Origin of the sequence: Paracoccus shandongensis, from assembly GCF_017315735.1 — a bacterium.
In the GTDB taxonomy this organism is placed as follows: domain Bacteria; phylum Pseudomonadota; class Alphaproteobacteria; order Rhodobacterales; family Rhodobacteraceae; genus Paracoccus; species Paracoccus shandongensis.
Genome location: NZ_JAFLRK010000002.1, coordinates 1 through 55,852 on the forward strand (window position 1 = coordinate 1; position 55,852 = coordinate 55,852).

General features: G+C 68.3%; 54 protein-coding genes (1 of these 54 cut by a window edge). 19 read left to right on the top strand and 35 right to left on the bottom strand.

The genetic code is table 11. From position 1 onward, the window contains the following. Window positions 1-166: 166 nt before the first annotated feature. The 6 genes from rsmA to lptF all read right to left on the bottom strand — a co-directional run bounded on the left by rsmA (window position 167) and on the right by lptF (window position 7,944). Window positions 167-1,018, bottom strand: coding sequence for a 16S rRNA (adenine(1518)-N(6)/adenine(1519)-N(6))-dimethyltransferase RsmA (gene rsmA / locus JX613_RS02440; protein WP_207099874.1), 852 nt, complete (start codon window positions 1,016-1,018; stop codon window positions 167-169). A 67-nt stretch (window positions 1,019-1,085) separates the two neighbouring features. Next, complete coding sequence (gene pdxA, locus JX613_RS02445; RefSeq protein WP_207099875.1) at window positions 1,086-2,054, bottom strand: 4-hydroxythreonine-4-phosphate dehydrogenase PdxA; 969 nt, start codon at window positions 2,052-2,054, stop codon at window positions 1,086-1,088. Continuing rightward, on the bottom strand, window positions 2,051-3,313 hold the full coding sequence (locus tag JX613_RS02450; protein ID WP_207099876.1) for a peptidylprolyl isomerase: 1,263 nt from the start codon (window positions 3,311-3,313) through the stop codon (window positions 2,051-2,053). Before JX613_RS02450 ends, pdxA begins: the two co-directional genes overlap by 4 nt. A 34-nt stretch (window positions 3,314-3,347) precedes the next feature. After that, complete coding sequence (locus JX613_RS02455; RefSeq protein ID WP_237168307.1) at window positions 3,348-5,714, bottom strand: LPS-assembly protein LptD; 2,367 nt, start codon at window positions 5,712-5,714, stop codon at window positions 3,348-3,350. Next, on the bottom strand, window positions 5,711-6,820 hold the full coding sequence (lptG, locus tag JX613_RS02460) for an LPS export ABC transporter permease LptG (protein ID WP_207099877.1): 1,110 nt from the start codon (window positions 6,818-6,820) through the stop codon (window positions 5,711-5,713). The genes JX613_RS02455 and lptG overlap by 4 nt, the downstream gene beginning before the upstream one ends. Further along, on the bottom strand, window positions 6,817-7,944 hold the full coding sequence (gene lptF / locus JX613_RS02465; protein WP_207099878.1) for an LPS export ABC transporter permease LptF: 1,128 nt from the start codon (window positions 7,942-7,944) through the stop codon (window positions 6,817-6,819). The genes lptG and lptF overlap by 4 nt, the downstream gene beginning before the upstream one ends. Window positions 7,945-8,055: 111 nt before the next feature. Between lptF and JX613_RS02470 the strand changes: the two genes are divergently transcribed. From JX613_RS02470 to JX613_RS02485, 4 genes are all read left to right on the top strand, one after another. Further along, the gene (locus JX613_RS02470; protein WP_207099879.1) at window positions 8,056-9,636 is read left to right on the top strand and encodes a leucyl aminopeptidase; all 1,581 of its coding nucleotides are present in this window, start codon (window positions 8,056-8,058) and stop codon (window positions 9,634-9,636) included. Window positions 9,637-9,642: 6 nt separating this feature from the next. After that, on the top strand, window positions 9,643-10,092 hold the full coding sequence (locus tag JX613_RS02475; protein WP_207099880.1) for a DNA polymerase III subunit chi: 450 nt from the start codon (window positions 9,643-9,645) through the stop codon (window positions 10,090-10,092). 352 nt (window positions 10,093-10,444) lie between these two features. Further along, window positions 10,445-10,804, top strand: coding sequence for a hypothetical protein (locus tag JX613_RS02480; protein ID WP_207099881.1), 360 nt, complete (start codon window positions 10,445-10,447; stop codon window positions 10,802-10,804). 58 nt (window positions 10,805-10,862) lie between these two features. Continuing rightward, on the top strand, window positions 10,863-12,212 hold the full coding sequence (locus JX613_RS02485) for a PepSY-associated TM helix domain-containing protein (protein WP_207099882.1): 1,350 nt from the start codon (window positions 10,863-10,865) through the stop codon (window positions 12,210-12,212). Here the strand turns inward: JX613_RS02485 and urtE are convergent. From urtE to JX613_RS02560, 15 genes are all read right to left on the bottom strand, one after another. Next, window positions 12,197-12,904 carry an urea ABC transporter ATP-binding subunit UrtE gene (urtE, locus tag JX613_RS02490; protein WP_207099883.1) on the bottom strand — a complete coding sequence of 236 codons (708 nt, stop codon included), beginning with the start codon at window positions 12,902-12,904 and terminating at the stop codon, window positions 12,197-12,199. The two genes, JX613_RS02485 and urtE, sit on opposite strands and share 16 nt — an antisense overlap. 2 nt (window positions 12,905-12,906) lie before the next feature. Continuing rightward, window positions 12,907-13,647, bottom strand: coding sequence for an urea ABC transporter ATP-binding protein UrtD (gene urtD, locus JX613_RS02495; RefSeq protein ID WP_207099884.1), 741 nt, complete (start codon window positions 13,645-13,647; stop codon window positions 12,907-12,909). After that, window positions 13,644-14,849 carry an urea ABC transporter permease subunit UrtC gene (gene urtC, locus JX613_RS02500; protein ID WP_207099885.1) on the bottom strand — a complete coding sequence of 402 codons (1,206 nt, stop codon included), beginning with the start codon at window positions 14,847-14,849 and terminating at the stop codon, window positions 13,644-13,646. Before urtC ends, urtD begins: the two co-directional genes overlap by 4 nt. Continuing rightward, on the bottom strand, window positions 14,850-16,763 hold the full coding sequence (gene urtB / locus JX613_RS02505; protein ID WP_237168308.1) for an urea ABC transporter permease subunit UrtB: 1,914 nt from the start codon (window positions 16,761-16,763) through the stop codon (window positions 14,850-14,852). 45 nt (window positions 16,764-16,808) lie between these two features. After that, the gene (gene urtA / locus JX613_RS02510; RefSeq protein ID WP_207099886.1) at window positions 16,809-18,092 is read right to left on the bottom strand and encodes an urea ABC transporter substrate-binding protein; all 1,284 of its coding nucleotides are present in this window, start codon (window positions 18,090-18,092) and stop codon (window positions 16,809-16,811) included. 188 nt (window positions 18,093-18,280) lie between these two features. Continuing rightward, window positions 18,281-18,904 (bottom strand): urease accessory protein UreG, encoded by a 624-nt coding sequence (gene ureG / locus JX613_RS02515; protein ID WP_207099887.1) that lies wholly within the window; start codon window positions 18,902-18,904, stop codon window positions 18,281-18,283. Then, window positions 18,901-19,584, bottom strand: a complete 684-nt coding sequence (locus tag JX613_RS02520; protein ID WP_207099888.1) for an urease accessory protein UreF — start codon at window positions 19,582-19,584, stop codon at window positions 18,901-18,903. The genes ureG and JX613_RS02520 overlap by 4 nt, the downstream gene beginning before the upstream one ends. Continuing rightward, entirely contained in the window at window positions 19,526-20,038 is a 513-nt protein-coding gene (locus JX613_RS02525; protein WP_207099889.1) for an urease accessory protein UreE, read from the bottom strand. The genes JX613_RS02520 and JX613_RS02525 overlap by 59 nt, the downstream gene beginning before the upstream one ends. A 15-nt stretch (window positions 20,039-20,053) precedes the next feature. Continuing rightward, the gene (gene ureC, locus JX613_RS02530; protein ID WP_207099890.1) at window positions 20,054-21,742 is read right to left on the bottom strand and encodes an urease subunit alpha; all 1,689 of its coding nucleotides are present in this window, start codon (window positions 21,740-21,742) and stop codon (window positions 20,054-20,056) included. Between the two features lie 235 nt (window positions 21,743-21,977). After that, window positions 21,978-22,283, bottom strand: a complete 306-nt coding sequence (locus JX613_RS02535; protein ID WP_207100099.1) for an urease subunit beta — start codon at window positions 22,281-22,283, stop codon at window positions 21,978-21,980. A 12-nt stretch (window positions 22,284-22,295) separates the two neighbouring features. Continuing rightward, window positions 22,296-22,853: a HupE/UreJ family protein gene (locus JX613_RS02540; RefSeq protein ID WP_207099891.1), complete on the bottom strand. Its 558-nt coding sequence runs from the start codon at window positions 22,851-22,853 to the stop codon at window positions 22,296-22,298. Next, complete coding sequence (locus tag JX613_RS02545; RefSeq protein ID WP_207099892.1) at window positions 22,854-23,165, bottom strand: urease subunit gamma; 312 nt, start codon at window positions 23,163-23,165, stop codon at window positions 22,854-22,856. 2 nt (window positions 23,166-23,167) lie between these two features. Further along, a complete protein-coding gene (locus JX613_RS02550; protein WP_207099893.1) occupies window positions 23,168-23,983 on the bottom strand; it encodes an urease accessory protein UreD in 816 nt (271 codons plus the stop codon). Window positions 23,984-24,113: 130 nt separating this feature from the next. Beyond that, window positions 24,114-24,869 (bottom strand): GNAT family N-acetyltransferase, encoded by a 756-nt coding sequence (locus tag JX613_RS02555; protein ID WP_207099894.1) that lies wholly within the window; start codon window positions 24,867-24,869, stop codon window positions 24,114-24,116. A gap of 62 nt (window positions 24,870-24,931) precedes the next feature. Then, on the bottom strand, window positions 24,932-26,002 hold the full coding sequence (locus JX613_RS02560; protein ID WP_207099895.1) for an AI-2E family transporter: 1,071 nt from the start codon (window positions 26,000-26,002) through the stop codon (window positions 24,932-24,934). 127 nt (window positions 26,003-26,129) lie between these two features. On the opposite strand from JX613_RS02560, the gene ndk reads away from it, so the two are divergent. Beyond that, a complete protein-coding gene (ndk, locus tag JX613_RS02565) occupies window positions 26,130-26,552 on the top strand; it encodes a nucleoside-diphosphate kinase (protein WP_207099896.1) in 423 nt (140 codons plus the stop codon). Between the two features lie 180 nt (window positions 26,553-26,732). Here ndk and JX613_RS02570 read toward each other — a convergent pair whose 3' ends face one another. Both JX613_RS02570 and JX613_RS02575 read right to left on the bottom strand, forming a co-directional pair. After that, a complete protein-coding gene (locus JX613_RS02570) occupies window positions 26,733-28,295 on the bottom strand; it encodes an alkaline phosphatase family protein (RefSeq protein WP_207099897.1) in 1,563 nt (520 codons plus the stop codon). Next, a complete protein-coding gene (locus JX613_RS02575; protein ID WP_207099898.1) occupies window positions 28,292-29,026 on the bottom strand; it encodes a CDP-alcohol phosphatidyltransferase family protein in 735 nt (244 codons plus the stop codon). Before JX613_RS02575 ends, JX613_RS02570 begins: the two co-directional genes overlap by 4 nt. Before the next feature lie 138 nt (window positions 29,027-29,164). Between JX613_RS02575 and JX613_RS02580 the strand changes: the two genes are divergently transcribed. The 6 genes from JX613_RS02580 to dps all read left to right on the top strand — a co-directional run bounded on the left by JX613_RS02580 (window position 29,165) and on the right by dps (window position 35,753). Further along, window positions 29,165-31,096, top strand: coding sequence for a potassium transporter Kup (locus JX613_RS02580; RefSeq protein WP_207099899.1), 1,932 nt, complete (start codon window positions 29,165-29,167; stop codon window positions 31,094-31,096). Between the two features lie 410 nt (window positions 31,097-31,506). Next, window positions 31,507-32,967, top strand: coding sequence for a hypothetical protein (locus tag JX613_RS02585; protein WP_207099900.1), 1,461 nt, complete (start codon window positions 31,507-31,509; stop codon window positions 32,965-32,967). Between the two features lie 80 nt (window positions 32,968-33,047). After that, complete coding sequence (gene fabD / locus JX613_RS02590) at window positions 33,048-33,974, top strand: ACP S-malonyltransferase (RefSeq protein WP_207099901.1); 927 nt, start codon at window positions 33,048-33,050, stop codon at window positions 33,972-33,974. Window positions 33,975-34,012: 38 nt separating this feature from the next. After that, on the top strand, window positions 34,013-34,750 hold the full coding sequence (gene fabG, locus JX613_RS02595) for a 3-oxoacyl-[acyl-carrier-protein] reductase (RefSeq protein WP_207099902.1): 738 nt from the start codon (window positions 34,013-34,015) through the stop codon (window positions 34,748-34,750). A 148-nt stretch (window positions 34,751-34,898) separates the two neighbouring features. Then, window positions 34,899-35,132 carry an acyl carrier protein gene (locus tag JX613_RS02600; RefSeq protein WP_089387089.1) on the top strand — a complete coding sequence of 78 codons (234 nt, stop codon included), beginning with the start codon at window positions 34,899-34,901 and terminating at the stop codon, window positions 35,130-35,132. Between the two features lie 147 nt (window positions 35,133-35,279). Next, the gene (dps, locus tag JX613_RS02605; RefSeq protein ID WP_207099903.1) at window positions 35,280-35,753 is read left to right on the top strand and encodes a DNA starvation/stationary phase protection protein Dps; all 474 of its coding nucleotides are present in this window, start codon (window positions 35,280-35,282) and stop codon (window positions 35,751-35,753) included. 16 nt (window positions 35,754-35,769) lie between these two features. Here the strand turns inward: dps and JX613_RS02610 are convergent, their stop codons facing one another. Further along, on the bottom strand, window positions 35,770-36,588 hold the full coding sequence (locus JX613_RS02610) for a sulfotransferase family protein (protein ID WP_207099904.1): 819 nt from the start codon (window positions 36,586-36,588) through the stop codon (window positions 35,770-35,772). Between the two features lie 135 nt (window positions 36,589-36,723). On the opposite strand from JX613_RS02610, the gene JX613_RS02615 reads away from it, so the two are divergent. Together JX613_RS02615 and JX613_RS02620 are read left to right on the top strand one after the other, a co-directional pair. Then, window positions 36,724-38,298, top strand: coding sequence for a DUF5928 domain-containing protein (locus JX613_RS02615; protein WP_207099905.1), 1,575 nt, complete (start codon window positions 36,724-36,726; stop codon window positions 38,296-38,298). Window positions 38,299-38,313: 15 nt separating this feature from the next. Continuing rightward, window positions 38,314-38,694 carry a histidine triad nucleotide-binding protein gene (locus JX613_RS02620; protein ID WP_207099906.1) on the top strand — a complete coding sequence of 127 codons (381 nt, stop codon included), beginning with the start codon at window positions 38,314-38,316 and terminating at the stop codon, window positions 38,692-38,694. Here the strand turns inward: JX613_RS02620 and JX613_RS02625 are convergent. Both JX613_RS02625 and JX613_RS02630 read right to left on the bottom strand, forming a co-directional pair. Continuing rightward, complete coding sequence (locus JX613_RS02625) at window positions 38,691-39,143, bottom strand: GFA family protein (protein WP_207099907.1); 453 nt, start codon at window positions 39,141-39,143, stop codon at window positions 38,691-38,693. The two genes, JX613_RS02620 and JX613_RS02625, sit on opposite strands and share 4 nt — an antisense overlap. Window positions 39,144-39,161: 18 nt before the next feature. Further along, entirely contained in the window at window positions 39,162-40,085 is a 924-nt protein-coding gene (locus JX613_RS02630) for an ABC transporter ATP-binding protein (RefSeq protein ID WP_207099908.1), read from the bottom strand. A 162-nt stretch (window positions 40,086-40,247) separates the two neighbouring features. On the opposite strand from JX613_RS02630, the gene JX613_RS02635 reads away from it, so the two are divergent. Next, window positions 40,248-40,436, top strand: a complete 189-nt coding sequence (locus JX613_RS02635; RefSeq protein ID WP_237168324.1) for a zinc-finger domain-containing protein — start codon at window positions 40,248-40,250, stop codon at window positions 40,434-40,436. 7 nt (window positions 40,437-40,443) lie between these two features. On the opposite strand, the gene JX613_RS02640 is transcribed toward JX613_RS02635, so the two are convergent. Beyond that, the gene (locus JX613_RS02640; protein WP_207099910.1) at window positions 40,444-40,608 is read right to left on the bottom strand and encodes a DUF2256 domain-containing protein; all 165 of its coding nucleotides are present in this window, start codon (window positions 40,606-40,608) and stop codon (window positions 40,444-40,446) included. A 95-nt stretch (window positions 40,609-40,703) separates the two neighbouring features. On the opposite strand from JX613_RS02640, the gene polA reads away from it, so the two are divergent. Further along, window positions 40,704-43,502, top strand: a complete 2,799-nt coding sequence (polA, locus tag JX613_RS02645; RefSeq protein ID WP_207099911.1) for a DNA polymerase I — start codon at window positions 40,704-40,706, stop codon at window positions 43,500-43,502. Next, complete coding sequence (locus tag JX613_RS02650) at window positions 43,502-44,422, top strand: cation diffusion facilitator family transporter (protein ID WP_207099912.1); 921 nt, start codon at window positions 43,502-43,504, stop codon at window positions 44,420-44,422. Before polA ends, JX613_RS02650 begins: the two co-directional genes overlap by 1 nt. Window positions 44,423-44,502: 80 nt before the next feature. Here the strand turns inward: JX613_RS02650 and hemN are convergent, their stop codons facing one another. Then, window positions 44,503-45,858 (bottom strand): oxygen-independent coproporphyrinogen III oxidase, encoded by a 1,356-nt coding sequence (gene hemN / locus JX613_RS02655; RefSeq protein WP_207099913.1) that lies wholly within the window; start codon window positions 45,856-45,858, stop codon window positions 44,503-44,505. Between the two features lie 14 nt (window positions 45,859-45,872). Here hemN and fnrL point away from each other — a divergent pair, with 14 nt between their 5' ends. Then, window positions 45,873-46,652 carry a transcriptional regulator FnrL gene (fnrL, locus tag JX613_RS02660; protein WP_207099914.1) on the top strand — a complete coding sequence of 260 codons (780 nt, stop codon included), beginning with the start codon at window positions 45,873-45,875 and terminating at the stop codon, window positions 46,650-46,652. Here the strand turns inward: fnrL and JX613_RS02665 are convergent. From JX613_RS02665 to JX613_RS02680, 4 genes are read right to left on the bottom strand one after another with little or no spacing between them, the layout of a single operon-like run. Further along, window positions 46,649-48,202, bottom strand: a complete 1,554-nt coding sequence (locus tag JX613_RS02665; protein ID WP_207099915.1) for an ABC transporter ATP-binding protein — start codon at window positions 48,200-48,202, stop codon at window positions 46,649-46,651. The two genes, fnrL and JX613_RS02665, sit on opposite strands and share 4 nt — an antisense overlap. Further along, window positions 48,199-49,011: an ABC transporter permease gene (locus JX613_RS02670; protein ID WP_207099916.1), complete on the bottom strand. Its 813-nt coding sequence runs from the start codon at window positions 49,009-49,011 to the stop codon at window positions 48,199-48,201. Before JX613_RS02670 ends, JX613_RS02665 begins: the two co-directional genes overlap by 4 nt. Continuing rightward, the gene (locus tag JX613_RS02675; RefSeq protein ID WP_207099917.1) at window positions 49,008-49,949 is read right to left on the bottom strand and encodes an ABC transporter permease; all 942 of its coding nucleotides are present in this window, start codon (window positions 49,947-49,949) and stop codon (window positions 49,008-49,010) included. The genes JX613_RS02670 and JX613_RS02675 overlap by 4 nt, the downstream gene beginning before the upstream one ends. Before the next feature lie 42 nt (window positions 49,950-49,991). Beyond that, window positions 49,992-50,768, bottom strand: a complete 777-nt coding sequence (locus JX613_RS02680) for an MBL fold metallo-hydrolase (protein ID WP_237168310.1) — start codon at window positions 50,766-50,768, stop codon at window positions 49,992-49,994. Window positions 50,769-50,891: 123 nt separating this feature from the next. Here JX613_RS02680 and JX613_RS02685 point away from each other — a divergent pair, with 123 nt between their 5' ends. Both JX613_RS02685 and JX613_RS02690 read left to right on the top strand, forming a co-directional pair. Next, complete coding sequence (locus JX613_RS02685; protein WP_207099918.1) at window positions 50,892-51,950, top strand: saccharopine dehydrogenase; 1,059 nt, start codon at window positions 50,892-50,894, stop codon at window positions 51,948-51,950. 103 nt (window positions 51,951-52,053) lie between these two features. Beyond that, window positions 52,054-53,241: a PQQ-dependent sugar dehydrogenase gene (locus JX613_RS02690; RefSeq protein ID WP_237168311.1), complete on the top strand. Its 1,188-nt coding sequence runs from the start codon at window positions 52,054-52,056 to the stop codon at window positions 53,239-53,241. Here the strand turns inward: JX613_RS02690 and JX613_RS02695 are convergent. From JX613_RS02695 to mutL, 3 genes are all read right to left on the bottom strand, one after another. Next, window positions 53,238-53,609, bottom strand: coding sequence for a DUF3775 domain-containing protein (locus JX613_RS02695; RefSeq protein WP_207099920.1), 372 nt, complete (start codon window positions 53,607-53,609; stop codon window positions 53,238-53,240). The two genes, JX613_RS02690 and JX613_RS02695, sit on opposite strands and share 4 nt — an antisense overlap. A 113-nt stretch (window positions 53,610-53,722) precedes the next feature. After that, window positions 53,723-54,391 carry a hypothetical protein gene (locus JX613_RS02700; protein WP_207099921.1) on the bottom strand — a complete coding sequence of 223 codons (669 nt, stop codon included), beginning with the start codon at window positions 54,389-54,391 and terminating at the stop codon, window positions 53,723-53,725. A gap of 10 nt (window positions 54,392-54,401) precedes the next feature. Then, window positions 54,402-55,852, bottom strand: the 3' portion of a protein-coding gene (mutL, locus tag JX613_RS02705) for a DNA mismatch repair endonuclease MutL (RefSeq protein ID WP_207099922.1). 343 nt of this gene lie beyond the right edge of the window; only the last 1,451 of its 1,794 coding nucleotides appear in the window; its start codon lies beyond the right edge, outside the window — the gene reads right to left on this strand; it ends in the stop codon at window positions 54,402-54,404.

Here is a 55,852-nt window from a genome sequence, read left to right on the forward strand (position 1 = left end):
CCCGCAGCCGCGCCCCGCGCGCGCCCCGGGGCGAAAAGCCCGCCGCGCCGCGCGCGCCCCGGACGCGCCGCAAAGCGCCCGAGGGCGAGGGCAAGCCGGAAGAAACGCCCGCCGTCGGCGAGGAATAGGAAAGGGGCCGCGGGCTGTCAGCCGGCGGCCTTTTTCATCAGCCCTGGCGCGCGGCCTGCACCGCGCAGGCCAGCGCGCAGAAGCGTTCGAGGTCGATCTCCTCGGCCCGGGCGGTGGGCGGGATGCCGGCCTGTTCCAGCAGGGCCTCGATCTGCGGATGCAGCCCGCGCAGGGAGGCGCGCAGCATCTTGCGCCGCTGGTTGAAACCCGCGGCCGTCACCTGGGACAGGACCGCAGGGTCCGCCTGAAAGCGCGGCGCGGGCAGGGCGGTCAGGTGGACCACGGCGGAATGGATCTTGGGCGCGGGCACGAAGGCCTCGGGCGGGAGGGTCATGACGATGCGCGCATCCGCCCGCCATTGCGCCAGAAGCGCCAGGCGGCCATAGGCCTTGCTGCCGGGCGTGGCGACGATGCGTTCGGCGACTTCCTTCTGGAACATCAGCGTCAGCGATTGCCAGAAGGGCGGCCAGTCGGGCGGGGTCAGCCAGCGGATCAGCAGTTCGGTGCCGACATTGTAGGGCAGGTTCGCGGCCACGCGGATCGGCGGTGTCAGATGCGCCAGTGGGTCGATTTCCAGCGCATCGCCGTGGATCACCGTCAGGCGGCCCGGATAGCGGTCGGCGATTTCCTGAAGCGCGGGCAGGGCGCGGGCGTCCTTTTCGATGGCCAGGACATGGCGCGCGCCCTCGGCCAGCAACCCGCGCGTCAGCCCGCCGGGGCCGGGGCCGATTTCCAGCACGTCGCATTGCGTCATGTCGCCCGCCTGGCGCGCGATCTTGGCGGTCAGGTTCAGGTCCAGCAGGAAGTTCTGGCCCAGTTGCTTTTTCGCGCGCAGGTCATGGCGGGCGATCACGTCCCGCAGGGGGGGCAGGTTGTCGATGGTGCTCATCGTGGCGACCGCCGGGGGGCTGTCTGCCCCCCGGACCCCCCGAGGATATTTCCAGTCCAAAGCAGGATCATTTGCGGCTTTCCGCCATGTCGCGGGCCATGCGCAGGGCGGCGATGGTGGAGGCGGGATTGGCAAGGCCCCGGCCCGCGATGTCGAAGGCCGTGCCGTGGTCGGGCGAGGTCCGCACGAAGGGCAGGCCCAGCGTGACGTTCACCCCATTGTCGAAATCCAGCGTCTTGATCGGGATCAGCGCCTGGTCGTGATAGGCGCAGACCGCCGCGTCGTATCGCGCGCGCGCGGGGGCGTGGAACATCGTGTCGGCGGGCAGGGGGCCGGTCAGGTCCAGCCCCGCGGCCCGCAGGCGGTCCAGCAGGGGGGCGATGCGTTGGGTTTCCTGGCGGCCGATGGTGCCGCCCTCGCCCGCATGGGGGTTGAGGCCCGCGACTGCGATGCGCGGCGCGGGGATGCCGAAGTCGCGGATCAGCGCGGCATGGGTGATGCGGATCGCCTGTTCCAGCACGGCGTCGGTCAGGGCGGCGGGCACCTCCTGCAACGGGATGTGGATCGTCGCGGGAACCACGCGGCAGGGCGGTGTCACGGTGGTCGAGGCCAGCATCATCACCACCGGCACGTCGCCCGCCAGATGGGCCAGGTATTCGGTATGGCCGGGAAAGGCGAAGCCCGCGCCTTCCTTCAGCGCCTGCTTGCTGATGGGCAGGGTGCAGAGGCCCGCCGCCTGTCCGCGCATCACCAGATCCACCGCGCGGGCGATCACGTTGATGACGCCCGCCGCATTGGCGGGATCCGGGTGGCCCGGCGTGGCGGGGGCGGCGAAGTCGTGGCGCAGGACGGGCAGGTGGCCCGGGGGAACGGGATCACCGGGTGCCGCGATTTCGGTGAAGGCCGTGCCCGGCGGCAGGTGGCGCGGATCGCCCATCCAGGCGAAGTCCACGCCCGAGGCCAGCGCCTGCGGGGCCAGTTCCGGGCCGACGCCCGCGGGCTCGCCGCAGGTCAGGATGATGCGGCGGGGCGTCACGGGCGGCGGATGAGGGCTTCGGCGCGCAGCTCGGCCAGATAGGCCTCGGCTGCGGCATTGGCCTTGCGGTTGAAGATCTCGTCGCGGACGGCCTCGCGCGTGGGCAGGGCGTTCGTATCGGGCACCGCGGCCTCGACCCCGTCGTCGGGCAGGGCGGTGGTGGGCACCTCGGCCATGTCGGCCACAAGCGCGGGCTGGCGGGAACAGAGCATCACCAGATCCGCGCCATTGCCGTAATCGACCACGCCCGCCTCGTCCCGGTCCATCGTCGCCAGGCGTTGCCCGATCAGCGCGGGGATCGCGCCCTGCGGCACGGTCTGGCGCCGCACCTGGGGGGCGGCCTGTCCGGTCTGGACATAGAGGTCGTCGCAACTGCGCGTCCGGGCGGCCAGCGCCGCGGCCTCGGCCACGGAGGCCAGGCGCAGTGCCGCATAGTCGATCACCTGTTCCGTCGCGCCGGGCCGCAGCGTGCCCTGGCTGTCGCGCAGGTGGAACAGGACGACCGCGCCCTCGACCGTCAGGGGCTGCGTGGTCTGGCCGGGCCGCAAGCCGCTGATGATGGGGCGCAGGGCCGGAGGCAGGTTGTCGATGTTCACCCAGGCCAGCCGCCCGCCGGACTGCGCCGATTCGGCCGCCGAATACTGGCGGGCCGCAGCCTCGAATTCGTCCGAGGACAGATTCGCCCCGGCGATCTGGCGGCCCAGGTTCAGCGCCTGCTGTTCCTGGCCCGGGGGTGCGGGGATGATCAGTTCGGAAATCAGCACCCGCGACAGGATCGGCGTTTCGACGACGCGGCGCAGTTCCTGGTCCACCTCGGCGTCGGACACCTTGATGCGCGGCACCACCCGTTCGCGGATGACGGATCGCCAGACAAGCCCCGCGCTGACGAAATCGCGGTAGGCCTGGGGTTCCACGCCCGCGCGTTCCAGGGCGGCGGTGAATTCGGCCGCCGACAGGCCGGCGCGGCCCGCGAATTCCTCGAGCCCGTTTTGCAGGCCTTCCTCGGTCGGGACGATGCCCAGCTGGCGGGCGGCGTGGTTGCGCAGGCGGTCATCGACCAGGGCCTGCTGGGCTTCTTCGGCGGTGGTGCCGGGGGCGCCCAGGATCTGCATGAACTTCTGGCGCTGCGCGACCTCGTAGCGGGTGATGGCGGCGTTGTTGATATAGATCACCGGCTCGAACGGGTTCTGCGCCAGGATCGGCGCGGGCACCGCCGCCAGGGCTGCCGCCACCGCGAGGCCGGAAAGGAAATGCCGCATCTGCTGCCCCTTGGTTTCGTTTCTTGGCGCGAGATTAGCGCATACAGGACCGGCGCGCCACCGTGCCCGGAAAGTCTTCGGGACTGGCGCCGAAGCCGCCCAGGCGGACCGACAGGCCGACGCTGGTTTCGGGCCGCACGCTGTCCGAACTGGTGAAGCGGCGCGAGACGCCCATTTCCACCGTCAGGCATTCGTTGCGATAGGTCAGGTCCAGCGACGCCCGCTGCGCCTGGTCGGCCACGAAGTCATAGCGGGTTTCGGCGCTGCCCCACCAGCCCTGGCGGATCTGCCAGCCGACATTGGCGGCCAGTTCGCTGATGTCGGGAAGCTCGACCTCGGCCTGGGCATCGCCGTCAAGCCACAGGTGGCCCGCCGACAGTTGCAGGTCGTCGCGCAGCCAGCCAAGGCGCAATTCGTTGCGCGACATGTCAAGGTCGTCGTCGAACAAGGCCCGGTTGGCGATGGCAAGGCCCGTGCCGCTGTCATATTGGGCCGACACCAGCCAGTCGGACCGTGTGCCCCCCAGGGCCGATCCTTCGGGGAACCCTTCGTCCGGGTCGGCGCGCAGCACGCGGCCCCCGGTCAGGGCCAGGGACCAGCCCGCCGGGTCGATGCGCGTCCAGGTCACGCCCAGATTGGCGCGAAGCCCGCTTTCGCGCGCGTCCCAACCGGGGAAGCGGTTGGGGGAAAACAGGTTGCCCTCGTCGAACTCGATCAGGCGGCTGTCCTCGTTGGGAATGTCGTCGTCGCTGCCCGGGGGGGAATACAGGATCTGGGCCACGGGCTCGACCATGTGGGTGGCCCCGCCGGCCCCGCCGATCAGCGGCCAGCGCAGTTCCACCCCCACCATGGGATCGGCGCGGGCCACAAGGTCGTCATAGCGGCTGTCCTGGGCGATGCGGTAGATGTCGGCATCAAACCCCGCCAGGGCCGCGCCCAGCACGCCGCCGGGCAGGATCTCGCTGCGCCGCCAGTCGAGGCCCACCGAGGCGCGGGCCATGTCGCGGCCCAGTTCATCCTGGTTGGACGGGCGGCGATGGGCGTGGACGGACCATTCCAGCAGCGCCTGCCCGCCGATATGGCGGGGGGAAAAGCTGCGCTGCCAGATCACGTCGGCCACCTGGGCGGGCGAGGTGCTGTTGTTTTCGTCGTCGCGCAGGGAATGATAGTTGCCGACCCGCCCGAAGAACAGCTTGTCGCGGGTGATGCGTTCCAGGGTGAAGCCGCTCCACAGCCGGTCGGCCTCGGTGATGTCGTAGTCCAGCAGATAGCCCCGGTCGGATGCCGCCTGCACCTGCACGCCCAGGCGATAGCCGCGCGGCAGGTCCACCAGGGCGTTGCCGAAGACGTATCCGCGCGTCTCGCCCGGCTGGATGTCGTCGCGGCTGATCGCGCCGTTCCATTCGGTGACGGCGTTCGACCAGGCCTGGCGATAGCGCAGTTCCAGCGTCCGCGTCCGGCTGGCCGAGGCATAGGGCGTGACCGTCACGTCGGCACCATCGCCCAGGGTGACGAAATAGGGCAGCTTGATGCCGAAGCCCAGGCCGGATGTGGTGCGGAACTCGGGCCGCAGGAAGCCGGTGCGGCGTTCCACCGTGGGATCGGGCGCGGTCAGAGCGAAGGGCGCGGCGGCCAGGGGGACGCCGAAGGCGCGGAACTGCGGGTGGTCGAAGGTGATCAGCCGGGTTTCGGCGTCATGGGTGATGCTGCGGGCGCGGATTTCCCACAAGGGCGTCGGGTCGGACGCGCAGATCTGGCAGCTTGAGGCGACGACATGGCGCAGGTTGGTCATGCGCCCGTTGCCGGTGCGCGTCAGTTCCGTCGCGGCCAGTTGCAATTCGCGCGCCAGAACCAGCCGCGCGCCGCGGATGATGCCGTCCTGCAGTTCGCGGTCGAGCTGGCCCCCATCCGCGATCAGCACGGCCTCGGCCTCGGGGTCGGCGGCGCCGGGGCGGGACAGGTGGATCGGGCCCTCGATGGTCAGATCCCCCGAAGCCCCGTCCACGACGATGCGGGACGCCACCAGCCGCGCGCCCTGGTACCAGACGACCACGCCCCCCGCCGCGATCAGGGTCCGGTCGCCTTGCAGGACCATGCTGTCGGCCAGGACGGTCGCGGCATCGTCCGGGGGGCCGTCCACGGGACGGGCGGGCAGGGTCACGTCGGCATCCGGGGCCGTGGCCTCAAGCGCGGCGGCCCCGGGGGTGCGGTCGCCCAGGATGCTGTTGCCCAGGGGGGCGGCGGTGGGGGCCAAGGCGGCCTCGCCGGTCCAGCCCAGGGTGCCCGATCCGCTGACGCTGCCCGCGCCAAGGCCCGGATCCCGGGTCAGCACCGTCTGCCCCCAGGCCAGGGACGGCAGCATCACGCCCAGGGCGCAGAGTTTCAGCACGCGCGCTTTCATCCATCCTCCCGCGCCAGGATCAGCGCCATGGCCAGAAGCCCGCCCACCAGCGGCGGCGTCCAGCCCGCCAGCCAGGGCGGCACCTGCCCGTTGTCGCCCAGAACCTGCGCCAGGTTGCGCAGGAAGAACAGCCCGATCCCCGCGCCGAAGGCCAGCAGCACCGCGCCGCCGGTGTTGCGGCCGCGCACATGCTGCATGGTGAAGGCCGCCGCGATCAGCACCATGGCGGCCATCAGGAAGGGCCGCGCCAGTTCCATCTGCAGCCAGACCTTGTGGCGCGCGGCCGAAAAGCCCGCCCGTTCCAGCCCCGCGATGAAGCCCGGCAGGTTCCAGACCGGCACCGCCTCGGGGCGGCCGAAGCCTTCGCGGATGCGCTGCGCGGTCAGGTCGGACGCCAGCTCCATCCCCGGGGCGGCGGTGACGGCGGCCCCGGGATTGGCCTTTGTCAGGGGATAGTCGCGCACATCGGTCAGTTCCCACTTGCCGGGAACCAGCCGGGCCTCTCCGGCCTCGACCCGGCGGACGGGGCCCAGGGTTTCGTCGAAGACCATGAAGGTCGCGTCGTAAAGCGTGGTCGCGTCCGGGCTGGCGCGGCGGGCGCGGATGACGATCTGGCCCGCTTCCTGGGTGCCCTCGACCACGGCCTGGCGCAGCCAGACGGCGCTGTCGCCCACCGACACGGTCTGGCGGCTGTTGCGGTCGATCCGGGCCACCGCCTTGTCGAAGCGGTCCCCGGTCACGGCCACCAGCGGGTTCAGGAAGGCCACGCTCAGCACCCCCACCAGCACCGCCGTGATCGCGGGCGCCGTCACCACCTTCAGCGCCGACCGCCCGGATGCGCGGATCGCCACCATTTCGGACGTGCGGGCCAGGTTCAGGAACAGCGCGATCCCCGCCAGCACCGTCAGCAGCGGCAGGATCGAATAAAAGCTGGAGGCCACGTTCAGCGCCGCCAGCCCGAAGGCCCCGCCCAAGCCGATGTCGCGGTCGGCGAATCGGCGGATCATCTCGATCATGTCGATCAGCAGCAGGATCAGCCCGAACACCCCCGCGATGGTCAGGAAGGACCGCAGGAAGCGCCGCGCGACATAGCGGGCCAGGATCATGCGGCGGCCCCCCGATGCTTCAGGCGGCGCGGCCTGCCCGCCAGCCACAACAGCCCGCAGCACAGCGCGGCCCCGATCAGGGCGGGCAGGTAGAGGACCGGCCACAGCGACGGGTCGCGCCCGGCCTGGTTGGCGGCGGCATTGGTCAGGAACTGCACCACGATCAGCCCCCCGATCGCCCACAACACCTGCCGCCAGACGCCAAAGCGGGAATAGCCGCCGATCAGCAGGGTGGCGAAGCCGATCATCGCGGCGATGGGCGACAGCAGGGGTTGGGCGATCCGCTCATGCGCCTCTCGCCGGGCGTCCTGGGGGCTGGCGCCGGTCGCGGCCAGCAGGGCGGCGTCGGGGTTCAGCAGGCGCAGCGTCCCGTAATCACGCAGGTCGCGTCCCTTCTGCCCGCCGCCGGTCAGCATCGCGCCGATGTCATAGCTGAATTCGTCGAACCGCGTCACCGCCAGCGCCTGCCGGTTCCCCGTCTGGCGCAGGTTCTGCGACATGCCCCGCAGCAGGATCAGCACGGGGCCGGTGTCCGCGCGCACGACCAGGGCTTCCTCGGAGGTGTAGATCACCTGGTTCGCCGGATTGCGCGCGTCCTCAATGAACAGGTCCAGCAGGCGGCCGTCGGTGGCGATGGCGCGGATGAACAGCGTGATGCCATCCGCCGGATACTGGAAGGTGCCGGGGCGCAGGAACTGCTCGGTCACGTCCTGGGCCAGTTCCGCCTGCCGGTCGGCCAGCCGGGCGCGGGCCAGGGGCACCAGCCCGTGGACCAGCACCGCGACCATCAGACCCACGAAGACGCCGAAGACCAGCACCGGCCGCGCCAGCCGCCAGGGCGACAGCCCCGCCGCCTGCATCGCCACCAGTTCCGATTCCCCCGACATCCGGTTGGTGCCATAGGCCGTGGCGGCAAAGGCCGCGACCGGAAGGACGACCGAGATCACCAGGGGCAGCGTCAGCGCCGTGAATTCCAGCACCACCAGCGCGGTCTGCCCGTCGGAAAGAAGATCGTCGAACAGGCTGACGGCGCGGTTGATCCAGTAGATCGACACCAGCACCAGCGCGAAAAAGCCGAACAGCGTCAGCAACTGGCCAAGAATATAGCGGTCGATCCGGGGCATGTCGCGGGGTTGTCCTTGGCGGCAGTCACATCCTTGCTTAGCGGCAAGGGCGGCTCTGGAAAAGGGTGCGCGGGGCGTCTAGGCTTTCTTCCGCAGAATGATGAGGACGCCATGACCCACCCTGTCGAGATCACCTTCACCGACACCGCCGCCGACCGGCTGGCCAGCCATGAAGGGCGGGTGGCGCTGATCGTCCAGCCCGGGGGCGACCTGCCGCCGGGCCTGCCGGACGCGGCCCGCCAGGCGGCGCAGCGGGCGATGGGATCGAAGGCGGGCAAGGCGCTGAAGCCCGGCGCGGCGCTGGAACTGGCCTTTCCGGCGGGAATGGCGGCGGATGCGCTGATGCTGGTCGCGCTGCCTGACGATGCCGGCGTGGCGCAGGCGCGCAAGGCGGGCGCGGCCATCGGCGCCAAGCTGGGCAAGCTGCATACCCTGGTCCTGGCGGGCGCGCATCCGCTGGCGAACGAGGTCGCGCTTGGCATCGCCCTGCGGGGATATGACTTCTCGGTCTATCAGACCAAGCCGTCCGAGGACGGCGAGGCAGCGGGCGCCGACCCGATCCCGCAAAGCATCACCCATGGGGCGGACAATGCCGTCCTGGCCGACGCCCAGGCCGACAGCGCCCCGGAAACCCCGGACGAGCCGGTCAGCGAAAAGGCCCGCGTGACCTTCATGTCCGACGATCCCGAGGCCCTGGCGAAATCCGCCCAGGACGCGGCGGCGGTGGCCGAGGGCGTGTTCTTCACCCGCGACCTGGTGAACGAACCCGCCAACGTCCTGACCACCACCGACTTCGCCGACCGCCTGAAGGCGATGGAGGAGATCGGCCTGACCGTCGAGGTGCTGGAGGAAGACCAGCTTGCCGACCTGGGGATGCGCGCGCTGCTGGGCGTGGGGCAGGGGTCCGAAAGCCCGTCCAAGGTCGTGGTGATGCGCTGGAACGGCGGCGGGGACGAGGCGCCCTTGGCCCTGGTCGGCAAGGGCGTCGTCTTCGACACCGGCGGCATTTCCATCAAGCCCGCGGCGGGGATGGAGGAGATGACCATGGACATGGGCGGAGCGGGCGTCGTGGCGGGCGTCATGCGCACCCTGGCCCTGCGCCGCGCGCGCGCCAATGTGGTGGGTCTGGTCGGGCTGGTGGAAAACATGCCCGACGGCAAGGCCCAGCGTCCGGGCGACATCGTGCGGTCCATGAAGGGCGACACGATCGAGGTGATCAACACCGACGCCGAGGGCCGGTTGGTCCTGGCCGACGTGCTGTGGTATGCGCAGACCCGCTTCAACCCATCCGCCGTGATCGACCTTGCGACGCTGACCGGGGCCGTGATCATCGCGCTTGGCCATGACAACGCGGGCGTCTTCGCCAATGACGACCAGCTTGCCGACAGCATCCTGGCCGCCGCCCGGGCCGAGGGCGAGGGCGCCTGGCGCCTGCCCCTGGGCCAGCCCTATGACAACCTCATCAAGTCGCGCCTGGCCGACATGAAGAACACCGGCGGGCGCGCGGCCGGATCCATCACGGCGGCGCAGTTCCTGCAACGCTTCATCCGCAAGGGCACGCCCTGGGCGCATATCGACATCGCGGGCGTGGCCCTGCCGCCCTCGGCCACGGACCTGGCGCCCAAGGGCGCGACCGGCTGGGGGGTGATGACGCTCGACCGCCTGATCCGCGACCGGTACGAGGGCAAGTGACGCCCCATGGGCAACGCGCTGTTCTATCACCTGACCCGCTCGCCCGCCGAAAGCCTGTTGCCCACGCTGATCGGCAAGTCGCTGGCGGCGGGCTGGCATGTGGAACTGCGCGGCACCGATCCCGCCCGGATGGAGCGGCTGGATCTGCATCTGTGGCAAGGCGACGGCTTTTTGCCGCACGGCCTGGCGGGCGGGCCGCATGACGCGCGCCAGCCCGTGCTGCTGACGCTGGCCGGGCAGGGGGCCGCGAACGCCCCCGCCTGCCTGATGGCACTGGACGGGGCCGAGGTGACGGCGGCGGAATGCGAAGGGCTGGAACGCGCCTGCATCATCTTCGACGGCGGTGATGCCGGTGCCACCGCCCGGGCGCGCGACCAGTGGCGGGTGCTGACCGGGGCGGGGGTGGCGGCAGAATACTGGTCCGAGGAATCGGGCCGGTGGGAACGCAAGCGGTAGGCCGGATTGGCGAAAGCACCGTTGGGCGGGACGGGATCAGGAAACGCATGGGTTTCCCCCGCCCGCGATGCGACGGTGCCACCAAAGACGCAGCCGGATGACCACAAGAGGCCAGCGCCTGCCCGGGCGGCGCTGGCCTCTGGGCCCTCCTCGGCGAAAGCCATTGCCGCTGCCATGTCACGGCATCGTCGTCTGCACCGCCGGGCCTGTCGTGGTGGCGCGCCGCACCGTCTTTGGTTCAGCCCGCGCAACAGGCCAGGCAAAACGCATCCGTTCCTTGGTTCCGCCCGTGATGAGCCGCGACACTTTCGCTCTTGCGCAGCAGGGACCGCATCGGGCATCGCTTGAGGCCATGCGCCGTCTGATCCATCAGCCCTGGAGCCTGGCCTTCATCGGCCTGCTGATCCTCGCCCTGGTGGCGGGCATGGCCGCGCGCGCCGTCCCGTCCGAGATGGAGTTGCGGCTGCAGGCCTGGGTCATGGCGGGCGGGTCGCTGGACGACCTGTGCGGTGATCACGGGGCGGGCCACAAGGACGGGCATTGCCCCCTTTGCACCCTTGCCGCCCCGACCGGCCTGCCGCCCGTCACCCCGTCCCTGCGCGATGCCGACCGGCGCATCCTGGCCCGGATCGTCCTGCCGCAGATGCGCCGGGCCATGGGCCATGCGCGCGATCCCGCGGTCCCGAAACGCGGCCCGCCCGCCCTGACCTGAGTCAAAGCCGCCGCCCTGCAAGGGCGGCCCATGCCCTTTGGTCTTTCAGGTCTTGCCCATGTCCCATGTCGCCGATCCCACGCGGGCCGTTCCCGCCCGCAGCGCGCTGCGCCCGTTCCTTGTGCGGATGCACTTCTATATCGGGCTGTTCGTCGGCCCCTTCATCTTCGTCGCGGCCCTGACCGGGCTACTTTACGTTCTGACCCCGCAGATCGAAGCCTGGCTGTATCGCGACGCGCTTTACACCGACAGCACCGGCCCGGCGCGCAGCCTGGCCGATCAGGCCGGGGCCGCGCGGGATGCCCTGGGCACGGATCTGGCCGTCTCGGCCGTGCGCCCCGCCCCCGCGCCGGGCGCCACGACGCGGATCATGTTCTCGGACCCCTCGTTGGGCGAATCGGAAAACCGCACGCTATTCGTCGATCCCGCCACGCTGGAGATTCGGGGCGAGCTGACCACCTATGGCACCAGCGGCATCCTGCCCTTCCGCATCGCGCTGGACTATCTGCACCGCAGCATGATGCTGGGCAGTTTCGGGCGCTATTACAGCGAACTGGCCGCAAGCTGGCTGTGGGTCGCGGTGCTGGGCGGGATCGCCTTGTGGGCCACCGGGCCGCGCCGCCGCGCCGTGGCCGCCATGCCCGCCCCGCAGCGCCGCCGCTGGCTGCATTCCACCATCGGGGCCGTGCTGTCGCTGGCGTTGCTGTTCGTGTCGCTGACCGGGCTGACCTGGTCGCAACAAGGGGGCGCACGGTTCCAGGCGTTGCAGGACCGGCTTGGCTGGAACACGCCCTCGGCCAGTGCGGCGCTTGAGGGGCCTGCGATGGCCGCGTCGGACCATGCCGATCATGCGGGCCACGGTTCCGCCATTCGCGAGGACCGGCTGGACCAGCTGGACGCCGTGGCCGCCGCCGCCCGCGCGGGCGGCCTCGATTCAGCCCTGATGGAGATCCGCCTGCCCAAGCCCGGCCAGGCCTGGACCGTGCGCGAATACGACCGCAGCTGGCCCACCCAGGTCGATACCGTGGCGATCCACCCCGAGACGTTGCAGATCACCAGCCGCGCCGATTTCGCGAACTTCACCCTCATCCCCAAGCTGATCCGCTGGGGCATCGACGCGCATATGGGCGTCTTGTTCGGGGTGGCGAACCAGATGCTGATGGCGGCGCTTGCTGCCGGGCTGATGGTGATGATCGTCCTGGGCTACCGCATGTGGTGGGCGCGCCGTCCCGCGGCGGGCGAGCCGTTTTGGCAAAGCTGGCGGCGCCTGTCCGCCGGTCAACGGGTGCTGTGGGCGTTGCTGGCGATGGCGCTTGGCTGGGCGCTGCCGGTGCTGGGGGTCAGCCTGGCCTTTTTCCTGGCAGTGGATCTGCTGCGGATGCGGCGGGCCGATCACGCCGCCGCGTGACCGGCAAGCCTTGCGTGCAGGTCGGCGCGGCGCAGGCTGGCCTTGGGGCCAGCCATCACCGCGCGGCCGCGTTCCAGGACCAGGAAATCGTCGCCCAGATCCCAGGCGAAGTCGAAGAACTGCTCGACCAGCACGATGGCCATGTCGCCCCGGTCCCGCAGACCGGCGATGACGCGACCGATCCCTGCGATGATGTTGGGCTGGATCCCCTCGGTCGGCTCGTCCAGCAGCAGGACGCGCGGCCGGGTGATCAGCGCGCGGGCGATGGCAAGCTGCTGCTGCTGGCCGCCCGACAGGTCGCCGCCACGCCTGTGTGCCATCTCGGCCAGGACGGGGAAGCTGTCGAAGATCTCGTCAGGGATGCGGCGGTCAACGCGGGGCAGGCAGGCAAAGCCCGTCTCCAGGTTCTCGCGCACGGTCAGCATGGGGAAAATGGCGCGGCCCTGCGGAACATAGCCCACGCCCATCCGCGCCATCTGTTGCGCGGTGATCCGGCCCAGCTCGCGCCCCTCGAAACGCAGGGTGCCGCCCGACCGGGGATGCCGCCCGGCCAGCAGGTTCATCAGCGAGGTCTTGCCCACGCCGTTGTTGCCCATCACGCAGGTTATGGTTCCGGGGCGGGCGCTGATGTCGATCCCGTGCAGGATCTGGCTGCCGCCGTAATGCAGGGTCAGGTTGGTGGCTTCCAGCATCTTCAGCGCCCCAGATAGACGTCGATCACGTCGGGATTGCGGGTCACATGGTCCAGGGAACCTTCCGCCAGGACCGCCCCCTGGTGCAGCACCGTCACCTTGCAGTTCAGGCGCCGCACGAAGTCCATGTCATGTTCCACCACCACCACCGCGCGGGTTTCGGCCAGCCGCACCAGCAGCGCGGTGGTCTGTTCGCGTTCGGCCAGGGTCATGCCGGCGGCCGGTTCATCGACCAGCAGCAGGCGCGGGGCCGAGGCCAGCAGCATCCCGATTTCCAGCCATTGCTTTTGCCCATGCGACAGCTCGCCCGCCTTGCGCGCGACCTGGGCGGCCAGGCCCACCTCGGAGGCCAGCTCCGCGACCCGCGCCGCCGAGGCGCGCGACGGACGCCAGCCCAGCACCGCGAAGGGATTGCGGCTGGCCTTCAGCGCCATGGTCAGGTTTTCCGCGACCGTCTGGTCCTCGAACACCGTGGGGCGCTGGAACTTGCGGCCGATGCCTTCGCGGGCGATCTGCGCCTCGTTCAGGCGCAGCAGGGATTTGGGTGGCGTGCCCCATGTCACGTCGCCCTTGTCGGGACGGGTCTTGCCGGTGACGATGTCCATGAAGGTGGTCTTGCCCGCGCCGTTGGGACCGATCACGGCGCGCAGTTCGGCGGGACCGATGCTGAAGGACAGGTTGTTGATGGCCCGGAACCCGTCGAAGCTGACCGAGATGCCGTCCACCTCCAGCAGCGCGCTCATGCCTTGGCCTCCTTGGCGTGGTGTTCGGGGGAAGGGGAGCGGGGCGGGCCGATCCGGTCCACGACCCCCGCGATGCCCTTGGGTGCGAACAGCGTGACCAGAACGAAGCCGATCCCAAGCGCCACCTGCCACCAGTCCACCCAGTTGATCGTGTATCCCGGCAGGTGGACCGCGGGCGCGCGCCCCCCGGTGAACCAGCTTGACAGCAGCGACACCACGACCGCCCCGATGATCGCGCCATAAAGCCTGCCGCGCCCGCCGATGGCGACCCAGACCGCCAGATAGATCGAGGCGATGGGCATCAGTTCCGCCGGGTTGATGATTCCCGCCTGCGGGTAATAGAGCGCCCCGGCGATGGCGGTGATCATCGCGGCAAGCGTGAAGACCACCAGCTTGAAGCCCTCGACTGGGTAGCCCAGGAAGCGCACGCGGGTCTCGTCGTCGCGGATGGCGCCGACCACGCTGCCGAACTTGCCGCTGACCAGCCAGGCGGCCAGGACATAGGCCAGCGCCAGGGCCAAGGCCGAGCCCCAGAGGAACCAGACCGACAGTCTGGCCTGATCCACCGCCTCCAGGCCGGGGATGTTCTGCAATCCCGACAAGCCGTTGTTGCCGCGAAAGCCGCTGTCGTTCTGGAACAGCCACAAGGCCAGCGCCAGCGTCATCGCCTGCGTCAGGATCGAGAGATACACCCCGTTCACCCGGCTGCGGAACGCGAGCCAGCCGAAGACCAGGGCCAGCAGGCCGGGCACCGCGACGACCAGCAGCAGTTGCAAGGGCAGCGAATGGGCGGAGGACCAGACCAGCGGCAGGTCCGCCGACCCCACGACGCCGAAGATCTGGTTGGCGACGCCTTCCTGCAACTCGGCAGGCGTCGGCGGGATCGGGTTCTGCGCCAGGCTGGCCGCGACGATGGTTTCCGTGCGCGCATACATCAGCCATTGACCGATCAGGTATCCGCCAAGGGCGAAGAACGCCATCTGCCCCAGCGACAGGATGCCCAGGTATCCCCAGACCAGGTCCATGGCGATGGCGGCCAGCGCCAGGCACAGCGTCTTGCCCAGCACCTTCACAGTCGAGGTCGGGATGACGCCGCTGCCATAGGCCTGGCTCAGCAGGGTCACGGCGACGGTAAAGACCGCCAGCACGGCCAGCACGACCAGGATCGAGGGATTGCGCAGGATGAAGGGTTGGGGGGTCATTTATGCCTCTGCCGCGCGGCCGCGTTGCGGAATGATGCCGCGCGGGCGGAACTGGATGAAGATGATGATGAACAGGATCATGAAGGTCTGCGCGGCCAGCGTGTTCGCCGGATTCAGGAACTCGATCACCTTGGACAGCCCGCCGATCAGGCCCGCGCCCGCCAGCGTGCCCCAGATGGTGCCGACGCCGCCCACCACCACGGTCATGAAGCTTTGCACGATGTATTGCTGGCCCAGTTCCGACGTGACCTGCGCGAACAGCCCGATGGCCACGCCCGCGATCCCCGCAATCCCGGACCCTAGGCCAAAGGTCATCATGGCGATGCGGTCGGGGTTGATCCCCATGGATGCCGCCATGCCGGGGTTCTGGGTCACGGCGCGGACCTCCAACCCCAGGCGGGTGCGCTTCATGATGAACAGGAACAGGCCCAGGAACAGCAGGGCCAAGACAAAGATCGCCACCCGGATCGACGAGATCGAGATCACGTCGTTGACCGTGATCGCGCCTTCCAGCCAGGCGGGCGCGGTCAGCGGACGGGCCTGCGTGCCGAAGATGTTCTTCGCCAGTTGCTGCAGCGCGATGGAGACGCCGAAGGTCGCCAGCAGCGTTTCCAGCGGACGCCGGGCCAGGTGGCGGATCACCAGCCGATAGAGAGCCACCCCCGCGCCGAAGGTCACGGCGAAGGCCAGTGGCAGCGCCACGACCAGCGACAGGGTGCGGTCGGCGATCAGCGTCTGGACCGCGTAGCCTGTATAGGCGCCCATCATGATGAATTCGCCATGCGCCATGTTGATGACGCGCATCACGCCGAAGGTGATCGCCAGCCCGATCGCCGCCAGGAAATAGATCGAGGCCAGCGACAGCGCGTCCAGCCCCAGGTCGATGCCGGTCATCGCCGCCAGCCGCACCTGCGCGCGGACCTGCGCGGCGCGGGCGGCGTCGGTCACGGCGCTGTTCGGTTCGGCATAGGTTTCAAAGAAGCGGTAGGCCTTGATGGCCGCGTCGGCCTCGGCATCCGTGGCGGCGGGGGGAACGGCGCCTGCGGCCTCCAGCGCCTCATAGGCGCGGTCGCGTGCGGCTTGGTCGGAGAGATCCGCGACGGGGATGCCCGCGACGGCACCGTCCACGATATGGGCGGCCAGGGCGTTGCGCTGGTCGGCAGGGGTCAGGCGGGGTTGCAGGACGCCTTGGCTGGTCAGCAGGGCGATGGCGGCCTCGCGCGGGAAGTCGGCCTCGCCCACCGTCAGTTCGCGGGCGATGTTGGCCTGGGGTTCGGCGGGCGCGGCGACGCGGGCCGTCGCCAGCAGCGGGTTCAGCGCGGCGCGGAAATCGAGGCCCACGTCGCCTGCCATCCCCTCGATGGCCCTGACACGGGCGGCGGGGTCGGGATCGAAGCGGATCGCCAGCAGGCTGGTGACGCGCGCGCGCTGCGCGGCCAAGGCAGGATCCGCTTCAGGGGCGGCGGCGCGCAGGGCGGCAAGGTGGTCCGCCGTGCCGTCGCGGGCGATGGAGGCAAGCGCGGCGGCGCGGCGGGCGGGGTCGGGGCTGGAAATCTCGCCCGCGACCAGGGCCGAGTCGATGACACCCCGCACCCCGGAATTGGGGCGCAGCATCCGGGGGTCGGCATCCGGCACCGCCGCGCCGGTCGCGGCATCGGTGGCGCTGTCGCTGTCCACGATCAGCAGTCGGCCGTCCTCGGTCACCCCAAGCGCGCGGTTCGTCCAGGCGGACAGCAGCGCCAGCCCCTCGGGTCCGGTGGCGGCGATCTGCGCCACCAGCGGTTCCACCGAGCGGCGCGAGGGCTTTTCGATCTGGTCCAGGTTGTCGGCAATGACCGCCTCAAGCGCGGGGTTCGCCGTGGCGGGCGCGGCAAGGCACAGGGCGGCAAGAAGAACGATCAGCGGGCGGATCATGGGCGCGTTCCCGAAATAGGGGGGCGGCGGACCGCCCCCGTCAGGTCAATAGTTCGACTGGACCTGCACGCAGCTGTTCGTCTGGGTGTTGAACATGCCGCAGTCCTTGCCGGGCCAGTCGGCCTCCAGCTTGGCCGATTCCGGCAGGAAGTCGGTCCAGGCGTCGCCCGGCACCGGCTCGGTCTGGCTGACGATGTCGAACTGGCCGTCCTCGCGGATTTCCCCGATCAGGACGGGCTTGGTCAGGTGGTGGTTCGGCAGGACCGTGGCGGTGCCGCCGGTCAGGTTCGGAACTGTGATGCCGACGATGGCGTCCAGCACGGGATCCACCTCCGTGGTGCCGGCCTTTTCGACCGCCGCGACCCAGGCGTTGAAGCCGATCACCGTGGCTTCCATCGGGTCGTTGGTCACGCGCTTGTCGTCGCCGATGAAGGTCTTCCATTCCTTGATAAAGGCGGTGTTGGCGTCCGACTCGGCGGTCTGGAAATAATTCCAGGCGGCCAGGTGGCCGACCAGGTTCGCGGTGTCCAGGCCCGCCAGTTCCTCCTCGCCCACCGAAAAGGCCATGACCGGGATGTCGTCGGCGCTGACGCCCGCCGCCGCCAGTTCCTTGTAGAAGCCCACATTGGCATCGCCGTTGATGGTGGAGACGACGCCCACCTTCTTGCCGTCCGCGCCAAGCGCCACCACGTCGGCCACGATCCTGGACCAGTCGGAATGGCCGAAGGGGGTGTAGTTGACGAAGATGTCGCCTTCCGCCACGCCCTTGGATTTCAGATAGGCGTCCAGGATGTTGTTCGTGGTGCGCGGATAAACGTAATCTGTGCCCAGAAGCGCCCATTTCTCGACGCCCAGTTCCTCGGCCATGTAGTCCACCGCCGGGATCGCCTGCTGGTTCGGCGCGGCACCGGTATAGATCACGTTCCTGGACGATTCCTCGCCTTCGTACTGGACGGGATAGAACAGCAGGCCGTTCAGTTCCTCGATCACCGGCAGGACGGATTTCCGCGACACGCTGGTCCAGCAGCCGAAGATCGCGTCCACGTCGCTGACGGTCAGCAGTTCGCGCGCCTTTTCGGCGAACAGCGGCCAGTCGGAGGCGGGGTCCACGACCACGGCTTCCAGCGGGCGGCCCAGAAGCCCGCCCTTGGCGTTCTGCCGTTCGACCATCATCAGGACGGTGTCCTTCAGCGTGGTTTCGGAAATCGCCATGGTGCCCGACAGCGAATGCAGCACGCCGATCCTGATCGGCTCGCCCTCTTGCGCCATCGCGCCGGTTGCCCATGCCATGGCGGTGGTCAGCGCCAGCATCGCGGACAGTTTCTTCATCATCACCTTCCCCGGCCGTTCGGCCCTGTGTCCCTGTTGTTCGCGGTGAAGGCGCGGGGCCTTCGCAGGTGCAGCAAGCCGGGTTTTCGGCCGGCTGAACAGGAATCAAGCAGGTCTGGGGTGGGCGATGCGGAAAGTGGTCGGGGCGCGGGCAGGTTGCCGGGCAGATGCCCGCGCGGAAGGCAGCTTCAGACCGCGCGGGGCTGCAAGCCGCCCTGGTCGATCAGGAAATCGACGATGTCCTGCACGCCCCTGCCGTGGCGCAACTGCGCCATGACCACCGGGCGGGCACCGCGCGCGGCGCGCGCATCCGACTCCAGTAGCGTGGCATCCACGCCCACATGGGGGGCAAGGTCGGTCTTGTTCACCACCAGCAGGTCCGACCGCGCCAGGCCGGGGCCGCGCTTGCGGGGGATGTCCTGGCCGGCGGCGGTGTCGATCACATAGATCGTCAGGTCCGCCAGTTCCGGCGAGAAGGTCGCGGCCAGGTTGTCGCCGCCCGATTCGATCAGGATCAGGTCAAGGTCGGGAAAGGCCGCGTTCAGATCGGCGATGGCGGCCAGGTTGATGCTGGCGTCCTCGCGGATGGCGGTATGGGGGCAGCCGCCGGTTTCCACGCCCCGGATGCGGTCCCGAGGCAAGACCTGGGCGCGCATCAGGGCCTCGGCGTCCTCTCGGGTATAGATGTCGTTGGTGATCACCGCCATGGACAGGCGCGGGGCCAGGGCGCGGGCCAGTTGTTCGGTCAGCGTGGTCTTGCCCGCGCCGACGGGGCCGCCGATGCCGACGCGGAGGGGACCGTTATGGCTCATGATCGGAAAATCCTGACGGGCATGGTTTCGTGGCGCATGGCGGCGATCTCCGCGCCCCAGGCGGTGCTGGCAAGGTCGTCGGCGGTTGCCTGGGCGGCGCGGGCCGCGGCGGCAAGGATCGCGGGTTGCAGGGCGGCCAGCATCCGCTGCCCCTCGACCGGACCGAGGGGCATGAACCGCACGGCTGCGGAAATCAGCGCGGCGGCCTGGGCTTGCAGGAAGGCCGCGAGGATTTCCGCGTGCGGCAGGGGCAGCGCGGCGCAGGCGCGGCCGAAGGCCACGGGCAGGGCGGCGGGGGGCTGCGCCCGGCCGGTCAGGGCGGCGACGGTGGCGGCGAAGGCGGTGCCCTGTTCCACCGTCTCGGCCAGGCGCTGCGCGGTCAGGCAGGCGGCGCGGGCCAGGTCGTCCAGGGCCGCGTGATCCGTGGCGCGCAGCGACAGCGCCACCAGCACCGCGTCCGTCCAGCCCGCGCCGTGGTCCAGCCAGTCGGCCAGCCACAGGGGCAGGGTCGCGCGGGTGACAAGCCCCTGGTCCATCGCCCATTCCAGGCCCTGCGACCAGGCAAAGCCGCCCACCGGGAAGGCGGGCGACAGGATCTGGGCCAGGTGCAGGCGCGCGGCCTCAGTGGTGATGGGCGGACAAGGGGGAATGGTCGTGGCCGTTGGCAGGAGGATGGTCATGGGCGTGATCGTCCGAAGCCCCGTGCGAATGCCCGAAGGTCCGCCCATGGCCATAGGCGCCGCCTTCCGGGCGGAAGGGCAGGGCCTTGTGGCAGATCTCGGCCCCCAGCTTGCGCAGCATCGCCTCCAGCACGTGGTCCTGGCGGATGACCAGGCGGTCTGCCTCGATCCGGCAGGGGGTGTGGCGGTTGCCGATGTGCCAGGCCAGGCGCGCCAGATGGCCGCGGATCACCATCACGGGTTCGGGTTTGGCGCGCACCACGACCTGGCGGCCGTCGGACAGTTCAAAGGCGTCGCCGTCCTCCAGGCTGGTCACTTCGGGCAGGTCCACCAGGAAATCGCCCGCCGCGCAGGACAGCTTCCTGCGCCGCATCAGGCGGCCTTCGTAATCCAGCGAAACTTCCCCGTCAAAAGGGGCGGGGGCGTTGCGGATGATGCGGGTGGCGGTGATCATGGGGGGTCCTCCTTCTTAGTAGAGGAAATAGCGTTGTGCCATGGGAAGTTCCCTTGCAGGCTCGCAGGTTAACAATTGTCCATCGGCGCGGACCTCGTAGGTTTCAGGGTCCACCGCGATGGCGGGCATGGCGGCGTTCAGGACCATGTCGGCCTTGCCGATGGACCGGGTGTTCCCGACGGCGATCAGGGTCTTGTCGAGGCCGTCCGCCGCGCCCGCGTCCAGCCCCGCCTTGCTGACGAACAGCGCCGATGCCCGGCCCGTATGCCCCCACATCGGGCGGCTGAAGATCGGCTGCACGGGGATGGATCCGTTGGGATCGCCCATCTGCGCCACGCTGATCTGGCCGCCGACCAGCACCATTTCCGGCTTGACGCCGAAGAAGGCGGGGGACCACAGCACCAGGTCGGCGCGCTTGCCGGGGGTGACGCTGCCGATATGGGCCGACACGCCATGCGCGATGGCCGGGTTGATCGTGTATTTGGCGATGTAGCGCCGGGCGCGCAGGTTGTCGTTCTGGCCCTGCTCCTCGGGCAGGCGGCCGCGCTGGCGGCGCATCTTGTCGGCGGTCTGCCAGGTGCGGATGATCACCTCTCCGATCCGGCCCATGGCCTGGCTGTCCGAGGAAATGACGCTGAACGCGCCCAGGTCGTGCAGGATGTCCTCGGCGGCGATGGTTTCGCGTCGGATGCGGGATTCGGCGAAGGCCACGTCCTCGGGCACCCGGCGGTCGAGGTGATGGCAGACCATCAGCATGTCGAGATGCTCCTCGACCGTGTTGGCCGTATAGGGCCGCGTCGGGTTGGTGGACGAGGGCAGGACATTGCCCATCCCCACCATGCGGATGATGTCGGGGGCGTGCCCGCCGCCCGCGCCCTCGGTGTGATAGGCATGGATGGTGCGGCCCGCGATGGCGGCCATGGTATCCTCGACAAAGCCCGATTCGTTCAGCGTGTCGGTGTGGATCATCACCTGCACGTCCATCCTGTCCGCCACGGTCAGGCAGGTGTCAATGGCGGCGGGGGTGGTGCCCCAGTCCTCGTGCAGCTTCAGCGCGCAGGCGCCCGCGCGGATCTGTTCCTCCAGCGGTTCGGGGCGCGAGGCATTGCCCTTGCCCGCGATGCCGATGTTCACCGGCAGGTCGGCGCAGGCTTCCAGCATCCGGGCGATGTGCCAGGGGCCGGGGGTGCAGGTGGTGGCAAGCGTCCCGTGCGCGGGCCCGGTGCCGCCGCCCAGCAGGGTGGTGACGCCCGAATGCAGCGCATGGTCCACCTGCTGCGGGCAGATATAGTGGATGTGGCAGTCAAAGCCGCCGGGCGTCAGGATGCGCCCCTCGCCCGCGATGATTTCCGTGCCGGGACCGATGACCAGCGTGACGCCCGGCTGCGTGTCGGGGTTGCCCGCCTTGCCGATGCCCGCGATGCGCCCGTCCCGCAGGCCCACATCGGCCTTGGTGATGCCTTGGTGATCAAAGATCACGACGCCGGTGATGACCGTGTCCATGGCGCCGCCTTCGCGCGTCACCTGGGACTGGCCCATGCCGTCGCGCACGACCTTGCCGCCGCCGAACTTCACCTCCTCGCCGGGGATGGTCAGGTCGCGCTCGACCTCGATCAGCAGGTCGGTATCGGCCAGGCGGATGCGGTCGCCGGTGGTGGGGCCGTAGAGGGCCGCGTAATCGGCGCGGGAAAGATTTAGTCCCATGATCACCTTATCGTGAGGGTTTCACACCTAAGCTTTTGAAATGAAGCTAAGAGAAGCGGACGTCGTGCGAACAAACAGGTGACGGTCAGCAACATATGGTTCTATTGGGAAGGTTGCCGAAATCGCTCTGAATTAGGTGACTAATGTCAAATGTAGAATTCGCTCTCACGGTTGTCTCAATTGCCCTAAGTGCTGTTATGGCAATTGGTAAGTTCCGTGGTTGGTTCTGACCCATTTACAGCGCCCCCATCACGGCTTTCCGAAACCCCTGCACCACGCGGTCGCCCGCGAAGGGGATCAGGCGGACCTCGCGGGACTGGCCGGGTTCAAAGCGGACGGCGGTGCCGGCGGGGATCGACAGGCGCATCCCGCGCGCGGCGGTGCGGTCGAAGTCCAGCGCCGGGTTGGTCTCGGCGAAGTGGTAATGGCTGCCGACCTGGATCGGGCGGTCGCCGGTGTTGGCGACCATGAGGGTAACCGGATCGCGGCCCTGGTTCAGGGTGATCTCGCCGGGGGCGGGCAGGATTTCGCCTGGAATGATCTGGCGGATCATTCAGGCCCCCATCGCCAGCGCCAGGCCCGCCACGGCGGTGCCGCCGCCCAGGGCGCGCAGCAGGGCGCCATGGTTCAGGGCCTTGCCCGCGACGATGCCCGCCCCGTGCAGCGCCAGGGTGGCCAGCGCAAAGCCCGCCGCATAGGCTGCCAGCCCCTGCGCCGGGCCTTCCGCGCCATGCGCCCAGCCATGGGCAAAGCCGAAGACCGCCGCGCCCGGCACCAGCAGCGCCAGCGGCGGGCGCGCGGCCATCGCCACCAGCGCGCCCAGGATGATGACCGAGGCCAGGATCATCGGCTCGACCCCCGGGAAGGGCAGCCCGGCGACGCCCGCAAGCCCGCCCGCGATCATGCTGCCCACGAAAGCGCAAGGCAGCGCCCCCATCGCCCGCCCGCCGATCTGGGCCGCCAGCAGGCCAAGCGCCACCATCGCCAGCAGGTGATCGGTCCCGCCGACGGGGTGGGCCAGGCCGCTGAGGAACTGGCCCTGGTCGTGGGAACCGACATGGGCCAGGGCGGCTTGGGGCAGCAGGGCGGCGACAAGAACAATCTTCTTCATTCAGGCCTCGTGGCGGATGGGGTGGTGGACGGTGACAAGCTTGGTGCCGTCGGGAAAGGTGGCCTCGACCTGCACGGACTCGATCATTTCGGGGATGCCGGGCATGCACTGGTCCGCCGTGATCACATGCGCGCCCGCCCCCATCAGGTCGGCGACCGTGCGGCCGTCGCGCGCGCCCTCGACCACGAAATCGGTGATCAGCGCGATGGCCTCGGGGTGGTTCAGCTTGACGCCGCGGGCCAACCGGTTGCGGGCCACCATCGCGGCGACCGAGACCAGCAGCTTTTCGCGTTCGCGGGGGGAAAGATTCATCGTCAGACCTGCCAGATGCGGGGAAGGGGATCGGGGCGCAGGGCTGTCAGCAGCCGGTTGACCTGCCGCCGCAGGGGCCAGTCGTCGCGGGCAAGGCAGCGGATCACCAGGCGGCCCGGCGGGGCGCTGGCGGCACCCGTGACGCCCGGCTCGTCCAGGACGGCGCGGGCCGTGCCCAGCAGGTCGGACGCATGGGGCGCGACCATCGCCAGCGTCGCCAGGCAGCGCGCGCCATCCAGCAGGGCGGGACCGGCCAGCCGGGGCAGGGCCGCGTCGTCCAGCGCCATGGCGTCGTGATGAACCACGCGCCCCGCCCGCCGCACCACGCGGCGGTCGCGCAGGTGCAGGCGGCGGGGTTGCTCGCCCATGGCGAGGCGGCCCAGCACGATCATGTCCAGCAGCAGGCAGCCCGCGCCGGGGGCCAGATCCACCGCCGTTTCGCGATCCAGCCGCGCGCCGTCGAACAGGATGGTGTCCTGCGGCAGCCAGTCGAGCCAGCCGTTCTCGCCCACCGTCATGCGGACCTTGGCGCGCGCCGGATCATCCTCGGCGCGATAGGCCCGTTCCGCCGTCTGCGTCGTGGCAAGCGCACGCGCCCCGGGCCGCAGCGTGACCGCGAAGGACAGCCGGTCGCCGGACGCCAGCCCGCCCGAGGTGTTGAGAAACACGATCTCGGGCAATCCCGCCGTCACGCGCGGCAGCATCGCCTTGGCCGAACCCGCTTGCGCCAGATCGACCAGCCCGCGCGGCCCCATGACCACATGCGCGGCGCCCGTGCTGCGCTGGAGAAGGGGCGAGGGAGAGGCGGCGTCGAACATGCCCCGAGGGGGCGTTCCGCCGGGGGAAAGGTCAATCGGGCGTCATTCGCAGGATGCCCGCCTGCCGCGCCAGACAAGGGGCATTGCCGACGGATTGGGCTGCTTGCTTACGCCCCGGGCAATCCTTGGATCAATGTGCCGCCGCCTGCAGCAGCCTGCGCCGGGCGGGGGGGATCGCCCGGATCTCGACCCCGGTGAAGACATGCATGGTCCGCAGGGCGGGGTCCACGACGGCGTGGTCGCTGACCCATCCGCCAAGCGCCAGATAGCTGCGCAGCAGGGGCGGCATCGCGGCCATGGCGCGGCGGGGGTCGGGCTGGCCCGACCGCTGCGCGCGGGCGAAGCGGAACACATGGGGCGCCTTGATGCGCGGCCACCAGCGGCGCGGGGCCAGGTGGCGGGCGCGCAGGACGGCGAAGGCCTCGGCATGGGCGGCAGGCTCGGTCCCGATGAACGAGGAGCAGCCGAACAGCATCTGCACGCCGGTTTCCTCGACCAGGCGGGTCAGGGCGGCCCAGGCGGTGCGGATGATGTCGGGATCGCGCAGCGCCGGGTGGACGCAGAAGCGCCCGATTTCCAGCATGGGGGCGTCAAAGGCCTCCAGCGCCGACAGGTCATAGAACTGCGCCGAATAGCTGCGGGCGATGCCGCCCCCGTCCGCCAGCGGCAGGAAGCGGAAGCAGCAGGCCAGATGGCCCGTCGCCGCGTCCTCGACCAGCATGTGGCGGCAGCGGGCGTCGAGGGCGTCGGTGTCCAGCTGCGCGCCGTCGTCCGCCGCGCCGCTCCGGGCGACAAAGCACAGCCAGCGCAGGCGCTGCGCGGCGCGCAGGTCGCCCGGGGTCTCGGCCAGCCGGGCCAGATACCGGCCTTTTCGCAATGGTTGCATGGGGCGCCTTTTAATCATCCTTAACGATCCTAGCGCCATGTCGGGGCGAAAGTCCGGAAAATCTAGTCCCCGGCCCGGTCGCCTAGCACGTCCTCGACATAGATGCGCTTGACCAGGATGATCGAGACCAGCAGCAGGGGCGTCGCCAGCACCACCCCGGCAAAGCCGAACAGGCTGCCGAAGGCCAGGATCGCCAGCACCGTCAGCGCGGGCGGCAGGTCGGCGGCGAAACGCTGGATCAGGGGCATCAGCAGGTTGCCTTCCAGTTGCTGAACGACCACGAACAGCACCGCGACCCAGACGGCCAGGTCGAAGCCCTGGGTCATCGCGAACAGCACGGCGGGGATGCCCGACAGGAAGGGGCCCACCACGGGGATGATGTTGGTCAGCCCGGCGATCAGCCCCAGCACCAGGGCCAGCGGCACCCCCAGCAGCCACAGCCCAAGGCCCGTGACCAGGGCCACCAGCACCATGTCCAGCGCCTGTCCCCCCATCCAGCGGCCCAGGGCGCGCCCCAGTTCGTCGGCGATCCCGGCCGCGCGGGCCCGATAGGACGGTGGCACCAGCCGCAGCGCGCCGCCCCGATACATGGGCGCGTCCAGCGCCAGGAAGATCGCCACCGTCACCAGCAGCACCCCGTTCGCCAGGCTGCCGAAGACCGTGGTCAGCGTCCCCGTCAGATAGCCGAAGACCGAGGGCAGGCTGCCCGTCGGCGCGGCACCACCCCCTTCCTGGGCATTTTCGATCCGCCGTTCCAGGAACTGGCCGACGGGGCTGTCGCCCAGCCAGTTTTCCACCTGCCGCCAAGCGTCGGGCAGGCTGCCGATCAGCTGCCGGAACTGGTCCGAGATCGACGGCCCCGCCCAGGCCACGATCCCGAGAATGGCCAGGGTGGCGGCCAGGGCGCAGAGCAGCACCCCCGGCTTGACGCCAAGGCCCGCCCGCCGGTGCAGGAACGCCGCCCCCGCCCGCAGCGCGATGGCGATCAGGATCGCGCCGAAGCCCATCAGCAGCACGTTCGACCATTGCCAGGCGGCGGCCAGCAGCAGCGCCGCGGCGAAGGCCACGGCAACGGGGCCGGGCCGCAGGCGGGGCTGCGGGACGGGGGCTTGGGCTGTGGGACGGTCGGTCATGCGGGGGCCTTTCGTCTGGGTCGCGCGCATCATGCCTGCCTTGCCCGCAGATACCATCCCTGATAACCGGGCGCGGATTTCATGACCGGCGGGGTTGGCCCGCCTGCCACAGCAAGGGGATGCCTCCATGGCCATCGAACGCACGCTTTCCATCATCAAGCCCGACGCCACCCGCCGCAACCTGACCGGCAAGATCAACGCCAAGTTCGAGGACGCGGGCCTGCGCATCGTCGCGCAAAAGCGCATCAAGCTGTCGGCCGAGCAGGCGGGCAAGTTCTACGAAGTCCACAAGGACCGCCCCTTCTATGGCGAACTGGTCGAGTTCATGGCATCCGAACCCGTCGTCGTGCAGGTTCTGGAAGGCGAGAACGCCATTGCCAAGAACCGCGAAGTGATGGGCGCGACCAACCCCGCCCAGGCCGACGCGGGCACCATCCGCAAGGAATTCGCCCTCTCGGTCGGCGAGAACTCGGTCCACGGGTCCGACGCGCCGGAAACGGCCAAGGAGGAGATCGCGTTCTTCTTCTCGGGGCTGGAATTGGTCGGCTGATCGCCTGACGGATGTGATGCGGAAAGGGGCCTTCGCGGCCCCTTTTTCATGCGGGGCGGGCGCTTCACGCCCCCCTCGGGTCGGGCGCCTGCCTTTCGTGTTCATGGAGCGGCACCGTCTTTTGTGGCACCGTCACACGAAGGGCGGGGGAAATGCGGTGCATTTCCTGATCCCGCCCGTTCACTCGCAAGGCGCGGCACCGGCCCCCGGCCTGTCCCTGCCGAAGCTGCCCAGGATCAGGTCGCGCAAGCGGTCCATGGGCAAGGCCTCTCCGCCGGGCGGGATCAAGCCGCAGGCCAGCCCCCAGGCGGCGGCCCGGTCCACCAGCGGGGCGGGGCCGATCAGGTGCAGCACGGTGTCGCGCCGGTCGTCCCCCGCGATGTCGGGCGCGGCCTGGTGGTCGCCCAGCACGATCAGCAGCGGCGGATCGGCGGCATGGCGCAGGGCATAGTCCATGACCGTGGCCAGGGAATAATCCAGGGCCTCGCGGTATTGGCGGCGCACGCGGGCGGGGTCGCGCCAGACGACCTCGGGCGGATCGCCCGCCACAGCCATGGCGTCGAAGACCCGGCCGTCGCCCAGCCGGTCCCAGTCCAGAAGGCGCGGCACCGGAACCCAGGGCGCGTGGGACGAGATCAGCGCGACCTGCGCGAACAGGCGCGGCTGGCCCGGCTGCCCGCGCAGCAGCCGGTCTGCGGCCGCCAGCGTGAACTGGTCGGGCATCGTCACCCAGTTGAAGGGCTGGCCGCGATAGCCCAGGTCGGCGGCGGCAAGGATTTGGTCAAAGCCCAGGGCGCGGGCCTCGGGCCATGGCCGGGTGATCGCGGGCATCACCGCCGCCGTGCGAAAGCCCGCGCGGCGCGCATGGTGGAACAGCCCCGCGCGCCCGCTGGCGAGGGCCGCGCGATAGCGCGCCTGGTCGTCGATCCACAGCCCGCTGGCGAAGGTCGCATGGGACAGCCAGCTTTGCCCGCCTTGCGTCGGCGCCGCGACAAAGCCCGACCGCATGGCAAGGCCCGCCGCCCGAAGCCGGGCCTGCGCCCGCCGCAGCGTCTCCCCGTGCCGGGCGGCATAGAACGGCGTGTCGAAGCTGGCCCGGCCATAGCTTTCGACAAAGATCACGATCACGTCGCGGTCGATCGCCTCCAGCAGGCTGGGGACGCCCGCGAAGGGATCAAGGGCGCTGGCCCGGCGCAAATCCCGCAGATCGGCCCGCATCTGGCGCGCCTCGGCGATCTTTTGAACGGCATAAGCGCCGTTGCGGGGGCCGGGATGGCCCAAGGCGAAGGCAAGGGCGGCCAGGGCCGCCGCCAACGGCACGGCCTGCCGGGGCCGCAGCCGGGCCAGGATCCCGCAGGCCCACCACAACCCCACGGCAAGCGCGCCCGCCAGGGCCACGGCACCCCCCGCAACCGCCACCGCTGCGGACGTGCCGAAGGCGCCCGCCAGAACCTCGAACCCGGATCCGATCAGCGGCAGGTCCGCAGCGGGGGCGAAGGGCCTGCCAAGCACATGCCCCATGCAAAGGTCGGCCAGCTTCTGCACGGCCAGCAGCCACAGGGCCAGGGTCGCGGCGACCCGCCCGGCAAGGCCCAGGCAGGCCAGCGCCAGCACCAGGACCGGCAGGTCCACGGCCACGGCCAGCCATGCCCCGCCGGGCCATGCGGGGGCCCTGGGCAGCGCCAGCACGGCATGGACCGCCAGGATCGCCCCGGCAAGGCGGGGCCAGGACGGCGGCCTCACCCCCGCCGCCTGTGCAGCCACAGGATGTCGCGGCCAAAGGACCACAGCACCACGGCAAGGGTCAGGCGCGCCAGCCACAGCGCCTGCGCCTCGGCCAGCACGGGGGTTTGCAGCAGGATCAGCGCCGCCAGCTGCGCCACGCAGACCGCCTTGCGCCCCAAGCGCGGCGGCAGGTCGGCCTGCAGCCAGGGCAGGGCCCGCCCCGCCGCGACAAAGGCGTATCGGGCCAGGCCCAGCAGCAGCACCTCGGGGCCCAGGGCCGTGCCGACCCAGGCGTGCAGGGCCAGGACCAGGGCCATGGCGGCATCGACCTCCATGTCGAAACGGGCGCCGAAGCGCGACACCAGCCCCGTGCGCCGCGCCAGCCAGCCGTCGGCCCCATCCAGCGCCAGGGCCAGCCCGGCGACCAAGGCAACCCCCCAGCCTGCGCCCCGGTCCTCGATCAGCGGGGCCAGCAGGGCGCAGACCAGCGCCGCGCGCAGCAGCGTGACCATGTTGCAGGCGCCCATGCGGGCATGGGGATAATGCCGCCGCATCAGGATGCCGATGCCCGCCGCGGCCACAAGAAAGCCCGCCGCTGCCCCGGCCGGGGACGCCCCGCTTGCGCCAAGCGCCTGTGCCGTCGCCGCCACCAGCACCACCCCCGCCGTCGTGGACAGCGCAAGGCCCGCCCCGACCCTTGCCGCAGGCAGGGCGGGACAAAGCGGCGGAACGGGCGAGGACTTGCGCATCACCGAAGCCTAGGGCAAGCGCGGCACGGGTCAACAGCCTGACGCGGACCGGGGCGCGCCGCCGCCCTGATGAATTTTTCTTGAACAGCCCCGCCTCCGGGCGCATATCCCTGCGGATGTCGCAATCGGAGTGCCGGAATGGCCAGCGAAGAAGCCGCAACCAGCCCCTCTGCGGCGGATCATGCGCGTGAACCCCATGTCCCGTCGAAGCTGACGCCCGCCCTTGTGCTGGCCTGCCTGGGCGTCGTCTATGGCGATATCGGCACCTCGCCGCTTTACGCGCTGCGCGAATCGCTTGTCCACGCGCATGAGGAAGGCCTGCCCGAAACCTCGGTCATCGGCATCGTGTCGCTGCTGTTCTGGACGGTGGTGCTGATCGTGACAGTGAAATACGTCATCCTGATCCTGCGCGCCGACAACAACGGCGAAGGCGGCACCCTGTCGCTGGTCGCCAAGGCGCAGGGCGCGCTGAAGGTCGGCCCCGAGGCCCGGCGCCGGCGGCTGCTGTTGTTGCTGGGGATCGTGGGCGTGTCGCTGTTCTTCGGCGACAGCATGATCACGCCCGCGATCTCGGTCCTGTCGGCGGTCGAGGGGCTGACCCTGGTCCAGCCCGCCTTCCAGCCCTGGGTGGTGCCGGTCACGGTGGTGATCGTGGTCGCCCTGTTCTGGGTCCAGAGCGGCGGCACCGCCCGGATCGCCCGGCTGTTCGGGCCGGTCATGCTGGTGTGGTTTTCCACCATGGCGGTCCTGGGGCTGACCCATATCGCCGACGACGCGCGCATCCTTCATGCGCTGAACCCGCTGCGCGCGGCGGGTTTCCTGACCCGTTACGGCATGGCCGCGCTGCCGGTGCTGGGATCGGTCTTCCTGGCCGTCACCGGGGCCGAGGCGCTTTATGCCGACATGGGCCATTTCGGCCGCAGCGCCATCCGCACCGCCTGGAGCGCGCTGGTCTTTCCCGCCTTGGCGCTGTCCTATCTGGGCCAGGGCGCCATGGTGCTGGCCCATCCCGAAACCCTGTCGAACCCCTTCTTCCTGATGGCGCCCGAATGGTTCCTGGTGCCCCTGGTGATCCTGGCGACGGCGGCCACGGTGATCGCCTCGCAGGCGGTGATCTCGGGCGCGTTCTCGGTCGCGGCGCAGGCGGTGCAGATGGGCCTTCTGCCGCGCCTGCACATCAAGTACACCTCGGACACGCAGGCGGGCCAGATCTACCTGCCCAAGGTCAACGCGGTCCTGCTGGTGGGCGTTGTGGCGCTGGTGCTGGCCTTCGGGTCGTCCGCGCGGCTGGCCAGCGCCTATGGCATCGCGGTGACGGGCGACATGGTCATCACCTCGGTCTTGGCGGTGATCGTGTTCCGCTGGTCGTGGAACTGGTCCTGGCCGCTGGTCGCCCTGGTGATGGTGCCGGTCCTGGGGATCGAGCTGATCTTCTTTTCGGCCAACCTGATGAAGCTTCTGGACGGCGGCTATATCCCGCTGATCTTCGCCGCCTGGGCCATCGCCATGATGGTGATCTGGGTCGAGGGGATGCGCCGCCTGCAGGACAAGCTGGCCACCGAAAGCATCGCCATGGACCTGCTGGCGGGCAAGCTGTCGAAATCGCCCCCGGTGATCGTGCCGGGCACGGCGGTCTTCCTGACGGCCGATCCCATGGTCGCCCCGCCCGCGCTGCTGCACAACCTGAAACACAACCGCGTCCTGCACGAGCGCAACTTCATCGTGAAGGTCGAAAGCGCCACCACCCCCCGTGTCCCTGACGACGCCCGCCTGCGCCTTGAGGCCATCGCCCCCGGTTTCTGGCGGGCCTGGCTGTCCTTTGGCTACATGGAGCAGCCCAACGTCCCCCGCGCCCTGGCCGAGGCCAAGCGCGAGGGCCTGAAGTTCGACATCATGTCCACCTCGTTCTTCCTGAACCGCCGCACGCTGCGGGGGGGCAAGGGCACGCTGATGCCCCACTGGATGAGCCGGATTTTTGTCAGGCTGTATCGGTCGGCGGCCGAGCCGACGAACTACTATCGGTTGCCGTCGAACCGGGTGGTGGAGCTGGGGCAGCAGAAGAATATTTGAGGGGTGGAGCGAACCTAGATAGCACCATCGGTGAGGAATTACCCGCTGTCTGCACTGAGAGCTTGATCCACGGGCCCGAGCGTATCCTAGATAGCAAAGAGGATAATGCAATCTCCTTCTCGAGACTTGAATCTGACCAGATGATTGTCCAGAGGGAAGGAGCCGGAGAGGCTCTTTTTTGTTTGATAGAACTGGCGAACAGGAATGCTAATGTGTTAGCAAAGTAAGCAACCGTCGTGCCGCCAAGTAAATGAGAGTTTTTCATGCCTGATGAACTTACTACAGAAATTCTAATGAAGTGTCTTATTGGACTTAAGGGGCGAGCTGAACGGCTAGAGGCTGATCAGGTGGTCGAGTCTTTTTCTACTGTTGGTCCTTTGCTTGATCTAATATCTACGGAAGATCATTAAGTGATATTTGGAAGAAGGGGAACTGGAAAGACGCACGCCTTGAGGTATCTTTACGCAACTCGTGGAGATGTGGGCGACTGCTCAATATTTATTGACATGAGGAACATAGGCTCTGATGGTTCTATATACAATGACCAGAATTTGCCAGTTACGGAACGCGCAACTCGCCTGCTGATAGATACATTAGCATTCATACAGGATGGACTGTTAGATTTCATCATAAATGGCGGAGTCAGTGACATCAACAGTCTTTCGGGCCCCATTGACAGATTGGGAAATGCTATATCTAATGTAAGGGTTACGGGAAACGTTTCAGTAAAAGAAATAGTAACAGAGACTGATAAAAAATCAAAAGGGCTTGGCATCCAATTGTTGTTTGGGGGAAGGCCGAAAGTTGATGCTCATGCAAAACAGGAAGGTTCTAAAACTCTAGAATCTGCTTTATCGAGAGAGTCTACTGGTGCTGAGACGGTGGCCATCCGTTTCCCTCAACTTAGTTCTTCGCTAAGAGACATAGTGAATGCACTTGCAGTAAGACGTGTTTGGATAATTATGGATGAGTGGAGTGCAATTCCTGTTGAATTGCAGCCTTTCCTTGCGGATATGTTAAAGAGAGCATTCTTTAACATACCTCAGATCACTGTAAAAATTGGAGCAATTGAGCATCGAACGAAGTTCTTGCTTGATTCGGGGCCTGATAATGCCATTGGTCTAGAGCTTACTTCTGATATTAGGAGTAATGTTCGTCTTGATGATTATTTGATTTTTGAAAATAATGACGATGCTAGCATAAGATTTTTCAAAGAGTTTTTGTTTCGCCATGTAAAGAGTTATTGCCGTGAAAAGGGTCTGCCTGAACCGGATAGCTCTGACGAAGTCTACCGAAAATCTTTTAACCAGAAAAACTCTTTTGAGGAATTTGTCAAGGCGGCAGAGGGTGTTCCGCGGGATGCCCTCCATATAGCATCTATTTGTGCGCAAAAATCGCTTGCTGGCACAATAGATATTCCGAAGGTTAGAGCTTCAGGACATAGATACTACCAAGAGGACAAGAGTTCTCAGGTGGAAGAGAATCCTGTGCTTCGTGATCTTCTTCAGTTTGTCGTTGATAATTCAATTAGAAGCAAGAAAACGAATGCATTCTTGCTTGAAGTGGGAAAGCGGGACCGGAATGTCGATCTGCTATTTGATCGCCGGCTCGTTCATATTCGCCAGCGAAATGTTTCTTCCAGAGATAATCCGGGAGCGCGTTATCTGCATTACAAAATTGATTACGGATGCTACGTTGATCTCATAGCAACAAAGCAGATGCCGTTAGAGCAGGACTTTTCGAAGGCGATTACTCTCGAGGATATTGCTGAGAATGTTGAGGTTCCAATGGAAAATGATGCGAGGTCTTACAGGCGGTCAATCCTTGACTTATCGCAGTTCTATTCTGCTCATCCTGAATACGCTGCATAATGCCCCCGTAAACCCCCTTCCCCTCCCACCCCCATCCGCGCTATCCCCTCCCGAACCCACACCATCCGAGGAGGCTCCCCATGCGCGCGTTCGTCTTTCCAGGCCAGGGGGCGCAGACCGTCGGCATGGGGCGCGAGATGGCCGAGGTCTACCCAGTTGCGCGCGAGGTGTTCGAGCGGGTGGACGAGGCGCTTGGGGAAAAGCTCTCGGACCTGGTCTGGAACGGGGATATCGAGACGCTGACGCTGACGCAGAACGCGCAGCCGGCGTTGATGGCGGCCTCGATGGCGGCGTTCCGGGCGCTGGAAGCGGAAGGCATCACTATCCGGGACGCGAATTTCGTGGCGGGGCATTCGCTGGGGGAATACTCGGCCCTGTGCGCGGCGGGGGCGCTGACGCTGGAGGATACGGCGCGGCTGCTGCGGCTGCGCGGGCAGGCCATGCAGGAGGCTGTGCCGGTGGGCCAGGGCGCGATGGCCGCGATCCTGGGGCTGGATTTCGCGACCGTGGACCGGATCGCGCGCGAGACGGCGGGCGAGGAGGTCGTGCAGGCCGCCAATGACAACGATCCGGGGCAGGTGGTGATCTCGGGGCACAAGGGCGCGGTGGAACGGGCGGCCGCGGCGATGAAGGAAGCCGGGGCCAAGCGGGCGCTGATGCTGCCGGTCTCGGCCCCGTTCCATTCGGTGCTGATGCAGCCTGCGGCGGCGGTGATGGCCGAGGCGCTGGCGGGGGTGGACATCCAGCCCCCCGCCGTCCCGCTGATCGCCAATGTCCGGGCCGAGGCGGTGACGGAACCCGGCGCGATCCGGCGGCTGCTGGTGGAACAGGTGACGGGCACCGTGCGCTGGCGCGAATCCATCGCCAACCTGGCGGGGGCGGGCGTGACCGAGTTCTGGGAAATCGGCGCGGGCAAGGCGCTGTCGGGGATGATCAAGCGCATCGCCAAGGACGCGGTGGTCCGCAATGTCGGCGCCCCTGCGGATATCGCGGCGCTGAAGGGCTGACGCCTTTTGGGTATTTGGACAACGAAGAAGGAACGGCCATGTTCGATCTGACAGGCAAGACGGCCCTGGTGACAGGCGCATCGGGCGGCATCGGCGGCGCCATCGCGGCGGCGCTGCACGCGGCGGGCGCCACCGTGGCCCTGTCCGGCACGCGCGAGGGACCGTTGCACGACTTGGCCGCGACCTTGGGAGAGCGCGCCCATGTCGTGCCCGCCAACCTGTCGGAGCCCGAGGCGGCGGCCGGGCTGATCAAGGACGCGGCGGGGGCCATGGGATCCGTGGATATCCTGGTCAACAATGCGGGCATCACGCGCGACAACCTGTTCATGCGCATGTCGGACGAGGAATGGGCGCAGGTGCTGGAGGTCAACCTGACCAGCGTGTTCCGCCTGTCGCGCGCGGCGCTGCGCGGCATGATGAAGGCCCGCTGGGGGCGGATCGTCAACATCACCTCGGTCGTGGGGGCCACGGGCAATCCGGGGCAGGGCAACTATGCCGCGGCCAAGGCGGGGCTTGTGGGCATGTCGAAGTCGCTGGCCTATGAGGTGGCATCCCGCGGCATCACCGTGAACTGCGTGGCGCCCGGCTTTATCGCCACGGCCATGACCGACAAGCTGACCCCTGACCAGAAGGGCAAGATCCTGGGCCAGATCCCCGCGGGCCGCATGGGCGCGCCCGAGGAGATCGCGGCGGCGGTGCTGTATCTGTCCAGCCCCGAGGCCGGATATGTCACCGGTGCCACGCTGCATGTGAACGGCGGCATGGCGATGGTCTGAGGCCGCCGCTTTCCAAGCAAAAGCGGTTGCAACAGGGCAAGCGGGTGCTATATCCCGGGCCTTGAGCAGCAGGGAAACCGCCCTGTGCCGAAGCGGATTATATTCGCGGATAAAATTGGGCGGATGCCCGCGAGAATGAGGATGTGACATGAGCGATATCGCTGATCGCGTGAAGAAGATCGTGGTCGAGCATCTGGGCGTCGAGGAGGACAAGGTGGTCGAATCCGCGTCCTTCATCGACGACCTGGGGGCCGACAGCCTCGACACCGTCGAGCTGGTCATGGCGTTCGAGGAAGAATTCGGGATCGAGATCCCGGACGATGCCGCCGAAACCATCCAGACCGTCGGCGACGCGGTGACCTTCATCAAGGGCGCGGTCTGAGCCGCATCCGCCGATCACCGGCAGTTTCCGAAACGGCGTCCTTGCACCAGCAGGGACGCCGTTTTCCATTGGGGGCGCGGCCCTTGCCGGAACCGGGCGCGGCGGCGGGCCGTTGGGCCGCGCGACATGAAACGGAAGGAGCCGATCATGGCTGTCGAACTGAGGGGCCTGACCGATAACGCCCGCAAGACCTCGATCTCGGAACTGAACGGGCGGCTGGCCGATTCGATCGCGCTGGCGCTGGCGGTCAAGCAGGCGCATTGGAACGTGAAGGGCCGCAATTTCATCGCGGTGCATGAGTTGCTGGACATGCTTCATGCCAACCTGCAAATCCATATCGACACCATGGCCGAGCGCGTGCAGCAACTGGACGGCGTCGCGGTCGGCACGGCGCAAAAGGTGTCAGGGGCCAGCGGCTTGCCCGAATACCCGACCGACCTGACCCGGGCCGAGGATCACATCCGCGCGCTGTGCGACCGCTACCGCGAGCATGGCGAAAAGCTGCGCGCAGCCATCGACGCCACGGACGAGGCGGGCGATGCCGACACCGCCGACATCCTTACCGCCGCCTCGCGCACGGTGGACAAGGACCTGTGGTTCCTGGAAAGCCATCTGGAGTGATGGCCGCCCGGCCCCTTCAGCGGCCCAGCTTGGCGTGGACCTCGTCCAGATCGACCTCGCCCAGGGGCATCTTGTTGTCGGGGTCGTCGAAGTCGTATCGGAACAGCTGGAAATCGTCCTTGTAGATTTCCCAGACCAGGTGCCGCGACAGGTCGTCGAAATAGGCGCTGACCTTGTGGGCGCGCTTGGGGCCATGGCCCTCGGATTCGTTGAAGCGCGGCACGGCGGCCAGATCCACGGGAACGGGCGTCTTGGCCGATCCCAGAACCTGCGCCATGCCGGCGTTGAAGTCTTCCGTGAAGAAGATCCGGTCGTAGCGGCCGCCATTGGCGATAAAGGTGGCGATATGGCCCGACATGGCCGACCAGTGGATGTCGGGCTCCATCGGGCGGCGCCAGCGTATGGTGTCGCGGGCAAACAGCAGGAAACGGCGGAAGCTGGCCACCTGGTCGAAGTCGAAGCCATTGTCGGGGCTGCCCACGTCGATGCCGTATTGCTGCGCCAGTTGCGGCACCAGGTTGCCCCGATAGCGCCGCCCGTTGCGCTGGATCCCGGCGATCTTGTCGAAGAAGGACGACAGGATCCGCGCGTAAGGATTGCGCACGCAGGTGAAGGTGACGGCGTCGTGGCGGGCGACCGCCTTTTCGATCAGCGGCTTGCTGCCGTCCTGCGACCACTTGTGCAGGCCTTCGGTGGAATCGTGAATGTCGCCGTCGAAGAAGCGGCCATGGTCGGAATAGAACATGATCTGTCCAATGGTCGAGCAGGCGCATTTCGGCACCACCCGATAGATCATGCTTTCGCTTTCGGTCATCCAGACACCGGGAAAGCCCATCGTCGGTTCTTCTCCAAGATTGCAGTCCGGCTTGCCGGCACACGTCAAAGGCGTTTACACACCGTTAACAAGACAGGCGCAAGATTTGAACGCCCATCCGACATCATACTCTTTTGACCAGGAATTTGCGCCCCCATGGCCCGTATCGCCTTTATCCTGCTGACGCACAAGGACCCGCAAGGCGTGGTGGACCAGGCGCGGCGCCTGACGGCGACGGGTGACTATGTCGTCATCCATTACGACCGCAGCGCCCCGCCCGAGGAGTATCGCCTGATCCGGCAGGAACTGGCCGACGAGCCGGGCGTGGCCTTCGCGCCGCGGCGGTTCCGCTGCGGGTGGGGGGAATGGTCGCTGGTGGCCTCGACCCTGTCGGCGCTGCGCGAGGCCGAGCGCAGCTTTCCCCAGGCCACGCATTTCTACATGCTGTCGGGCGACTGCATGCCCATCAAATCGGCGGAATATGCGCGCGCCTTCCTGGACCGGGACGACTGCGATTACATCGAATCCTTCGATTTCTTCGACAGCGACTGGATCAAGACCGGCATCAAGGCGGAACGGCTGATCTATCGCCACTGGTTCAACGAACGCAAGAACAAGCGCCTGTTCTATGCCAGCATGGCGGTGCAGCAACGGCTGGGGCTGGACCGCAGGCTGCCCAGGGGCGTGCAGATCATGATCGGGTCGCAATGGTGGTGCCTGCGCCGCCACACGGTCGAGGCGGTGCTGGCGCTGATCGACGAACGCCCCGAGCTGGTCCGGTTCTTCCGCACCACCTGGATCCCGGACGAGACCTTTTTCCAGACCCTTGTCGCCCATGTCGTGCCCAAGGACCAGATCCGCCGCCGATCGCCCACCTGCCTGATGTTCACCGACTACGGGATGCCGGTGACCTTCTACAACGACCATTACGACCTGCTGGTCCGCCAGGATTACCTGTTCGCCCGCAAGATCAGCGCCGAGGCGCAGGATCTGCGCGCCAGGCTGGGCGCGCTTTGGCTGGCCGAGGGGGTGGATTTCGCCATCTCGAACGAGGCGCCGCGCTTGTTCCGCTTCCTGACGGGGCGCGGCCGTGTCGGGCGCCGCTTCGCCCCGCGTTTCTGGGAAGGCCAGGGCATGTCGCGCGACCATGTGATCGGCCTGATCGTCGCCAAGAAATGGCATGTCGCCAAGCGGCTGACGGCGGCCATCCGGGCGCTGACCGACATTCCGGCGGTGGACTACATCTTCAACGAACGCGATGCGGGGCTGCCCGACCTGGGCGGCATCGCCTCGACCGTGGCCAAGCGGGAACGGCACCGCCGGGCGCTTTTGCGGCTGCTGCTGGACGATTTCGGCGCGCAGCGGCTGGTGCTGTGCCTCGATCCTTCCGCCCTGGCGCTGATCGCGGATTTCGCGGGCGACCGGGCGCAGACGCGGGTCCTGTTCATCGACAGCGACTTCGACGAGGCCTATCTGCGCGGCCACATGCGCCGCGTGGGCCTGGCCGGCGAGGGGACGCCTGACGCGGTGATCACCCAACTGCTGCCCATCGTCGAAAGCGACCTGTCCCACGAGGCCGAGCGTCTGCGCGACATGGACTTCGCGCAGTTCGACACTATCGCCCCGGCCCGGCCGGTTGCCGCCAATGCCGAGGCAATCGCGCGCTTTCTGGATATTTCCCCGGCGGTCGCGCATGATCTGGCGCAAACGCCGCATCTGTTCACCGATTGACCACAGGATCGCCTCATGGCCTTCGATTACGACGACACCAACATCTTCGCCCGGATCCTGCGGGGGGAAATCCCCTGCGACACCGTGGCCCAGAACGACCACGCCCTCGCCTTTCGCGACATCCGCCCGCAGGCGCCGGTGCATGTGCTGGTGATTCCCAAGGGCCCCTATGTCAGCTTCGACGATTTCGCGGCCAATGCCTCGGACGCGGAAATCGCGGGCTTCACGCGTCTTTGCGCCGAGGTGTGCCGCAAGGAAGGCGTCGGGCTGGAGGACGGCCAGGGCTTCCGCGCCATCACCAATGCCGGTCCCCATGGCGTGCAGGAGGTGCCGCATTACCACCTGCACATCCTGGGCGGGCGGGCGATGGGGCCGATGCTGTCCCGGCAAGGCTAGGGCGCCTGCCGCCCGGCATAGGCCGCGACCAGGGCCGGAAACTCGGCCGGGTCGGGAAAGCGCGGAAAGCGGCGGCTTGCCCCGGTTTGCGCCCAGGGCAGGGCCGTTTCAGTCCAGCATTCGATGAAGGGCGGCTCGGTCATGGGGTCGTCCAGCAGGGTGATGCGGACATTGACCATGTCGACCAGCATCGGGCCCGCCGTGAACAGCCAGCTGAGGCAGAAGCCGCAGAAATGGTGCTGCAGATCGCCCTTCAGCCCGCCCAGGACCGTCTTGCCCTGGGTGATCCGAAAGGCCGCGCCCGGATAAAGGCCGCTGACGGAATAGGCGCTGGCCGTCATCCTGCGGCAGCCGTCGCAATGGCAGGCCATCGTGACCAGGGCCGCGCCGGTGACGGCGAACCGCACCCGCCCGCAGCGGCAGCCGCCTTGCCGTGTCTCAGGGTCCATCCTCTCCTCCCGGCCGGGTCAGCCCCGCGTCATTTCCACGAACACGTCCTCCAGATCCGGCTGTTCGGTCGCCACGTCCAGGATTGGGATGCCCGCGCCGCGCAGCGCGTCCAGCATCTGGTCGGCCCGGATCCGCGACGGAGGATAGCTGATCGCCAGCCGCCCGTCGCCCCGCCATTCGGGATGCGCCCCGGCGGGCAGGGGCGGCAGGGGGACGCGCCCGCCCGTGTCCAGGACCAGCGTCTTGCCGTCCGCGCGCGACAACAGGCTGCGGGTGTCCTGCCGCACGACCAGGGTGCCGTGGTTGATGATGGCGATCTCGTCGCACATCTGCTCGGCTTCCTCCAGGTAATGGGTGGTCAGGATGATGGTCATGCCCTGGCGGTTGAGGTCGCGGACGTTGTTCCAAAGCATCTCGCGCAGGGTGATGTCCACGCCTGCCGTGGGTTCGTCCAGGACCAGGATCTGCGGGCGATGCACCAGCGCCTTGGCCAGCAGCAGCCGCCGACGCATCCCGCCCGACAGGTTGCGGGCATAGGCATTGGCCTGGTCGGTCAGGCCCACCAGCTCCAGCAACTCGTCCGTCCAGCGTTCCGATTTCGGCACGCCGTAAAGGCCCGCCTGCACCTCGAGGCTGGCGCGGGGGGTGAAGAACGGGTCCATGTTCAACTCCTGCGGCATGACCCCGATCGCCGCGCGCGACTGGCGCGGGTTCACGTCCTGGTCGAAGCCCCAGATCGTGACGCGGCCCGCCGTCTTGTTGACCAGCCCGGCCAGGATGTTGATCAGCGTGGACTTGCCCGCCCCGTTCGGTCCCAGCAGGCCGAAGATGCTACCCGCCGGGATGGTCAGGTCGATCCCCTTCAGCGCCTCCTTGGCGGGGGCGGTGCCTTGGGCGGCATAGGTCTTGCGCAGACCGGCGATGGCGATGGCGTTCGGCATGGTTGGTCCCCCTGTCGGGCTGCGGCGGCTTGCGAAGGCAGGCGGCGCTGCGGTATCACGCGATAAGACCAGATGACGCCCGCCGCCACAAGAAGGCCAGCCATGACGCAATACATCCCGCCGGAAAACTCGCTGTCCACCGAACAGACCGATCTGTCCGAACTGAGGCTGCCGCCGCCCGTGACCCAGACCGTCACCACCTGGAAGGTCGCCTGCGACGGGGACGATGCGGGCGGGCTTGGCCATCCGCGCGTCTGGCTGGCGATTTCCCCGGAAACGGGCTTTGTCGATTGCGGCTATTGCGACAAGCGCTTCGTGATCGACCGCGACCACGCGCATGACGACCACTGAGGGGGCTTCACCCAGGCTTTGACCCCCTGGGCGCCTTGGTTCCCCGGCAGCGGTCCGAACAATAGCGGACCTGGTCCCAGTCCTTCGCCCATTTCCTGCGCCAGGCGAAGGGGCGCCCGCAGCAGGCGCAGATCTTGGTGGGCAAGTCGCCCTTGCGAACCATCCTGGGCATTGCCACCTCATGCGTTCCGCCCGCGCCAAGGCGCGTCTGGAAACGGGCGCGCGATCGTGCCAGAACCGGAAACCGGGAACGAAAGGAACATGCACATGGGCGAAGGCTTCGGCAAGGGCTGCCACCTGCACCTGATCGACGGATCGGCCTTCATCTTCCGGGCCTATCACGCCCTGCCGCCGCTGACGCGCAAATCCGACGGCCTGCCCGTGGGCGCGGTCGCGGGTTTCTGCAACATGCTGTGGAAATACGTCACCGACGAACGGGGCCACGACGCGCCGACCCATGCGGCGGTGATCTTCGACTATTCGTCCAAAACCTTCCGCAACGAAATCTACAACGCCTACAAGGCCAACCGCCCCGAACCGCCCGAGGATCTGCGCCCCCAATTCCCGCTGACCCGCGACGCCACCCGCGCCTTCAACATCGCCTGCATCGAGACCGAGGGGTACGAGGCCGACGACATCATCGCCGCGCTCTCCTGCAAGGCGCGCGATGCGGGCGGCACCGTCACGATCATCAGCAGCGACAAGGATCTGATGCAGCTTGTCGGCGACGGCGTGCAGATGCTGGACCCGATCAAGGGCAAGCCCATCGACCGCGACGAGGTCTTCGAGAAGTTCGGCGTCTGGCCCGACCGCGTGGTGGACGTGCAGGCGCTGGCGGGCGATACCGTAGACAACGTGCCGGGCGCGCCGGGCATCGGCATCAAGACCGCCGCGCAACTGATCACCGAATATGGCGATCTGGAAACCCTGCTGGCGCGGGCGGGCGAGATCAAGCAGCCCAAGCGCCGCCAGACCCTGATCGACCATGCGGACCAGATCCGCATTTCCAAGCGGCTGGTGGAACTGGACTGCAACACGCCGCTGGACTTCACGCTGGAAAGCCTGGAGGTGCGCGCGCCCGACGCATCCACCCTGCTGACCTTCCTGTCCGAGATGGAGTTCCGCACCCTGACCGCCCGCGTGGCCGAACGCCTGGGGGCCGAGGCGCCCGCCGTCGTGACGGCCCCGCCGCGCGAAGCCCCTGCCGCGCCGGACCTGCCGCCCATCGACCGTGCGGCCTATGAAACCGTCACCAACCGCGCCGCGCTGGACCGCTGGATCCAGATGATCCGCGACGCGGGCCAGGTCGCCGTGGATACCGAAACCACCGGCCTGGACGAGATGCAGGCCGACCTCGTGGGCATCTGCCTGGCCGTGGCGCCGGGCCGCGCCTGCTATATCCCCGTGGGGCATGTGGCGGGGGGCGACGATCTGTTCGGCCAGTCCGCCCCCGTCGCCGGGCAACTGCCGCTGGATCAGGTGCTGGCGGCGCTGAAGCCCATCCTGGAGGATCCGGCGATCCTGAAGATCGGCCAGAACCTGAAATACGACTGGAAGATCCTCGCCCGCCACGGCATCCGCATGACGCCGCTCGCCGACACGATGCTGATGTCCTATGCCCTGAACGCGGGCACGCACAACCACGGCATGGACGAACTGGCCGAGCGTTACCTGGGCCACAAGTGCATCCCGATCAAGGATCTGATCGGCACCGGCAAGGCGCAGATCAACTTCGGCCAGGTGCCCATCGACAAGGCCGCCCCCTATGCGGCCGAGGACGCCGATGTCACCCTGCGCCTGTACCAGCATTTCGCGCCGCTTCTGCCGGTGGAACGCGTGACCACCGTGTACGAGACCACCGAACGCCCCATCGTGCCCGTCCTGGCCGAGATGGAGATGGCCGGCATCCGCATCGACGCCGAGGTTCTGCGCCGCATGTCGGGCGCCTTCGCCCAGAAGATGGCGGCGCTGGAGGATGAGATCTATGCCCTCGCGGGCCAGAAATTCACCATCGGCAGCCCCAAGCAGCTGGGAGAGATCCTGTTCGACAAGATGGGCATGACCGGCGGCAAGACCGGCAAGACCGGCGCCTTTTCCACCAGCGCCGACGTGCTGGAGGATCTGGCCGCCGAAGGCCATGACCTGCCGTCCCGGATCCTCGACTGGCGGCAGATCAGCAAGCTGAAATCCACCTATACCGACGCGCTGCCGACCTTCGTGAACCCGGACACGGGCCGCGTCCATACCAGCTATTCCATCGCCGGTGCGCAGACCGGGCGGCTGGCCTCGACCGACCCGAACCTTCAGAACATCCCCGTCAGAACCGAGGAAGGCCGCCGCATCCGCGAGGCCTTCATCGCCACCGAGGGGCACCGGCTCGTCAGTCTGGATTACAGCCAGATCGAATTGCGGATCCTCGCCCATGTGGCCGACATTCCGGCGCTGAAGCAGGCCTTCCGCGAAGGCATCGACATCCACGCCATGACCGCCAGCCAGATGTTCGGCGTGCCCGTCGAAGGCATGGACCCGATGATCCGCCGCCGCGCCAAGGCGATCAACTTCGGCGTGATCTATGGCATCTCGTCCTTCGGCCTGTCGCGCAACCTGCGCATCCCCCGGGCCGAGGCGCAGGAGTTCATCGACACCTATTTCCAGCGTTTCCCCGAAATCCGCGCCTACATGGACCGCACCCTGGCGGATGCGAAGGCGGATGGCAGCGTCCGCACGCTGTTCGGGCGGCGCATCAACACCCCGGGCATCAACCAGTCCGGCCCCGCCGCAGGCGGCGCGCGCCGCGCGGCCATCAACGCGCCGATCCAGGGGGCTGCCGCCGACATCATCCGCCGCGCCATGATCCGGATGCCCGCAGCCATCGCCCATCTGCCCGCGCGGATGCTGCTGCAGGTCCATGACGAACTGGTCTTCGAGGTGCAGGACGACGCCGTGGACGACCTGATCGCCGCCGCCCGCGCGGTGATGGAGGGCGCCGCCGATCCCGCCGTCAGGCTGTCGGTGCCGCTGGTGGTGGACGCGGGACATGGCATGAACTGGGCGGAGGCACACTGATGGGCCACTCACATTCTCATTCCCACGGGCATTCGCACGGGCACGGGCATCACCATGGCGGCGACGCGGCCATCGGCTGGGCCGTCGTCGTCAACCTGGCCCTGACCGTCGCGCAGATCGCGGGGGGATATGCCGCCGATTCGACCGCGCTGATCGCGGACGGCATCCACAACCTGTCCGACGCCCTGGCGCTGGTGCTGGCCTTCGGCGCGCGGCGGCTGTCGCGCAGGGAGGCCACGCCCGACTGGTCCTTTGGCTGGGGCCGGGCGGAAATCGTCGCGGCCTTTGTCAACTATCTGGCGCTGATCGCCATTTCCATCTGGCTGGCGGTCGAGGCGCTTGGCCGCCTGGCCGATCCCCCGCCCGTGGCGGGCGGGCTGGTGATGGGGCTGGCGGGCTTCGCGCTGGTGGTCGATCTGGCAACGGCGGCGCTGGTGTATCGCGCGGCGAAGGACAGCGCCAACATCCGCGCGGCCTTCCTGCACAACCTGGCGGATGCGGGCGTATCCGTCGCGGTGATCCTCGGCGGGCTGCTGATCTGGGCCTTCGGCTGGAACCTGGCCGACCCGATCCTGACGCTGGCGATTTCCGTCGTGATCCTGTGGCATATCGGCATGGAAATCGGCCCGGTCTTCCGGATGCTGATGCTGGCCGCGCCCCCGGGCAGTGATCCAGGCGCGGTCCTGTCGGCCCTGCGCGCGCTTCCCGGCGTCACGGATGCCCATCACCTGCACCTGTGGCAGATCGACGAGAAACGCGCGGCGGCCTCTGTCCACTTGGTCATGGCCGGGGGCGACCCCTTCGCCACTACCCGCGCGGCCAAGGAGATGCTGGCCCATGACCATGGCATCGCCCACGCCACCATCGAGATTGAGCCGCCCGAGGGTTGCGCGGATCACAAGGGCCACGACCACGATTGACATGCGGTGCGTGTGAACACGCACCCTACACGGCTGGCAAGCAGCCCGTAGGGTGCGTGCTTGCACGCACCGGTGGCACCCTAGACCGCCGACGAATGGCTGGTCGGCGCGGCCATGTAGGCGTCCAGCATGTTGGCCACCATCCGCGCCAGGGGACGGCCCTCGGGCGTGATGCGCAACCCCCAGGGGCCGACCTCGACCATGGCGCCGAACTGCCCGATCACCGGGTCCAGAACCTCTTGCAACCGGGTGGGCGTCAGGCCGTAGTCGCGCACCATCTCGTCCGCGTCGATCCTGAAATCGCACATCAGCTGCTCGATCATGCGGCCGCGCCAGTGATCCTCGGGGGTGAAGGCATGGCCCCGGGTATAGGGCAGGCGGCCTTCGCGGACATGGGCGGTATAGGCCCCGGTCGCGGGCGCGTTCTGCGCGTATCCCTGCGGGAAGCGGGAAATCGAGGACGCGCCAAGGCCCAGCAGGACCTGCGCCCCGTCGTCGGTATAGCCCTGGAAGTTGCGCCGCAGCTGGCCCGCCTTCGCGGCCACCGCCAGGCCGTCGCCGGGGCGGGCGAAATGGTCGATGCCGATCTCGTCATAGCCGTCGGCCACGAACAGGTCGCGGGCGGTGGTGAACAGGGTCAGCCGGTCCTCGTTGCCGGGCAGGGCGTCCTCGGGGATCATCACCTGCCGCTTGGACATCCAGGGGACGTGGGCATAGCCGTAAAGCGCCACCCGGTCGGGCGACAAGGCCAGCAGCTTCTGCACGGTTTCCGAAATGCGGGTGCGGTCCTGGTGGGGCAGGCCATACAGGATGTCGGCGTTCAGGCTGCCTATGCCGTGGCTGCGGATCAGGTCCACCGCCTGGGCCGTCAGCTCGAACCCCTGCAGGCGGCCGATGGCTTCCTGGATCTTGGGGTCGAAGTCCTGCACGCCGATGGAGGCCCGGTTCATCCCCGATGCCGCCAGCGCCGCCATGCGCGCGGCGTCGATTTCCGAGGGGTCGATCTCGACCGAGAACTCGGCCCCTTCGGCCATCGGCACCACGTCGAAGATCGCGTCGGCCATGCGCCGCATCTGGTCGGGCGGCAGCAGCGTCGGCGTGCCCCCGCCCCAATGCAGCCGCGACAGGCGCACCCCGCGCGGCAGGTGGCGGCGCAGCAGCGCCAGTTCGGCCAGAACCGTGTCCACATAGGCGATGACCGGATCCAGCGTTTTCGTGCCTTGCGTGCGGCAGGCGCAGAACCAGCACAGCCTGCGGCAAAACGGCACATGCAGATACAGCGAGATCGCCGCGCCCTCGGGGATGGAATCCAGCCATCCCGTGACCATATTGGCGTCAACGCCGTTCTTGAATTGCGTCGCGGGGGGATAGCTCGTGTAACGCGGAACGCGCGAATCGAACAGGCCCAGCCGCCTCAGTTGCGAAACATTGCCCATAACGTTAGAGTTAGATGACAACGCGCGAGATTGCCTTGACCCAGATCAACCAGAAATCCACCAGCCAGGATGGCGGGGAACGCTGTGGCGACTGCCCGATCCGCTATCGTGCCGTGTGCGCGCATTGCGAAACGGACGAGCTTGCCCTGCTGGAGGACATGAAGTTCTACCGCGCCTTCGAGCCGGGCCAGCCCATCGTCTGGGAAGGCGAGCGGATGGACTTCGTGGGATCCGTGGTCAGCGGCGTGGCCTCCCTGACGCAGACGCTGGAGGATGGGCGCACGCAGATGGTGGGCCTGCTTCTGCCCAGCGACTTCCTGGGCCGCCCCAGCCGCGACATCGCCCCCTACAACGCCATCGCCGCCACAAAGGTCGTGTTTTGCTGCTTCCGCCGCAAGCCGTTCGAGCAGATGATGCGCACCACGCCCCATGTCGCGCACAGGTTGCTGGAGATGACGCTGGACGAACTGGACGCGGCGCGCGAATGGATGCTGCTTCTGGGCCGCAAGACCGCGCGCGAGAAGATCGCCTCGTTCATCACGATCATCGCCCGGCGCGAGGCGGCGCTGCAAAAGCGCAATCCCGGCGGCCGGATGCAGATCGAGCTGCCCCTGACGCGCGAGGCGATGGCCGATTACCTGGGCCTGACGCTGGAAACCGTCAGCCGCCAGATCAGCGCCCTGAAGCGCGAGGGCGTGATCGAGCTTGTGGGCAAGCGCGCCATCATCCTGCCGGACTTCGCCCGCCTGGTCGAGGAATCGGGCGATGATTCGGATGGCGGCTATCTGAGCTAGACCCACTCCGCCGGAATCACCGGCATCGCCGCCACCAGGGCCTGCGTCTGCGGGTGCCGGGGCGCGCCGATGACCTGTTCGGGCGGGCCTTCCTCGACGATGCGGCCCGCCTGCATGACCAGGACGCGGTCCGCCATGCCGCGCACCACGGACAGGTCGTGGCTGATGAACAGGTAGGACAGCCCGTGATCGGCCTGCAGCCGCGCCAGCAGGTCCAGCACCTGCGCGCGGACGCGGACATCCAGGGCGCTGACGGCCTCGTCCAGCACGATCAGGGCGGGGCGGATGATCAGGGCGCGGGCGATGGCCAGGCGCTGGCGCTGGCCGCCGGAAAATTCGTGGATGAACCTGCGGGCATCCGTGGGCTGCAAGCCCACCTCCTCCAGCGCCGCGCCGACGCGGTCGCGCCAATCGGGCGGGCGGCCGGTCAGGTGGAAGGGCTCGGCCAGCAGGCGCTCCACCCGCCAGCGGGGATCGAAGCTGCCGAAAGGATCCTGAAAGACCACCTGCATCCGCGCCCGCAGGCTGCGCGGCATCCGGCGGCCTGCCGTGACATCCTGCCCGTCCAGCCGGATCTGCCCCGCCTGCAACGGATCAAGCCCCAGGATCACCCGCGCCAGCGTCGATTTCCCGCAGCCCGATTCGCCCACCAGCCCGACGCTTTCGCCGCGCCCGACCGTCAGGCTGACGCGGTCCAGCGCGCGCAACCCGCCCTGGGGCAGGCGATAGTCGCGCACCGCCTCGCGCACTTCCAGGAGGGGCGGGGGGACGGGGCGCGGGTTGCGCGCGGGACGATACCCGGAGGCCGCGATCAACTGCCGGGTATAGGGATGGCGGCGCTGGCGGAACACCGCCTCGGCCGGGCCGCTTTCCACGATCCGGCCCCCCTGCATGACCGCGACCCGGTCAGCCATGCCCGCCACCACGGCCAGGTCATGGGTGATCAGCAGCAGCGCCATGCCGTCCTCGCGCGCCAGCGTTTTCAGCAGGTCCAGGATCCGCGCCTGCGTGGTCACGTCCAGGGCGGTCGTGGGCTCGTCCGCGATCAGCAGGCCGGGGCGCAGCGCGATGGCCATGGCGATGGCGACGCGCTGGCGCTGCCCGCCCGACAGTTCGTGCGGATAAAGCGTCAAGGGAAAGCGGGGCGCGGGCAGGCCCACGCGGTCCAGCCGCTCGCGGGCAAGGGCCAGCGCGGCGGTGCGGTCCAGGCCCCCGTGAAGGCGCAGCGCCTCGGCCACCTGGTCGCCGATGGGCATCAGCGGGTTCAGCGCCGTCATCGGTTCCTGGAAGATCATGCCGATGCGGCGGCCCCGGATGCGGCACATCTCGGGCTCGGGCAGGTCCAGCAGGTTGCGGCGGTCCAGCATGACCCGGCCCGTGGCCCGCGTCCCGGGGGGAAGCAGCCCCATGATCGCCAGGGCGGTCATCGACTTGCCGCTGCCCGATTCGCCCACCAGCCCGGTGATGCTGCCCGGCGCCAGATCCAGCGACACCTGATCCAGCACCGGCTGCCCGCCAAGGACGGCGGACAGGCCCTCCAGCCGGATCATCGCGGCACCCGCAGGCGCGGGTCCAGCGCGTCGCGCAAGCCGTCGCCCAGCAGGTTCAAGCCCAGCACCGTCAGCAGGATGCACAGCCCCGGAATGACCGCCACATGCGGGGCGAGGGTCACCATGGTCTGCGCCTCGGCCAGCATCCGGCCCCAGCTTGGGGTGGGGGGCTGCGCGCCAAGGCCCACATAGGACAGCCCGGCCTCGGCCAGGATCCCCAGGCTGAACTGGATGGTGGCCTGCACGATCAGAAGGCCCGCGATGTTGGGAAGGACGTGCTGAAGGCTGATCAGGCCCGCGCCCTTGCCCGACACCCGCGCCGCGCGGATATAGTCCAGCACCCAGACCGGCAGCGCCGCCCCGCGCGTGACGCGGGCAAAGACCGGGATGTTGAAGATGCCGATGGCGATCATCGCGTTCAGCGCGGACGGCCCCCGGACCGCCGTGATCAGGATGGCGATCACCAGGGACGGAAAGGCGAAGACCAGGTCGTTGCCGCGCATCACGATCTCATCCACCCAGGTGCCGCGACGGGCCGCCGCCAGCAGGCCCAGGGGCACGCCCAGACCCATGCCGATCACCACCGCGACCAGCGCCACCGCCATCGAGGTTTGCGCCCCCAGCATCGCCATCGACAGGATGTCGCGCCCGAAATGATCCGTCCCGAACCAATGCGCGGCCGAGGGCGGCCGCAGCTTGTCGGCGATGGCCATCTGGCCGGCATCATAGGGCGTCCAGACCGCCGACAGCACCGCCGCCGCCAGCGCCAGCCCGGCCAGCGCGCCGCCCAGGGTCAGGGCCATCCTCATGCGCGGCGCAGCCGGGGGTCCACGGCCCCGTATGCCAGATCGACCAGGAAGGTGACGGCGTTCACCGCCGCGACCAGCACCAGCACCGCCGATTGCACCACGATCAGGTCGCGCTGCGTGATGGCCTGGAAGATCATCCGCCCCAGGCCGGGCAGGGAAAAGACGTTCTCGATGATGATCGCGCCCGCCAGAAGGAAGGAAAACTGCATCCCCAGGATGGTCAGGACCGGGATCAGCGCGTTGCGCAACGCGTGTCTGCGCAGGGTCTGGCCGCTGGTCAGCCCCTTGGCGCGGGCGGTGCGGATATAGTCCTGGGCCTGCGTCTCGACCAGGGCGGACCGCAGCACGCGGGCCAGGATCGCGGCCTGCGGCAGGGCCAGCGCGACCACCGGCAGGATCAGGGATTTCAGCGCCGCCCCGGGATCGGACCAGCCGGGAAAGCCGCCCGCGGGCAGCCAGCGCAGCCGGACGGCGAAGACCAGCACCAGCAGCATCGCGAACCAGAAGTTCGGCAGCGCGATGCCCAGCTGCGTGGCCCCCATCGCCAGCCCGCCGCCCGCACGGCCCCGCCGCGCCGCGCCGTAAAGCCCGACCGGCAGCGCGACAGCCACCGCCAGCGCCAGCGCCATCAGCGCCAGCGGCAGAGAGACCTGCAACCGCTGGGCGATCATGGCACCGACCGGCGTCCTGTAGGTGAAGCTGGTGCCGAAATCGCCTTGCAGGATCGCGCCCGCCCAGGCCGCGTAGCGCAGGGGCAGGGGCCGGTCCAGGCCCATCTGCTGGCGCAGCGCGGCCAGGGTTTCCGGCTGCGCGCCGGTGCCCAGCATGAAGCTGGCGGGATCGCCGGGCACAAGCTCGGTCACGGAAAAGATCAGGGCCGAGGCTGCAAGCAGGCTCAGCCCCAAGACGATCATCCGGCGAGACAGGTATCGCAGCATGGCCGCAGTGCTAGCCTGCCTTGCGCGCCCGGTAAAGGCGCGTCAGCCCTCGCCGCGCGGATACCAGTTGGCCAGGACGACCAGGCTGCCCGCGCCTGACCCTTCGACCAACCGGGCGAATTCCCCCAGGTCGCTGCCCCGGTGGTGATAGGGAAAGACGCTGGCGGGCTTGAAGGCGGCGACCGCATCCGCCGCCTGCCGGACGGTCATGGTATAGGGCAGGTTCATCGGCAGGAAGGCGACCTCGATGCCCTCTAGCGCGCGCATCTCGGGCGTGTCCTCGGTGTCGCCCGCGATATAGAACCGCTTGCCGCCGATGGTCAGGACATAGCCGTTGTCGCGGCCCTGGGGGTGGTATTGCAGCCGGTCGGGGCTGGTGTTGTAGGCGGGCACGGCCTCGATCCCCATGCCGATGGCCTGGGCCTGGTCGCCATTGGCCATGGCGGTGGCGCGCCCCTGCAGGTCGGCGGGCAGCATCCCGTGGACCGCCGGGTTGGCGATGATCGCGACGGGGGGAAGCGCCTGCAAGGTCGGCAGGTCGAAATGGTCACCATGCTCATGCGTGATCAGGATCAGCGAGGGCTGCGGCATCCCGCGATACAGATCCGCGCCGCCCACCGGATCGACATAGATCACCCCGCCCGGCGTCTCGATCACCATCGAGGCGTGATCGACCGGGTGGAAGACGACCTGTCCCCCCTCGACCGGATAGGCGAAGGAGGCGGGCGCGGCGGTCTGGGCAAGGGGGGTGCGGGGCATGGCGGCGGCGGCAAGGGTGGCAAGGCCCAGCATCAGGCTGGCGCGGCGGGACAGGATCATCGGAACGCTCCGGGGCACAGGGATGGGAACGCGATGGAACACGCGCCGCGCCTGCGGGGTTCCCTTGCCGCTGTCCGCCGGGGCGGTCTAGAAGGCAGGATTATCAAGGGGCAAGGGTTGGCGATGACACATCTGTGGGTGCGGGCCGAAAGCCGCCCGAACGAGGACCGGGTGGGCATCACCCCCGAAGGCGTGACAAGCCTGATCGCCCAGGGCTTCACCGTCACGGTCGAGGACAGCCCCCGCCGCGTGTTGCCCATCGACGCCTATGCCCGCGCGGGCGCCACGGTCGTCCCCGAGGGAAGCTGGCCCACGGCGCCTAACGACGCCATCGTCTTCGGCCTCAAGGAACTGCCCGAGGACGGCACCCCCCTGCGCCACCGCCACGTCATGTTCGGCCATGCCTTCAAGGGCCAGCCTGCGGGCCAGGCGCTGCTGCGCCGGTTCGCGGCGGGCGGCGGGCGGCTTTACGACCTGGAATACCTGACGGACGATGCGGGCGGCCGCTTGGCCGCCTTCGGATACTGGGCGGGCTATGCGGGGGCGGCGGTCAGCCTCAAGGCCTGGGTTGCCCAAGCGCGCGGCGGGATCTGTGGGCCGGTCCAGGCCTATGCCGACAGGGCGCAGCTGCTGGACGAATTGCGCGCGCAACTGGACGCTACGGGCCGTCCCCGCCCGCGCGCCCTGGTGATCGGCGCCAAGGGCCGGGTGGGCAGGGGCGCCGCCGACCTTCTGGTCGCCATGAACGTCCCCGTCACCCGCTGGGACATGGCCGAGACTGCCCATGGCGGCCCCTTTCCCGAAGTGCTGGCCCATGACCTGTTCATCAACGCGATCCTGGCCCAGCCGGGCGCGCCGGCCTTTGTCCCCGCCGATGCCGGAACCAGGGCCCGCGCCCTGACGGTGATCGGCGACGTGGCCTGCGACCCCGCCAGCGACTTTTCCCCGATCAGGGTTTATGACCGCGCGACCACTTGGGGCCAGCCGGTGCTGAGGGTGGCGGACCATCCGCCGCTGGACGTGATGGCCATCGACAACCTGCCCTCGCTGCTGCCGCGCGAAAGTTCGGAAGATTACGCGGGGCAGTTGCTGCCGGTGCTGGCGCGGCTGGAGCGGATCGAGGACGGGCCATGGGGCCGGGCGGGGGCTCTGTTCGACGAACACATGGCGCGTCTAGCCTGACACAGACGTGATGGGGCAGGGCGGAACGCCGCCCCCTGCGGGGTGTTCGGCCAGCAACCATCCGACACCCAGCGAGGCTCGCATGTCCCGACCGTCCCCCCGCATGACGACCCTGACCGCCGCGGCGGCATTGCTTGCCGGAACCGCCCTGGCGCAGGATTTCAACGCCGCCGCCCCCAATGCCCCGGACCAGCAGCCGGCCTTTGAAAACCAGACCCGCGCGCCGGTTCTGGCCGATGACGTGGCCCTGGACCAGACCGTGATCGCCGAGGGGCTGGACCATCCCTGGGGCCTGGCCGAACTGCCGGACGGTACCTGGCTGGTGACGGAACGCGCGGGCAACCTGCGCCTGGTCGGGGCGGACGGCACCCTCTCGGGCCCCATTGATGGCTTGCCCCCGATCGACACCCGCGACCAGGGCGGGTTGCTGGATGTGGCCGTGGCCGATGATTTCGCGGATACTCGCCGCGTCTGGATCAGCTTCGCCCAACCGCGAGAGGGCGGCAAGACCGCCACCGCCGTGGCCACCGGCACCCTGTCCGCCGATGGCCGCAGGCTGGAGGGCACCAAGGTCATCTGGCAGCAGCAGCCCGCCTGGGCCTCGACCAAGCATTACGGATCGGTCCTGGTCTTCGACGGGCAGGGCGGGCTGTTCGTGACGACCGGCGAACGATCGAACCCCGAATCGCGGGTTTATGCGCAGAACGTGACCACCACCCTGGGCAAGATCGTCCGCATCGACCCCGAGACCGGGGCGCCGATGGGCGATCCAGGCGTGGCCGAGGCGCTGCCCGAGATCTGGTCCTGGGGCCACCGCAACGTCCAGGGCGCGGCGCTGGACGGGCAAGGGCGGCTTTGGACCATCGAGCATGGCCCCAAGGGCGGGGACGAGTTGAACCGCCCGCAGGCGGGCCGCAACTATGGCTGGCCGCGCGTGACCTATGGCCTCGACTACAGCGGCCGTCCCATCGGCGAGGGGATCACGCAGTTGGAGGGGACCGAGCAGCCGGTCTATTACTGGGATCCGGTGATCGCGCCCGGCCAGATGGCCTTCTATGACGGCGCGATGTTCCCCGACTGGCAGGGCGACCTGCTGATCGGCGGGCTGCGCGCCGGGGCCCTGGTCCGGCTGGAGATGGACGGCGACCGCGTGACTGGCGAGGCCCGCCACCTGCAGGGCATCGGCCGCGTCCGAGAGGTCGAGGTCGCCCGCGACGGCGCGATCATGCTGCTGACGGACGACGACAACGGCAAGCTGATCCGCGTGACGCCCGCGGGAAGCGATTCCTAGACCGGCCGGTTCACATCATCCTCGGCATCCTCGGGCGAGATGCCGAGGGCGTCCAGCCCCGCCTCCAGCAGGTCGGCCAGGCGCGGCTCTCCCATCAGGTAGTCCTCGGTGGGTGTGGTGCGTTCGACCCGCGCGGTCTCGATGGCCTCGTCCAGTTCCTCGGGCTCGAAGCTTTCGCGCCCGATCCACATGACGGCGACCAGCGACGCCTGCTCGTCCTCGTTCAGGTTGGCGATGAAGTCGCGCAACTCGCTGCGCACGCCATGCTGAGGCCTGCCGCCCGAATGCGCCCAGGGGTTGACGCCGCTGTCGTATTCGCGCGCGCGGATGATGATATGGGCGATCTTCGCGGGACTGATCTGCAGCATGGCACGGCTCCTTCATTGGGCCGACTGTCGCGCCGTTGCGGGCGGTGGTCAATCGGGTCGCGCTTGGGTTTGCGCATTCAGATCTACAGTGATTTGGCGCACGCTTTCGGCGATCATGAAGATCCCCGCCCCACACAGGTAAAACAGGATGGAAAGGAATACGGTAGTCCTGCAACGCTCAGGCCTGTCACCCGGTACAAGCGGCGGGCCGTATAATAAGCAAGATCGATTGCGATGGCGACCAGAAGGCATATGACCAGTCCTTCGGTGATCGTCAGCAAACTCAGCAACCGCTGCGCGCCGGGTTCGGCCTTCCACGCTGCCAAGTCGATTGCCTTCAGTTCCTTCAGCCTGACCCTGGTCTGAACCAGTATAGCAAAAATCGAAGAAAAGACTCCAAGTGCCGTTAATCGGCGTATCCAGTTGCCGAAGAAATCTCCATCAAACCGTGGAGCATAGGCCCGGGGTGATCCTTCTGGTGGCCGGATCCATTTCCGCCAGCGCCGCCGCAGGGGCTGCAACCGTCGCATCGTATCGGCGCGTCGAGGCGCAGGCTTAAAACGAAGGCGCCACGCGTTGTCATGCCAAAATGGCGGAGCTGCCTGAAGATAGTTCGCGTTTTCCATTTGGCAGCGCAGGTCGAACCATGCTTCATCATCATAGGCGTCGGCATTTCCTCGTTGCACGGCGTCGTATCGCTTAGCTTGATCCCTTGCTGGCTTTAGTTCAAGCGAAGCAGGTACGCGTATGAGAACCTGTTGTTGTGCAGCTTTGTCCTGCATGCGGTCATCCTTATCGCCCGAACAGCCGCTCGATATCGGCCAGCCGCAGCTTGACCCAGGTGGGGCGGCCGTGGTTGCACTGGCCGGACTTGGGCGTGCGCTCCATGTCGCGCAAGAGGGCGTTCATTTCCTCGGCCGTCATGCGGCGGCCGGACCGGACGGATCCGTGGCAGGCCATGGACGACAGGACCGCATCCAGCCGCCCGCGCAGACGGTCGGACGCGCCTTGGTCCGCCAGGTCGTCCAGGATGTCGCGGATCAGGGCGGACAGGTCCAGCTTCGCCAGCATGGCCGGGGTTTCGCGCACGGCAATCGCCCCGCCGCCGAAAGGTTCGATCACCAAGCCCAGGTCGGCCAGGTCCTCCGCGACGGCCAGGATGCGGGCGGCGTCGGCATCAGACAGGTCCAGGATCTCGGGGATCAGCAGGGCCTGGCGGGCGATGCCGGTGGCCGCCGCCTGGGCCTTCAGCCGTTCATAGACCAGCCGTTCATGGGCGGCGTGCGCATCGACGATCACCAGCCCGTCGTCGGTCTGGGCGATGATGTAGTTTTCATGGATCTGCGCCCGGGCCGCGCCCAAGGGGGCCTCCGCCGGGACCGCCACCGGATCCTCGGCCCGGGCCGAGGGCGCCTCGGCAAAGCCCATGGCGGGCGCTTGCAGATCCAGGCTCGCGCGGATCGCCGTTGCGGATGGCCGGTAATCCATCTGGTATGCCCGCGCCGCCGGTTCGGTGCGGAACGCGGCCAGCGTCGCGTCCCCAACGGTCGTTGACGCGCGATGCCCTGCCCCCGCCAGCCCGTGCCGCAGGGCGCTGACCAGCAGACCGCGCGCGCCCTGGGGATCGCGGAAGCGGACCTCGGCCTTGGCGGGGTGGACGTTCACATCCACAAGCTGCGGGTCGCAGGCCAGATACAGCACCGCCGCCGGATGCCGGCCTTGGGCCAGCACGTCCATGTAGCCCGCCCGCAGCGCCCCGGTCAGCAGCTTGTCCCGCACGGCTCTGCCGTTCACATAGAGATGCTGCGCCACCGCCGCGCCGCGCGAATAGGTCGGCAGCGCGGCAAAGCCCGACAGCCGCAGCCCGTCGCGTTCGGCATCCATGGGGATCGCGTTGTCGATGAAATCGCGCCCCATGACGCGGGACAGGCGGATTTGCAGGGCGTCGAACAATTCGCCCTGCTCGGCGTCGGCGCGGAAGATCTCCTTGCCGTCGGCACTCAGGGTAAAGCCCACGAAGGGCTCGGCCATGGCCAGGCGGCGGACGCATTCGGCCACCGCCATCGTCTCGGCCCGGTCGCCGCGCAGGAATTTCAGCCGGGCCGGGGTGGCGAAGAACAGGTCGCGCAGTTCCACTACCGTGCCCGGATTGGCCGCTGACGGGCGCACGGGCGTGACCTTGCCGCCCGCCACCGCGATCATCGCGCCCTCGCCGCCGCGCGCCCGCGAGGTGATGGTCAGCC

Coding starts and splice junctions, on each gene's coding strand:
- rsmA (WP_207099874.1), bottom strand. CDS start 1,018: ATGAGCACCATCGACAACCTGCCCCCCCTGCGGGACGTGATCGCCCGC.
- JX613_RS02450 (WP_207099876.1), bottom strand. CDS start 3,313: ATGCGGCATTTCCTTTCCGGCCTCGCGGTGGCGGCAGCCCTGGCGGCG.
- JX613_RS02455 (WP_237168307.1), bottom strand. CDS start 5,714: ATGAAAGCGCGCGTGCTGAAACTCTGCGCCCTGGGCGTGATGCTGCCG.
- lptG (WP_207099877.1), bottom strand. CDS start 6,820: ATGATCCTGGCCCGCTATGTCGCGCGGCGCTTCCTGCGGTCCTTCCTG.
- lptF (WP_207099878.1), bottom strand. CDS start 7,944: ATGCCCCGGATCGACCGCTATATTCTTGGCCAGTTGCTGACGCTGTTC.
- JX613_RS02470 (WP_207099879.1), top strand. CDS start 8,056: ATGACCCACCCTGTCGAGATCACCTTCACCGACACCGCCGCCGACCGG.
- JX613_RS02475 (WP_207099880.1), top strand. CDS start 9,643: ATGGGCAACGCGCTGTTCTATCACCTGACCCGCTCGCCCGCCGAAAGC.
- JX613_RS02480 (WP_207099881.1), top strand. CDS start 10,445: ATGCGCCGTCTGATCCATCAGCCCTGGAGCCTGGCCTTCATCGGCCTG.
- JX613_RS02485 (WP_207099882.1), top strand. CDS start 10,863: ATGTCCCATGTCGCCGATCCCACGCGGGCCGTTCCCGCCCGCAGCGCG.
- urtE (WP_207099883.1), bottom strand. CDS start 12,904: ATGCTGGAAGCCACCAACCTGACCCTGCATTACGGCGGCAGCCAGATC.
- urtD (WP_207099884.1), bottom strand. CDS start 13,647: ATGAGCGCGCTGCTGGAGGTGGACGGCATCTCGGTCAGCTTCGACGGG.
- urtC (WP_207099885.1), bottom strand. CDS start 14,849: ATGACCCCCCAACCCTTCATCCTGCGCAATCCCTCGATCCTGGTCGTG.
- urtB (WP_237168308.1), bottom strand. CDS start 16,763: ATGATCCGCCCGCTGATCGTTCTTCTTGCCGCCCTGTGCCTTGCCGCG.
- urtA (WP_207099886.1), bottom strand. CDS start 18,092: ATGAAGAAACTGTCCGCGATGCTGGCGCTGACCACCGCCATGGCATGG.
- ureG (WP_207099887.1), bottom strand. CDS start 18,904: ATGAGCCATAACGGTCCCCTCCGCGTCGGCATCGGCGGCCCCGTCGGC.
- JX613_RS02520 (WP_207099888.1), bottom strand. CDS start 19,584: ATGACCATCCTCCTGCCAACGGCCACGACCATTCCCCCTTGTCCGCCC.
- JX613_RS02525 (WP_207099889.1), bottom strand. CDS start 20,038: ATGATCACCGCCACCCGCATCATCCGCAACGCCCCCGCCCCTTTTGAC.
- ureC (WP_207099890.1), bottom strand. CDS start 21,742: ATGGGACTAAATCTTTCCCGCGCCGATTACGCGGCCCTCTACGGCCCC.
- JX613_RS02540 (WP_207099891.1), bottom strand. CDS start 22,853: ATGAAGAAGATTGTTCTTGTCGCCGCCCTGCTGCCCCAAGCCGCCCTG.
- JX613_RS02545 (WP_207099892.1), bottom strand. CDS start 23,165: ATGAATCTTTCCCCCCGCGAACGCGAAAAGCTGCTGGTCTCGGTCGCC.
- JX613_RS02550 (WP_207099893.1), bottom strand. CDS start 23,983: ATGTTCGACGCCGCCTCTCCCTCGCCCCTTCTCCAGCGCAGCACGGGC.
- JX613_RS02555 (WP_207099894.1), bottom strand. CDS start 24,869: ATGCAACCATTGCGAAAAGGCCGGTATCTGGCCCGGCTGGCCGAGACC.
- JX613_RS02560 (WP_207099895.1), bottom strand. CDS start 26,002: ATGACCGACCGTCCCACAGCCCAAGCCCCCGTCCCGCAGCCCCGCCTG.
- ndk (WP_207099896.1), top strand. CDS start 26,130: ATGGCCATCGAACGCACGCTTTCCATCATCAAGCCCGACGCCACCCGC.
- JX613_RS02575 (WP_207099898.1), bottom strand. CDS start 29,026: ATGCGCAAGTCCTCGCCCGTTCCGCCGCTTTGTCCCGCCCTGCCTGCG.
- JX613_RS02580 (WP_207099899.1), top strand. CDS start 29,165: ATGGCCAGCGAAGAAGCCGCAACCAGCCCCTCTGCGGCGGATCATGCG.
- fabD (WP_207099901.1), top strand. CDS start 33,048: ATGCGCGCGTTCGTCTTTCCAGGCCAGGGGGCGCAGACCGTCGGCATG.
- fabG (WP_207099902.1), top strand. CDS start 34,013: ATGTTCGATCTGACAGGCAAGACGGCCCTGGTGACAGGCGCATCGGGC.
- JX613_RS02600 (WP_089387089.1), top strand. CDS start 34,899: ATGAGCGATATCGCTGATCGCGTGAAGAAGATCGTGGTCGAGCATCTG.
- dps (WP_207099903.1), top strand. CDS start 35,280: ATGGCTGTCGAACTGAGGGGCCTGACCGATAACGCCCGCAAGACCTCG.
- JX613_RS02610 (WP_207099904.1), bottom strand. CDS start 36,588: ATGGGCTTTCCCGGTGTCTGGATGACCGAAAGCGAAAGCATGATCTAT.
- JX613_RS02615 (WP_207099905.1), top strand. CDS start 36,724: ATGGCCCGTATCGCCTTTATCCTGCTGACGCACAAGGACCCGCAAGGC.
- JX613_RS02620 (WP_207099906.1), top strand. CDS start 38,314: ATGGCCTTCGATTACGACGACACCAACATCTTCGCCCGGATCCTGCGG.
- JX613_RS02625 (WP_207099907.1), bottom strand. CDS start 39,143: ATGGACCCTGAGACACGGCAAGGCGGCTGCCGCTGCGGGCGGGTGCGG.
- JX613_RS02630 (WP_207099908.1), bottom strand. CDS start 40,085: ATGCCGAACGCCATCGCCATCGCCGGTCTGCGCAAGACCTATGCCGCC.
- JX613_RS02640 (WP_207099910.1), bottom strand. CDS start 40,608: ATGCCCAGGATGGTTCGCAAGGGCGACTTGCCCACCAAGATCTGCGCC.
- polA (WP_207099911.1), top strand. CDS start 40,704: ATGGGCGAAGGCTTCGGCAAGGGCTGCCACCTGCACCTGATCGACGGA.
- JX613_RS02650 (WP_207099912.1), top strand. CDS start 43,502: ATGGGCCACTCACATTCTCATTCCCACGGGCATTCGCACGGGCACGGG.
- hemN (WP_207099913.1), bottom strand. CDS start 45,858: ATGGGCAATGTTTCGCAACTGAGGCGGCTGGGCCTGTTCGATTCGCGC.
- fnrL (WP_207099914.1), top strand. CDS start 45,873: ATGACAACGCGCGAGATTGCCTTGACCCAGATCAACCAGAAATCCACC.
- JX613_RS02665 (WP_207099915.1), bottom strand. CDS start 48,202: ATGATCCGGCTGGAGGGCCTGTCCGCCGTCCTTGGCGGGCAGCCGGTG.
- JX613_RS02670 (WP_207099916.1), bottom strand. CDS start 49,011: ATGAGGATGGCCCTGACCCTGGGCGGCGCGCTGGCCGGGCTGGCGCTG.
- JX613_RS02675 (WP_207099917.1), bottom strand. CDS start 49,949: ATGCTGCGATACCTGTCTCGCCGGATGATCGTCTTGGGGCTGAGCCTG.
- JX613_RS02680 (WP_237168310.1), bottom strand. CDS start 50,768: ATGATCCTGTCCCGCCGCGCCAGCCTGATGCTGGGCCTTGCCACCCTT.
- JX613_RS02685 (WP_207099918.1), top strand. CDS start 50,892: ATGACACATCTGTGGGTGCGGGCCGAAAGCCGCCCGAACGAGGACCGG.
- JX613_RS02690 (WP_237168311.1), top strand. CDS start 52,054: ATGACGACCCTGACCGCCGCGGCGGCATTGCTTGCCGGAACCGCCCTG.
- JX613_RS02695 (WP_207099920.1), bottom strand. CDS start 53,609: ATGCTGCAGATCAGTCCCGCGAAGATCGCCCATATCATCATCCGCGCG.
- JX613_RS02700 (WP_207099921.1), bottom strand. CDS start 54,391: ATGCAGGACAAAGCTGCACAACAACAGGTTCTCATACGCGTACCTGCT.